Genomic DNA, 57,130 nt, shown 5'->3' with positions numbered 1-57,130 from the left:
AACGGGCAATCGCCCGAATGACTTTCGCCGGCGACCGGCAAATCGTCGAGATCGCCGACCGCGACCTACCCCACAAGACCGGCCACCGCAGCATCACCCAGTTCATGACCCACCGCCTACGCATGGCCGACCCCATGCGCCGCACCAAACAACGCCACGCGACCGCCACCCACCTCAGCCCGACCGGTGAACCACTCGAACCCGAACGCCCTGCTCTGGCAGAGGCATTGGCCGACGGCAAGGTCAGCACCTCCCACGTCCGGGCAGTACTCGATGTACTCGACCAGATCCCGCACGCCACCGACCACGACGTCAAAGTCGCCGCCGAACGACAGATGGCCGAGATCGCCGTTGACCACACCCCCGCCGACATCACCGCCCTCGGCTCGCGGCTACTGGCCCACCTCGACCCCGACGGCACACTCACCGACGACACCGACCGCAAACGTCGCCGGAATCTGTACGTGAACCGGCAACGCGCCGACGGCACCGCCAAACTCACCGCCACCCTCACCCCTGAACTCCTTGCCCGGGTCACCATGCTGCTCGCCGTCTGGGCGAAACCCGGCATGAACAACCCCGACGACCCCGACTCCCCGCGGGGGTCGATCGAGGACGCCGACCCCGACGCCGTTGCCGCTGCTGCCGAACGTGATGACCGCACCCCGGCCCAGCTCAACCACGACGCCTTCAACGCCCTCCTGAAAGCGGTGTTGGAGGACGGCATGCTCGGCAAAAGCCACCGCGGGTTGCCGATGCAGATGATCTTCAAAGCCGACCTCAACGATCTACTCCGCGAAGCCGGGTTCGCCACCACCGCCACCGGCACCCTCATCCCGATCGACGATGTCATCCGCATGGCCGCCGACGCCCAACCCTGGCTGGCCGTGTTCAAAGACGCCACCGCCGTCCCGCTCTACTTCGGCCGCGGCAAACGCCTCGCCACCCGCGAACAACGCCTCGTCTCCTTCGCCCGACCCGACGGCGAAAACTGCTCCACACCCGACTGCGACCAATCCGCCGCACACGTGGAAATGCATCACGCCCAACTCGATTGGGGACTCGGCGGACTCACCGACATCACCGACCTCACCCCCGCCTGCCCGAAACACAACCGAATGGTCGGCGACCAACCCGGCCAATACACCACCCGCATGGTCCGCGAAGGACCCGACGAAGGCCGCTGCGCCTGGCGACTCAACACCCAACCCGGCGCCCCACCCAACCCCGAACGCATCAACCGGCGACCCGACATACCCCGCCGATTCGCCGAACACCTACAACACGTGCGCACCGAAATCCACGGACCTGACAAGGCGTCCGGCGATACCCCACGCCTCCACCTGCGTGAAGTCATCGACCTCCGTCACGCCACACCCGTCGAACTCGTAGTCGCCTCAGCACTTCTCAACCACGCGTACGGGCACTCAGGATAGGAGCACTCCTCACAGCTCAGGGAGCGGGGACCGGAACCGGCGGAGCCTCCACTGGCGGCACGCCTTCAGCCGGTGCACCCTCGACAGGCGGTGGCGGCGGGTAGACCAGGTCGTTGACGCGGTAGACGACGGCCTCGCCCTGGCGGAACACCTCTGTCAGTCCAGGAGCGCCGTTCTCGCGCAGCTCCAGGAACGGGTCGCCCTGGTGGCCGTTCGCCGGATCGGGTCGGCCGCGCTGGAACTCCCAGTAACTCGTCGGGGAGTCGATCACATAGTGCACGTTCATGTCCCGGACGATCTGGTCGATCGCGGGGTCGGCGCCGATCTTCGCGACACCCCAGAAAAGGTCGCGTTGCCGCTCGGAGAACTCGTTGGCCCGATAGAACGGGAACATCGGGGTGACGCCGGTGACCGGGTACAGCCAGCCGGTGCCCTGGTCGAGGTTGTTGAGGACGAGCACGTCTCGGGCGTCGGGCTGCGAGGCGAGCCACGCGTAGGCGGCGAGGTCGTCGGGGCCGACGTACTTGCCGCCGCGTTCCTTCGAGGCGATCTGCGCATTCGGCGGGTAGCGGACCACCGCGGCACCGGCGATCAATGCGAGTAGCACCACGTATGTCGACGCGACCAGCCAACCCGCGCGAGCGTTGCCCTTGACGGACGTCTCGTCGGATTGCCCGAATCGCCGTCCGATGACGCCGATGAGCGCGATCACCGCGACGCCGATCGCGACACCCGCGGCCGCGGCCGAGAAGATGGCGACGACGAAGGTGAGGCGGTGCGGCGAGTTGTAGAAGTAGCCGCCGATGGCGCCGAGCGGGTACGACAGCAGACCGAGCGAGACCACCGAGTTGGTCGTCACGAGCGCGAAGACCAGCCAGACGGCGAGTCCCGCCCAGCATCGCAGCCAGGCCAGCACCCCGAGGCCGAGGACGGTCACGATGATCAGCGGCCAGATCGGGAAGTGGTTGAGCTCCAGCGGGATCGTGCCGTTGAACGCGCCCTGCGCCAGGCCGCGCAGCACTCCGATCCCTTCTTCCCGGAAGTCGAAGAACGGGAGTTCGTTGGTGTCGGCGACGCGGATCGTGCCGATCACCACGGGGGAGATCAAGATCATCGTGAGGACGGCGGTGACAGCCAGGGTCGCGAGATCTGCCAAACGACTCGTCGCCGGACGCCACAGACCCTCACACAGCCACCACAGGCCGACGATGACGCCGACGAGAATCAGACCGGACGGATGCGTTGCGGTCACGCCGGCCACGGCCAGGGCCGCAGGTGCCACTCGCGACCGGTCTCGGACGACGCTCAGAACCAGGACCGCTGCTACCGGAGCCAGACTCACGCCGACGGCATTGGGCACCGAGGTCAGCTGCACCTCGACGTACGGCAGCGACGGGAACAGCGCGGCGACGGCGGCGGCCGTGCCGGCGATCAACGCAGAGTTGTCGACGCCGTAGCGGTGCCGGGCGAACCAGTAGGCCAACGACGCCACACCCAGCGGGACCGTGACGGCCAGCACCGCAGGCGAATACGTGTTGTACAGCTCGACCGGGTTCGCGCCGGTCAGCGGGAACAGCAAGGCACCCAGCGCATGCCACGTGTTCGGGTAGTAGTTGAACCCCTGGGTGTCGTAGTTCATCAGCTCGCCCATGCGCATGGCCGAACCGATCCCGGTCTCGTCGATCCATCGCAGAGAACTGGCGTGCCACAACGAGTCCCACACCTGCGAGATGTTGTTCAGTCCCGCGAAGGCGGTCTTGGCCACCGGTCGGATGCAGGTGATCGCGATGATGAGTCCACCGAGCCCGAGGCCTGCAGCCGCACGCAGGATCGCGGTGCGGCCGACGCGAGGTTCGCCGGTGTCAGTGGGTACCGGCGCGAGACGACGTCCGATCCCCGTGCCGAGCAGCCGTGAGTACAGCCAGGCGCCGGCAAGGGCCAGGACCAAGCCGACAAGCGCCGAGACCGCGTTCCATTCGAAGCCGACCGCCGAGTACAGGACGGTGAGGATGGAGACCAGGGCGAACGTGATGGCCGGTCCGGCCGCGAACGCCACCGGCCAGGGCAGGTTCATCCGCCGACCCACGAAGGCGCCCGGCAGGATCAGCACCAGCGCGGACACGATCACGACCCACGCAGCCAGCACCATCACCCCGCGCCTTTCCACACTCGCTTGTCACACCCACGGTGAGACCCGGTTTCCACTCCCTTCCGGGCCCCGACCAAACACTCAGCAGGGTACCCGGCGTCGTCTCAGTGCGACTGTCCGGTGACGACGCTCTCGTCGCGCATCGGCCGCTCGCCGGACACCGGCCGGACTTCCGGGCGATGCCTGGTGTGCCCCGACGCGGCGACGGCGAGGCAGGCCAGCGCCGCGACCGCACCGAACGTGAACATCTCGGTGTAGGTGATCGACGTCCACTTCTCGGTGATCCATGCCAGGAGCGCCGGGACGGCGAAGCCCAGGTAGGTCACGCTGTAGAAGACGGCGGTCAGGCCGGCGAGGTCGTCGGGCCCGGCGATGCGCTGCACCTCCAGGAGCCCGGCGATCAGCGCCATGCCGTAGCCGCAACCCAGCAGGGTCGCGGCGATCAGGGACAGCCAGACCGTCAGCACGTGTGCCGCCAGTGCGGCGACGAGCATGCCCGCAACGAGGGTCGTGAGGGCGACAACCACGCCACGCGAGCTCCCCGGAACGTCGATGCGTCGACCCACCGATTGAATGCCGAACCCGGCGCCGAGTCCCAGGACACAGCACAGGGCGGCAAAGGCGATCGGCGCTCCGGAAGTCCGTGCCGACATCAACGCCGGGATGATCGCGTACGCCGACGCCGCGGCGCCGAAGACCCAGGGCGCGACCGGCAGGACGACGAACATGAACCGTCGATGACCGGCGGCCGGGATGCGCAGGTCGTCGATCAGACGGCCCGGCGTCGAACTGCGGAATCGCGTCTCCGGCACGACCGTCAGGAGGGCTCCCGCGCAGACCGCGATCGCGATGTTCACCAGATACGGCAGCACATGCGGCCAGGGGCCCCACTGGGCGAGCACACCGGCGACGCCTGCGCCGACACCGAAGCCGGCAGTGAGGCTCATCGCCGCGCGCCCGGCGCCGACTCCGGCCCGTGCACCGTCGCGGTCGGACAGCTCCTTGATCCAGCTTCCGCCGACCGCCATCGACAGACCGAGTGCGATGCCGCTGCAGATGCGTCCCACGGTCAGCAGGGCCGCCGACTGAGACCCTGCGGCCAACAACACCGAGCCCAGCGCCGCGAACACCGGTGCCGGCAGCATGAGCGGCCGCCGACCGAACCGGTCCGACAGCGGCCCGCCGATCAGGAGGGCGGGCACGATGCCGAGCACGTAGGCGAACAGCAGGGCGTCGACGACGACCGGCGACAGGTCGGTGATCTGCCGGTACATGACCAGCAGCGGGGTGAACTCGTTGCCGCCCCACGCGGCCGCGAAGACGGCCAGCGAGACGGCGGGCCATCCGAAGCGGTTGCGGTTGTCGGTCATGCGGGTTCCCCCGGGAGGTCGTGAACACCGGCGAGGTGCCCCGCCAGGAGGTGGTCGAAACGGTCGGCGTCGGCGGCTTCGATGGCGCCGAGGAGATCGAGGTGATCGGCGAGGATGCGCGCCGCAACCCCGGCGTCACGATGCACCGAGGCGATCGTCATGCGTCGATGCCGCTCGCCCAGCGTCGTGTAGAAGTCGGCGAGGAGCGGATTGTCGCCGGCTGCGGCGATGAGCTGGTGGAACGCGGCGTCGAGCCGGGAGAACTCGGCGACGTCGGTCGCGTCGGCGCGTCGATGGGCGGCGAGGTTGTCGCGGAGTCGCTCGGCCAGCTCGGCGACGGCGGCGGGCCGGGACGTGACCGACCGGACGGCGTGTCCCTCGAGGAGGCGGCGCGCGTCGACGACGTCACGCTTCTCGCGGTCGCCGATCGGCACCACGAGCGCTCCCCGCTTCGGGTAGAGCCGCATCCACCCTTCGGTCTCGAGACGCAGAAAAGCCTCCCGCACGGGAGTGCGGCTCACCGAGCACTTCGAGGCGATCTCGCCCTCGCTGATCAGCTCACCGCCGGCGATCTCGTTTGTGAGAATTCGCTCTTTGACCTCGGCATATACCCGCTCAGCAGCGGATTCAGCAGAGGTATGCAACATAGACACAAGTTGTACCTTACCAATAGGCGATGAGGCTGCGACCTGGGCCGACCCGCCTTCCATGACGATCCCAAGCAGTGAGACACTTAATGTGGCCGTAACGAGCGTCACCTCGCTCGCGGGCCCTGATCGCGTCCGCTGAGCCATCCGCTCTCGCGTCGATGCGGATCTCTACAGCTCGCGGGCAGCGTGGCCGGCGAGACGATGCAACCCGCGTTTCGCGGCATTCAGGAGGACCCGACCGTGACAAGCACGGAGGACACACGTATGGGCGATACCCCGATCACCGAACCGACCATTGCCGATCTGCCGATCACCGACGACGAGATCTTCTTGGCGCATGCCGGCGGCAAGCTGTCCGTCGAACTTCGCGCGCCCATCGACACCCAGCGCGACCTGTCGATCGCCTACACCCCGGGCGTCGCCCAGGTGTCACGCGCGATCGACACCGACGCCACCCTGGTGAACAAGTACACCTGGACCGACCGTCTGGTGGCCGTGGTGAGCGACGGATCGGCTGTGCTCGGCCTCGGTGACATCGGCCCGCGTGCGTCGCTGCCGGTCATGGAGGGCAAGTCCGCACTGTTCCGCAGCTTCGCCGGACTCAACTCGATCCCGATCGTTCTCGACACCAAGGATCCCGACGAGATCGTCGAGACCCTGATCCGTCTGCGTCCGAGCTTCGGCGCGGTCAACCTCGAGGACATCTCGGCACCGCGATGCTTCGAGATCGAGCGCCGCGTCATCGAGGCGCTCGACTGCCCGGTCATGCACGACGACCAGCACGGCACCGCCATCGTGGTCCTCGCCGCCCTGAAGGGCGCCGTGACCCACCTCGGCCGGGACATCACCACCCTGCGGGTCGTCATCTCCGGTGCCGGCGCCGCGGGTGTCGCCTGCGCCAACATCCTGCTCGCGGTCGGCATCACCGACGTCATCGTGCTCGACTCGAAGGGCATCGTCTCCGCCGGCCGCGACGGCCTGAACGAGTCGAAGGCCGAGCTCGCGAGCCGCACCAACCCGCGCGGCCTGACCGGCGGAGCGGTGGAGGCCCTCGACGGCGCCGACGTCTTCATCGGCGTATCGGCCGGCCTGATCCCCGAGGAGATCATCGCGTCGATGAGCGACGACTCGATCGTGTTCGCGCTGTCGAACCCCGATCCGGAGATCCACCCCGAGGCCGCCGCCAAGTACGCGGCCGTCGTCGCGACCGGTCGCAGCGACTTCCCGAATCAGATCAACAACGTGCTCGCCTTCCCGGGCGTGTTCAAGGGCGCACTCGACGCGGGTGCACGCCGGATCAGCGAGGGCATGAAGATCGCTGCAGCAGAGGCGATCTTCTCGGTGGCCGCCGACGACCTGCGGGCCGATCGCATCGTGCCCAGCCCGCTCGACGACCGGGTCGCACCGGCCGTTGCGGCGGCGGTCGCCAAGGCGGCGCAGGACGAGGGCCTCTGCTCGTAAAATTTTGTGTCACAAGCCGGTTCGATCATCTCGATCGAACCGGCTTGTTTCTTTTTCCGCAGGTGTTTCAGTCCCGTTCCTGCCAGGTGCACAAGCAGATCTCGTTGCCCTCGGGGTCGGCGAGAATCCACCACGCCGGTGCGAACTCGTCCGAGAGCAGTTGCCCACCGGCGGTGATCGCCGCTTGCAGTCGTTCGTGCACCTCGTCGTGCGGTAGGCAAAGGTCGAAGTGAATCCGGTTACGTTGCGGGCGAGCTTCATCCATCTGCTGGAACCACACCGACGGCAGCCGCCCGGTCGGGTCGGCGAGTTCGGCGAGTTCCCTGTCATTCCCGTCGGAGTAACCCAGGACTGCCTGCCAGAACGGACGGATCGCACCGATGTCCAGGGCGTCGATCGCGAGTTCGATCGCCGTCACCGGGCCCACGAGTTTCTCGAGCGCCATCTCGGCGGCGATCCCGGTGATCCGGTTGGCCAGCGCCACATCGGCTTCGGTCAGCTGATGCGCGCTGTGTGTCGTGAGAGCGAGATGCACTGACCCGTAACGCAGGTCGATGTCGGGATGATGGTTGGCTTCCTCTGCCGCGTCGACGATCCTGGTCACGAACTCGAGACCCCGCACCATCGAACCGGTGCGGTAGCCGGCCACGAGTTTGTCGGCGACGACGCGCCACGGGTCGGCGACGACCTCGGTGGCCTGCTTGGCGTTGAGCGGTGTGCGCGTGGACCCGGTCATACTGCCCCATGCTGCACCTTCGAGAACTGTTTCGAAAGGGCCCGGTTTCCCAGAGTGCGGCCTGGGTGCCGTTTTCCGGCACTCAGGCCGCACTCTGGAATCGCTGTCAGTGCCGGTTCGACGTAGCTGCCGCGAGTTTCGCGATGGACTCGACCGTTGCAGGCAGGAACCCGCGTCGAGCGCCCTGGTCGAGTGAGGTCCCGGCGCCGAGGACCGGATCGTAATCGAGGCCGATCACCGGGCCGACCGCCCCGGACACCACACCGACGAGCATGTCCGCGAGGCCCGTCTGCTGCTGTACCGGCAGCTGGGAGTCGATCACCACGACGGTGTTCTCGAGTACGCCGGCGCGGTCCCACTCCGTGAAGATCACGCGTGCCCGGTTGAGCAGGTCGGGGCGTGGGCTGATCACGAGGACGGGCGTGAGGTTCGGGACGTCGTCCTCGGCGAGTTCGGGCAGCAGCGTCAGCGGATGCGCCCCGGCGTCGATCACCGGCACTGCTCCCTGCCGCCACACCTCGACGACGGCGTCGGTGACGGCCGCCTCGTCGGGCGGCAGCCACAGGCCCGTGCCCGACGCGGTGCGCAGCAACTCTTCGTTGCCGGTCCCGCGGAGGCGGAGTTCGATGTCGCAGTCGTTGCCGGAGGCATCGACCCACCACGAGAGCAGGCCGAGACCCGACGCGGCGCGATGTTCGGCGAGAAGGGCCGACACGACAGACGTGCCGACCCCGCCGGCAGTTCCACAAACGACGACGGCCCGCTCATCCCAGATCTGCGGGTCGCCGTCGCGAGGTGTTGGAGCAGTCATCGGTCCTTATGGAACCAGAAGGTAGGCGCCGTACCCAATCGACTGAGGCGCGCCCGCCGGGCCATTCGGCGCGCGTCCACGAACAGTGAACGGCACCACGGGAAGAAGTCAGGGAACCAGCATGTAGATCGTCGCCCCATAACCGGCGGGCACCCGAACCTGACTATTAGGCGAGAAACCGCCGAACCCAAGACTGACGGGACCGGATCCCGTGGCAATCTCCCAGACCTTTTTCTCCCCTGGCCTCGGCCCAAACGTTCCGCTTACCCACTTTTCAAGGTTGTACCCGCGCACGCTGGTAAAGAAATTCCCGAAGAGTACCCGACACTTGGGATTTCGTTTCCATCCGGCACCGTCTCCGGTAAAGCCGTGCGATCGCGCCGTCACCCGCACAACTCCACGCTTCTTCGCTGGTGCATCCACCGTCACATTGATCGCACCGCGACACGAGGCATGGTCACCGAACGTTCCGAAGTCGTACCCGGTCGGCGAGACTTGTGGAACCGGTGCGGCCGAGGCCGTCCCAACACCAACCAGACCCATCGCCGCCGCAATAACCCCGGCAAGCGCCACAAGTAACTTCTTCATCGATCTCCCTTCGACTGCCCTTCACGGGCGCGTTGAACGTGTCTTCCTCGCTTGCAATTTCGTTCAGTGCGGACAACACGGTTGCGACCTGGTCGAGTAGCTTTACGCGAAACGGAGCAACTATTACCTGGACAGTTCCCCGGGCCAGAGAACTTCACTCCCCGGAATGGTCTTCTTCAGGTTGTCCGACTGCGCCCTAGTCCAGTCCCGAACGGACTTCTCAGCATGCGGACCGAACACGGCATACGGCGAGCGAGCCTGCTGACCGGACCACTTGTGGACCGAAGACCCGACCTTAACGTCCACATCTCCACGGTTGTTCACGACGTAATCGACTGCCGGAAGACCTGAACGACGAGCGTCCTCCGCCGATAGGTGGAATTCGAACTGGTTCGAGCCGTCGTTCTTCGGCAACGCGTGTCGGGGGCCGTCGTTCTTCCACGGTTCATCCGGATTAGCCCCGGGGTCGCCTGCACCGAGTGAGTACACAAGCAGACCGCCTGCGGTGCCACCAATTGCGAATCCAAGTGCAGCTCCGGCCACGCCAACACCGACGCCTCCGATCGCAGCACCGGCTCCGGCCCCAATCGCCGCGCCCGGACCACCCAAGATGTAGTAGGGAGGCAAGGACCCGACGATCGCACCGGCGACGGCACCGACCCCGGCCCCACCAACAGCACCAACCACCGCCGACGGAATACCCAGCGCAACAGCACCAGCCGTCCCACCGGCCATCACACCGATGATCGTGGCAGCCGCACGACGACTCGCCTCGTCCTCCGGCACACCCACCGAGATCAAACCCTGAGCGATCTTCGCCTCGCCATACGCCGACCACGCATTGATCGAGTTCACATCCCTGTCGGACAGGCCCTTCGGGATGTCGGTGACGAAGTTACCCACACGGATCTTGTCCGGCGGCGGCGCAATCGGACGCACCGGCGGAGCAACCCGCGGCGCAACAGGATTGGTGATCGCCGGCGAATACGGCTGCTGGTAACTCTGCGACAACGACTGGTCATACGACTGATACGGAGCCTCGACCGGCGGACCCGGAATCGAACCCGGACCCGGAACAACAACCGGCTGCACCACCGCATCACCCGGAGCCGGAACACCCGGCGCCACATCCGACGGACTCGTACCACCCTGACCCGGCGCCGAATCCGACGGATCGGTGCCACCCTGCTCCGGAACAGCGAACGCCGCACCCGCACCAGCAGTGATCGACACCGCCACAACAGCAGACGTCACCGACAACAACGGACCACTCGGCGCCCGACGCCTACGATGCCGACCTCGACTCTGGGTCACCGCTGCGCTCCCTCTCCCAGCGAACTTCACTAGTCAACCCGGATTACGGCGCGCCCTACGGAACGAGCACGTAGGCGCCACCGTTGTATCCCTGCCGCACGCGGACGGGACTGTTTACCGAATAGGTCGTCAAACCGATAGACGCGGGACCTGATCCCGTGGCGACTTCCCAAACCTTCTTCGCGCCGCTACGAGGACCGAACGAAGCGGTGACCCACTTCTCCCGACCAAGCCCCGCGGAACCGTTGTAGAGCGTGCTAATTCGCATGCGACAGTTTGGGTTTCGCTTCCACGTTGCCCCATTGCCTGTGAACCCAAGAGAGGTAACGGTCACCCGCACGACACCGCGCTTTTGCGGCGGCGCGTCGACATCGACCCTCAAGACACCATGACAAAAGGAGTGGTCGCCGAACGTCCCGAAGGAAGTCGACGCAGGAAAGTGAGGTATAGGAGAGGCGGACGCCTGCCCCGCCCCGACCAAACTTGCAGTCGCAGCAACTGCAGACGCCGCCGCGGCCACTGCCAATCTTTTCATATCTTCTCTCCGCCTGTCTCTATGCGCTGATTCGTCTCAGGAAGCGTCCGTCAGGCTTCGTGAGGGCCGAACCAATGGCCACCCGAACTACCGTGTGCTTTCCGCCGGCCACAGAACCTCGCTACCCGGAATCGCCTTCTTCACGCTGTCTGATTGCGCCCTGGTCCAGTCTCGAACAGACTTTTCAGCCCCCGGACCTAGAACCGCGTACGGTGCTCGCGCCTCTTCACCTGACCACTTATGGGTTGAAGTCCCGAGCTTGAGATTCACGTTCCCGCGGTGGTTGACCACATAATCGACAGCAGGAAGACCAGAGCGGCGTGCTTCCTCAGGTGAAAGGTGGAACTCGAACTGGCTCGGCCCATCAGCCTCGGGCGCCGCACGCCGAGGCCCGTTCTGTTGCCAGGGTTCATCCGGATCCGCCCCCGGATCACCGGCACCGAGCGAGTACGCGAGGAGACCGCCTGCAGTGCCGCCGAGTGCGAAACCGAGAGCAGCGCCTGCCGCAGCACCGCCAACGCCACCAACTCCCGCGCCGATCAAAGCGCCAACACCAGCCCCGTACGGTGCCTCGACACCGAAAGTAGGGATACCGAGTATGAGTGCCCCTGCGACCGCGCCGACACCTGCACCACCCACGGCTCCGACAACCGCTGCCGGAATACCCAGCGCGACAGCACCAGCCGTGCCACCGGCCATCACACCGATGATCGTGGCAGCAGCACGACGACTCGCCTCGTCCTCCGGCACACCCACCGAGATCAAACCCTGAGCGATCTTCGCCTCGCCATACGCCGACCACGCATTGATCGAGTTCACATCCCTGTCGGACAGGCCCTTCGGGATGTCGGTGACGAAGTTACCCACACGGATCTTGTCCGGCGGCGGCGCAATCGGACGCACCGGCGGAGCAACCCGCGGCGCAACAGGATTGGTGATCGCCGGCGAATACGGCTGCTGGTAACTCTGCGACAACGACTGGTCATACGACTGATACGGAGCCTCGACCGGCGGACCCGGAATCGAACCCGGACCCGGAACAACAACCGGCTGCACCACCGCATCACCCGGAACCGGAGCACCCGGCGCCACATCCGACGGACTCGTACCACCCTGACCCGGCGCCGAATCCGACGGATCGGTGCCACCCTGCTCCGGAACAGCGAACGCCGCACCCGCACCCGCAGTGATCGACACCGCCACAACAGCAGACGTCACCGACAACAACGGACCACTCGGGGTCCGACGCCTACGATGCCGACCTCGGCTCTGGGTCATCTCAGGACTACCTTTCTGCGCCATCTGAATGGCTTTCTGTCTGAACTCATTCGACGGACTTGATGGACTGGATGAAGGTCTGGCCGCCTGTCGTGGACGTGCGGATGACCTGGCGATAGGTGATGGGCGCCGCGTCGGGCTGCAATTCGGTGAGCACCACCGAGTACTCGCCGGGCGCCCGTTCGGTGATCTTCAGACAGTGCCGCGTGCCGATGGGGCGCTGATCGATGTACTGCTGCATCACGTACTCGGAGGCGACTGCACCCGGGGCGGCAACGGCGCGTGCGGCTTTCGCCGAGCGCAGGACGTAGTAGGCGTGGTTGAACGCGCGGATCGCGCCCGGACCGGACTCCTGATCGCCCGTCTCGTCGTCGTTCGACACGGTGGTCCCCGAGCCGATAGGACGCTGCGCGCAGGCCGGGTGACCGACGACGCCCGACGTCGACGGCACCTCAGTCGGTGCCGTGGACGCCGTGGCGTCCGCGGTGACCCCGGGGCGGTCCGAACCGCCACCGGCGAGAGAGATCGAGACAACCACCGTGACCACGATCACAAGGATCGCGGCTGCCGCACCTGCGATTCGCGGTCTCGAACCCAAGAACCGACGCCAGCCGGGAGCCCTGCCGGACATGGTCTTTCGCTTCGCGCGGACCGACTTCTCGGCCTCGGCGAGAAAGGAATCGAGATCGGACGACGGCTTCCCCGGAATCTCGGCAACCGGGGTCTCGAACCTCGGCGCCGAGGGCTCGACGGGCAATGCTGGAGCGTCGAGAACGGCCACTGCGGTGCCGCCGACATCGCCCTGAGCTGCGTCAACGGAACGGAATCGGGCGAGGTGAGCGGCCAGATCGGCCGCCGGCGTGGTACCGGAGGACGGCCACGCGGGCACGTCGGGGAACCACAGGGACTGCGGACGCGGCAGCACCATGAGACCCCCTCCCCCGGCTGGTGATCGTCGTCGTCAGTTGTGCACGCGACGACACGACACCAAAAGGAAGACCCCCCGGGCGCCGGCACTGCCGTCGCTGATCTCGGGTCACCCTACAACAGCTCTCAGCAACATCTCAGACATCCTCCACAGGCATCACCTGCACCGGTTCTGACTGGCTGCGCAGCCGCGGCGCCCTCGCTACCGTCGAAGATGTGCTTCTCACAGCTGCAGTGGCGCGCGGGATCGCCGACGGTTCCGTCGACCTCGCCTTCCGACGTTGGGGACATCCCCGCATCCGACCCGGGTCGAGCTTCATCGCACTGACACACGTCATCGAGGTGACGTCGATGGAGCGCGTCGATCCCGCAAAGATCACCGCGAAACAGGCGCGACGGGCCGGTTACGAGACTGTCGACGACCTGCGGGCGACCCTGTGCGTCAACACCCACAACCCGACCTATCGACTCGGACTCCGATGCATCGGCGAGGACCCGCGCATCGCACTCCGCGCCGATGACGATCTCTCCGACGACGACGTCGCGGACATCCGCTCGCGGCTCGACCGGATGGACACTCGATCCCAGAACGGGCCCTGGACGCATGACATCCTCGCGCTCATCGGCCGGCGGCCCGGCGTCGTGTCCACCGACCTCGCCGCCGAACTCGGCAGGGACCGAGCCGGTTTCAAGAACGACGTCACGAAGCTGAAGAAACTGGGACTGACCGAAAGCCTCGAGGTCGGTTACGCACTCTCACCACGCGGCGTCGAGTTCCTCCGTCGCGACAACACCTAGCCACCGCCGGACATGGCGCGCGCCGGTCGCGAGGTCGTGGCGGTGGGACTGTCGAGTGTCGGATCGTTCACCACGAGCTTCACCCGCGCCTTCGGCAAGACGCCGACCGCGTACCGGGATTCGTTCCCGCCTGCCGCCACGTACGCGCACGTTCCCGCATGCGTGCTCCGCGTCTGTTCACGGCCGGGGCCGGCCAGTCGTGTCGAACGGCCGAAACCGCCGGCCGAAGAGCTCCCGAAGACAGCACCCGGGAAGAAGACCGTCACACCCGTCCGCGCGTAGCTTGATTTCCACCGGAGGGAAACGCAGCCCCGAGGACGTACGGGATCGATGCCGGCTTCCGCGACCCGTCGGGCAACAGCATCCGTCTGACGCAGATGGCGGAAATCCTGGCGTAGGGCGCGAGACCGCCTGTCGCCCTGACGGTCATGGGCGACAATGTCCCCTATGAACCGTCTCCGATCAGGCCTCGCCGCCGCGGCCGCGTTCGCCGCGGCCTGCGTGCTGCTTGCCCCGGGCACCGCGCAGGCCGCGCCCTTCGCCGTCACCACAGATGTGAACAAGGCGATCGCCGAGCACTACCTCAGTCCGGCCACCGAGTCACCCGCCGGCAGCAACCGGTTCGACTGCCGGGATCGGGAAGGACGAGACCCGATCGTTCTGCTGCACGCGACCGCGATGAACCAGAGCGCCAACTGGGCCTACCTCGCTCCGACCCTCGCCAACGCCGGGTACTGCGTCTTCAGCCTCACCTACGGCCAGGCGTCGTGGAGCGGCAACACCGGCGGTCTCGGCAACAAGGAACGGTCTGCGGCGCAGCAGGTCGCGCCGTTCATCGACAAGGTCCTCGCCGCGACCGGCGCCGCCAAGGTCGACCTCATCGGCCATAGCCAAGGCGGAGCGATCGCCCAGCTGGTGACACAGCTTCCCGGCCGCGCCACGCAGGTGGACACCATCATCGCGTTGTCGGCATCGCACCAGGGAACCTCGCGGGTCGGCTCGATCACCGACCGACTCCCGGCCCGGGCTCCCGGCCAGAGCTACTGGGGCCCCCGGCACCCGGCGATCGACTACGTCAACTTCGCGACCCGCTTCGACGAGATCTCCACCCCGTACACGAACACCCTGATGACGCCCGGCCCGAACGTCGTCAACACGCTGATCCAGGACGTGTGCCCGGCGTCGAAGATCGGTCACGTCGGCATGGCCTACTCCCCGACCGTCGCCGCGCTCGTCCGCAACGCCCTCGACCCCGCTCATCGGGTGCCGCTGGTGTGCGGCTCCGACTACCCGCTCTGAGCCCCGAGCGCTCGCCGGAATCGCCAGGTCAGATCAGGTTCGCGAGCCGCAGACAGCGCGCCTGGGCGAAGGTGGCGATTCTGGGCGGGGTCACGTCGAGGCACTCGAATGGAGCCGGTTTTTGTTGCGGGCGATGGACTCGCTAGACTCGTCTGCGCTGCCTCGCGTAGCACGCCGCCCTAGCTCAGTCGGTAGAGCAATTCACTCGTAATGAATAGGTCAGGGGTTCGATTCCCCTGGGCGGCTCCACCAGGATCGTGCGATCTCCGACCCGTACGACGTCCCTCGATCCCCCGGATTCACACCGAGCTTTCATCCGACGGCGAACCGCCTACACCAGCCTCTTAGCGACGCAAAGATAAATGCGTGTCAGGATGTCGGTGTTAATCCATTCGGATGACACATCCCGAGCCCCCCGCTCCTTAGACTCCATCCGACTGTAGGAGGTCAATTGGGGGCACGTCGGGGAGGAAAGCACCGGTCTCAACCGGCGCGAACCGCCACATCTTCTCGTAGACCATCGCGCGCGACAACCACTTCGCTGACGCTCAGCGCGTTGTCTCTCGGCACCGTCGTGCCGATCGCCGTCGCGTCGACGAACGTCACCGCCGTCGTCGAATCCCTCATCGATCGCGAGATCGTGCGGGAGGCCACGCAGCACGACAACACCAGCGACATCTTCACCGACCTGCCCGACAGCACGATCATGGTCGTCACCCCCGGGACCAATGACACCACGCTGATCCCGCGCAACCTTCCGTACGTCGGCCACCGGCAGACCCTGATCGTGAACTACCCCGAGTCCTTCGGACCCGTCATCGCCGGCCGCTCGAACACGCTCGCACCGTTCGCTCCGGGCTACGACGAGTCCAAAGAGCATGCGATGAACCAGAACCTGGCCGTGATGGCCGCGTTCGTCGACATGGGTGAGGACCGCCCGTTCGTCGTCTACACCGGTTTTTCGCAGGGCGCCGACGCGCTCGGCGACGCCGCCGAGGATCCTCGGGCCTACGACAACGACTTCCTCGTTCCGGGCAAGGACATGGTCGTCCTGGTCGCCGACCCGCGGAGCCCATGGGGCATCAAGGCCTGGCTCGACACGATGCCGTGGCTGAAACCGTTCGTGGCGGTCGCCGGGATCGACGCCAACGGCGCCCGCGACCCGGAAGCCACCGGCAAGATCAAGATCGTGTCGGTGATCGTCGTCGGCGACCCGGTCAGCAACTTCCAGTGGGTGGCGTACCGCCCCGTCACGTCGCTCGTCGTCAACGCGGCCGGGTTCCTCACCATCCACTCGGGCAACGGACCGCACACCTACGGCGACGTCGAGCGTCTGGGCGACCCGACCGAATACACCAGCGGCAACACAACATACCTCGTGTACGACGCGGCACATCCCCTGGCACTACTGGCGGCAACCGTCTACGACACACTCGGAATCGCCTACGACAAGGACGATCTCGCCCGCTGGGATGAACTCGCCGAGGCCTACTACCCGACCCAGGCACCCAATCCCGACACCGCGGCGGTGCCGGTCACGGCCGCGGATTCGGTGAAGCAGGACCAGCACGGCGACGGATATACCGTCACCGTGCCGTCCGAGGTGGCGACCGGCGCGGAGAAGCCGGAAGGTCCGCCGGACACCCGGGGAATCGTCCCGGTCGGCGCCGTACCGCCTGTTGTAGACGAGACTCCCACGGATGATCGTGCGTCCGTTGATGATCGCGACGAGCGCGAGTCTGGTACCGAAACTCCCGGCGATCGACCCGACGACTCGGACAAGCCAGATTCCCAGGAATCGGATTCGGATGCGGGTCCGGACTCCGGCGACGGCGGAGCTGGCGATTCCAACTCGTCGACCGGTGGTGACGACTCACCGAGCAGCAGTTCCAGCAACGATCGGGAAAAGTCCGACTCCGCCGAAACAAGTTCGGCCGGTGGGGATTCGGCGGACCACGAGGCCGCCTGATCCCCCACCGACCGTGGGACTAGCTGGAGCCGAACAGATTTCCCAGGCTTCCGTTGCCCGAGTCGCCGCCGCCGTTGTCACCACCGCCGTTATCGCCACCGCCGTTGTCACCGCCGCCGTTGTCGCCACCGCCGTTGTCACCACCGCCGTTGTCACCACCGCCGTTGTCACCACCGCCGTTGTCGGCCGGCTTGCCGGTGCCGGTGACCTTGTACACCTGCGCGAGGCCGTTGATCGTCAGGCCGGTGATCGGATCAGGCGTCGTGCATTCCTGGTAGATCGCGTACGACGTGTCGGACCGGTTCGAGACCCAGGTGCCGGTCGCCGACGAGTCCTTGGCGACGGACTGGCCGGACCACACGATCCTCAGCGCCCCGGCGGCCGCGTCGGCCCGGGCATTGTCGAGCACCGTGGACTCGATACCTGAGGCGATGATCGCGTTGACGGCGGCGACGCGCAGACCGAGCTGAGTCTCCTTGCTCGCGTCGTGGATGGACAGCCAGCAGGTGGCCGTCTTCGACGTCTCATTGCCCACGTTCACTGTCAGCGTGCCGTTGGTGAGCGACTGGGTGTGCGGGTACGACGACGGCAACAGCAGTGCCGCCGACGCCTCTCCGCTTCCGGTGAATGCCACCGCGGCGCCGGCCGCCATTCCGATTCCCGTCAGTGCCAAGCGTGAAAACCGCATCTGATCCCTTTCCTACGCATGATTCATTGCCCCACAACATGTGTCGTCGGGTGAGCCCGACGAATCGACGACGTCGGGGAACTGTTTGTTCTGGTTCAAGCGGGCACGACGATGTGCCCAGAGCCGCAACATGACCGGCGCGCGAGTCACCACGCCGAATCGACGGTGAGCCGACGAGCCCCGCCCGCCTCCCCAACGACCGCTGAACTATCCGAGCAGACCGCCGAACAGGCCGCCGAGGCTGCCATTGCCCGCGTCCGGCGAGTCAGGGGACTTGCCGGTTCCGGTCACCTTGTAGACCTGCGCGAGGCCGCTGAACGTCAGACCCAAAAGCGAATCGGAAGAGCAATCCTGATAGATCACGTAGGACGTGTCGGCACGCCCGGATTTCCACGTGGCCGTGGCCGAACCGTTCGACGAGATCGACTTCTTGGTCCACACCACCTTCAGCGCGTCGGCCTCGACTTCCTGGCGCGCCGCGGCGAGAAGCGTATCGCTGACCCCGCCGGCGAGGTGGGTGTTCACCTTGGCGACTGCCAGGTTGACCTGCGTCTCCTTGCTCGCCTCGTGGACGGACAAATTGCACTTCACCGACGACGACGTGTTGTTGTTCACCTTCACCGTCAGCGTTCCATCACTGAGCGACTGGGTGTGGGTGAACGAGGCCGGAATCAACAGCAGCGCGGACGCGCCTCCCGATCCGGAGAATGTCATCGCGGCTGCCGCTGCCAGCCCGAATCCCGCCGTCGCCACCTTGGTGAATCGCATTGTGCACCTTTCCCAGCCCGAGATCCGCTGTGTTCCAATGCCCCCCCGAAGCACTTCACAACGAATTGATTACGCCGGGACATTAGCAGACCAAATCGAAGATTCGGAACGATTCTGTTTCCCCAGGTCAAGATGATGGCTCAATTTTGTTCTCGCGAGATTTATTGCGAATAATGTCTCACGAATTGGTTCAGATGACCCACTAACAATGCGGTTGGTGACATTCCTTCAATCGAACGAACAATTCAGCCGAGAGCCTGGTCGATCAGGGTTTCCGCAGCACTCCGCGCGTCACCGGCCGCCTGCGCAGTGCCGGCGATCGCCGCCGTCGTCTGGGCCCCCTCCGCCAGGATCGCCAGCTGAGCAGCCAGCTGCGACGGCCCGCCGAGCTCCTCGACCAGGCCGGCCACGTAGTCCTGGAATGCGCACTTCTGCTTGCGCACCGCCTCGACCACCGACGGCAACTCCCCGCCCAGCTCCCCATAGGCATTGATGAACGCGCACCCCCGGAACTCGTCGGTACCGAACCATTCGAGCAGGAAGTCGAAGATGGCCAGCAGCTTCTCCCGCGGCGTCGACAAACCTTCCGTGCGGGCGGCGACACCCGCATTCCATTGCCGGGTTCGATCGTCGAGGACCGCGAGGATCAGGGCCTCCTTGGAGGGGAACAGCGAGTAGATCTTCTTGAGCGAGACACCTGCGGCGTCACGGACCTTGTCCATCCCGACCGCATGCACCCCATAGGCGTTGAACAGTTCATCCGCGGCCCGAATGACCCGCTCTCGCGGGTCGACCGCGGTGTTCTCCGAAGCTGCCACGACGCACCATCCTCACCCGATTTCCTGGTTACCCCTTGCGTGGGGAACGATCGTTCTCTAGTGTAGCAACCAGCTCAGAGAACCTCCGTTCTCCGCAGCTCCGATCAGACCCCCTCGGGTCGCTGCAGAAGAGAGAAGTGATTGCCATGGGTTACATCAACGTCGGCACCGAGAACACCACCGACATAGAGCTGTACTACGAGGATCACGGGACCGGTCAGCCGGTCGTGCTGATCCACGGCTACCCGCTCGACGGCGCCAGCTGGGAGTTGCAGGCTCGCGAGCTGCTCGACGCCGGCCACCGGGTCATCACCTACGACCGTCGAGGTTTCGGCAAGTCGAGCAAGGTCGGCACCGGCTACCACTACGACACCCTCGCCGCGGACCTGAACACCGTGCTCGAGACCCTCGACCTGCGCGACGTGATCCTCGTCGGATTCTCGATGGGCACCGGCGAACTCGCACGCTACGCCGGAAAGTACGGGACCGAGCGGATCGCCAAGTTCGCATTCCTCGCAGCGCTCGAGCCGTTCCTGGTGAAGACCGACGACAACCCCGACGGCGTCGACGCCGCGGTCTTCGACGGCATCGCACAGGCCGCCAAGGAAAACCGGTACGCCTGGTTCACCCAGTTCTACAAGGACTTCTACAACCTCGACGACACCCTCGGGACGCGCATCACCCAGGAGGTCGTCGACGCCAACTGGATCACCGCTGTCGGCAGCGCACCGGTCGCGGCCTACGCCGTCGTCCCGACATGGATCGAGGACTTCCGCTCCGACGTTGCCGCAGTTCGTGATTCGGGGAAGCCGACGCTGATCCTGCACGGCACCGCCGACAACATCCTGCCGATCGACGCCACCGGCCGCCGCTTCCACGAGGCCGTTCCGGAGGCCGAGTACGTCGAGATCGAGGACGCTCCTCACGGCCTCCTGTGGACGCATGCCGCCGAGGTCAACGAAGCGCTGCTGCGGTTCGTGAGGAAATGAGCGCAACGCCCGACGGCCGTCGGGCGGGACCACCCGCCCGACGGCCGCTGCGTCGTGTCTGCCGCGTCGTCTCTACTTGGTCGTCTCGTCCCCTGATTCGACGGACGCAGGTTCGACGGACGCCGACTCGTCGGACGACTCGTCGGTGTCATCCGCGAGCGGGTCGTACCCGGGGACTCCTTCGAGGACGGTCAGTTCCTGGTCGATGGCAGCCGAGACGGCCCTGGCCTCTTCCTTGATCTTGCGGATGAAGTCCGACATCGCCTGCTCCCTTGCTCATCGGCTGCACGGCCATCGACCGTGCACCAATGATAGGGCGGGTCACTTCTTCAGGTCGGGGTTCTCCTCGTAGACCTCCTTGACGAGCGACATGTCGAAGATCTGCTCGGCCTTGATGGCGAAGCCGCCCTTGCCCAGGGCTTCGATGTTCTGCGCGATCAGTTCGTCGGTCATCGTGAGCAGGCCATTGGCCTTGGTGTCCGCGGAGACGACGAGGGTGTTCTGGGCAATGGCCTCCTTGGTCTGTTCGGCTTCGTCCAGACCGAGGTCCTTGCCGTACTTGGTGACCGCGAGCCGCGCCGACCCCGCCGGGTCGGCGACCGCGTCGTACCAACCCTTGATGTCCGCCTTGAGGAACGCCTTCACCTTGTCGCGCTCGTTGTCGATGGTGTCCTGCCGGACGACCAGGGTCTCGGCGACGAGCGGCAGGTTGAAGTCGGCGAACAGGAAGTTGGCATTCGGGAAGCCGCTTTCCTCCAAGGTGATCGGCTCGTTCGTCACATAGCTGACCCAGCCGTCGACCTCACCGTTCTTCAGCGGCGTCGGGTCGTACTGGACAGTGATCTTCTGGATGTCGGCCTCGGTCATGTTGTTGGCGGTGAGCAGCGCCTGGAAGACGTTCTCGTTGGTCGCCTGGACGCCGATCTTGCGGCCTTTCATGTCCTCGGGACCGAGGATGGGCTTGTCGGCCGACGACACGATGCAGAACGGGTTGCGCTGGAACGTCGCGGCGACGGTCATCAGCTTTGCGCCCTGCAGGATCACCGGCGCGGTCAGCTGCGGCGAGGACATTCCGATCCACACCTTGTTCGACGTCAGACCGTTCTCGACGCCCGTACCCGCACCACCGCCGGTGATCAGCTCGGGCGTGCCGAGACCTTCCTCCTCGAAGTAGCCGTTCTCGATGGCGAAGTACTCACCCGCGAACTCGATGTTCTTCTGCCACGACAGCTGCACCTTCGGGTTGGTCGAGCTCGTGCCCCCGCTCGCGGTACCGCCGGAACTGCACGCCGACAACGCGCCGGTCAGACCGAGGGCACCGGCGGCTGCGCCGCCCATCATCGAATAGCGGAGAAACGACCGACGGTCGAAGGAGTTGGCCATGTGAGAATTACCTTTCGCCAGAAGCAGATGCGGTCGAGCGTGCGCCCGACCTCAGTTGTGCTGCATTCCCATCTGTGACAGGACGACAGTCTCGATGACACCCACCACGGCGTAGATGACGATCGAAGCCACGGTGATGACGAGGACCGAGGCCCACAGCTCGTCGTAGGCCGCCGCGGGCAGGGCCCGCTGGAGTGACGCACCGAGGCCTTTGTTGGTCCCCAACCACTCGGCGACGGTTGCGCCGATGAGCGCGCCCGGCACCGAAACCTTGGCCGCGCCGAACAGCGACGGCACCGCCGACGGAATCGCAGAGCGGCGCAATGCCGTCCAGCGCCCGCCGCCGTACACACTGATCACATCGGTGATCTGACGCGGCGCATTCGACAGCCCGGTCATGATCATCACGAGCGCGGGGAAGAACACGACGATCCCGCCCATCACCGCGACCACCGCGACTCCCCGACCGACGATGACGGTGATCAGCGGTGTCATCGCGACCAGCGGCACCGACCGGAGGAGCATCGCGATCGGCATGAACGTCTGTGCCGCGGAACGGGACACGACAAAGATCGCCGCCGTGGCGATCGCCGCGAGCATACCGGCGACGAACCCGATTGCCGCGTCCTGCAGGGTGATCCAGAGGTTGCCGAAGATCTCGGCGCGGGCCGCCGGCGCGTCGGCGTCGACGAACAGGTAATCGAACACGTCGACAGGCGTGCGCCCGATGATCGGCCCGATGTCGGGGAAGGCCAGGAGGAACAACCACCAGATCACCAGGATCAGCGCGAACGACAGCAGCAGGGATCCGAGGAAACGTCCTGCCGCCCACAGACCACCGGTTCCGAAGCCCCCCGCCCTGAGAGTTCTCACCTCAGTGCTCATCGTCCCGCCGCCGTTCCGTTCGACCAGGCCGTCGCATACTTGGCGATCACCGCGACCACGGCGTAGCCGAGGCCGGCAATCGCCCCGCTGATCAGGGCGATGGCCCACACCTGCGGGATGTCGCCGCTCTGCTGGGCGATGATCATCGCCGGTCCGGCACCGGTTTCGGGCATCGCGAGGAACTCGCCGAGCACGGCACCCAGAACTGCGGCCGGAGCGGCGATCTTGATGGCGGCCAGGGTGTTCGGCAGTGCGGCGACGGATCTCACCCGCCACAGTTGCGCGAAGCGGCCGCCGCCGTAGACCTTGATGAGGTCGAGACTTCCCGAGTGCGGTGCGCGCAGACCCGACAACGTCCCGATCATCGTCGTGAAGAACACCGAGATGGCGGCGAGGAAGACGATCATCGTCGTCACCTCGGCGAAGGCCACCTGGATGATCGGCGCGACAGCGATGATCGGCGTGCAGTACGACAGGATCGCGAGCTGGGTGGCCAGTCCTTCCACCGGCGGAAACAGGATCACGGTGACGGCCAGGGCGATCGCAAGCCCGTTGCCCCAGAGGAATCCGCGGAATGCGAGTTCGACTGTCAGCGAGAAGTTGTCGACGTAATAGGTGGACCCGGTCTCGCCGATCTCGGCGAGCACCGACCACGGCGTCGGGATCGTTCCGCCGAACAGGTCCAACGCACCGGCGATCCACCACACCACGATGAGTCCGACGATCCCCCCGAGACCGGCCACCCATCGGACCGATCCGAATCTAGCCACTCACGCCCTCCGAAACAGGTTCGGGCGCTACGACTTCGGCCGGTTGCGCGGTCGCCCGCTTACCGAACAGGAGGCCGGAGAGGTGGTCGTGTATCGCGTGGAACTCGGGCGTGCGCATCATCTCCGGGATGCGGGGCCGCGGCAGATCGACGGGGACCACCTCCGCCACCGTGCCCGGCCGCGGACTCATGACCGCGACCACGTCGGACAAGAAGACCGCCTCGGCGATACCGTGCGTGACCATCAGCGTGGTCGCCGGCTTCTCGGTCCAGATGCGCAGCAGTTCGACGTTGAGCCGCTGCCGGGTCATGTCGTCGAGCGCGCCGAACGGTTCGTCGAGCAGCAGTGCGGTCGGTTTAACCACCAGAGCACGGGCGATCGAAACACGTTGGCGCATACCGCCGGAGAGCATCGCGGGCTTGGACTTCTCGAAGCCCTTGAGCCCGACCAGTTCGATCAGGTCGGCGACGAGGTCGTCGTCGGCCGGCATTCCCCCGACCTGCAGCGGCAGCTTGATGTTGGATTCGACCGAGCGCCACGGCAGCAACGCCGAATCCTGGAAGGCGATGCCCAGCTCATGATTTCGCTGGAGGTCCTGGGGCGATTGCCCGTTCATCAGCGCGGTCCCCGAGGTGGCGTCCTCGAGGCCGGCGAGGATACGCAGCACCGTCGACTTGCCGCAGCCCGACGGGCCGAGCAACGACAGGAAGGAACCCTCCGACGTGCTCAACGAGACGTCGGACAACGCGGTCACCGTCGAACTCCCGCGCAACGAACGAGAGGTGAACGTCTTGGTCAGTCCAGAGATGTTGATCCCCGTACCCAGGGGTCGTGTCATGACCGGAGACGTTAAAGGGCTCTTCCTGATTCAGAGTGCGTCGAGGTGTTGTGCGAGGCCGCCGGAGTGGATGAGTGACCGCAAGATGTAGTGGTTGAGGTTGCGGAAGCCCAACGCGATCCCGCGGAGGTGTTCCAGGCGGCCGTTGATCGCTTCGACGGGTCCGTTGGAGGCGCCGGTGTCGAAGTAGGCCAAGATCTCGGCACGCCGCGCCCATAATGATCGGCCGAGTTGGGCCAACTCTGCCAGCCCGGACGGAACGCCGGTATGAATCCGTTTGAGCAGCTTGTACATCGCGATCTTGCCGTCACGCTTGTTCTCCTGGCCGTAGGCGTTGATCAGCTCTTGGTAGATCGTGTAGGTGACCGAGACGGCCACGTGCTCCTCGTGAGCCTCCAACCCGCTACGTAGCCGGGCCTTCTGCTTGTCTGTCAGCAACGCGATCCGGGTCAGCAGTGGTCGGCGGATACCGTAGAGCGGATCACCCGTGCGGCCGCGGTGCCCACACGTATCGTGTTGCACGCGTTGACGACACACTGTGAGCTTCTCGGCGGCCAGATGGACCACGTGGAACGGGTCCATCACCGCCCGCGCCTTATCCAATGCCTCGGCGGTCGCGGTGCGATACCCGGTGAATCCGTCCATGGTGACCACCCGGATCCGGTCCCGAAAGGAGTCATCGCGGGCATCGAGCCAGTCCTTCAACGCCGCTTTGGACCGGCCGCCCACCATATCCAGCAAGCGCGCCGACCCGGTCCCATCCACAATCGGTGTGAGGTCGACCAGCACGGTCACGAAACTCGAATCACCATTGCCGCGAACATGTTTCCACTTGTGCTCATCAACACCGAGAACCCTGACACCGTCGAGTCGGCCAGGCGCCGAAGCCACCGTACGCGCCGCCTGCAACGCGAGGGCATTCACGGTGTTCCAGCCCAACCCGACCGACGCGGCGACCGCAGAGACGCTCATCTTGTCCAGAATCATCCGCCGAAGAATCCACGCGATCGTGCGGCGCGTCACCGCCGCGCGCGGCGCGACGATCGCCGAGATGTCGGCGCGAAAGATGCCCTGACCACACGCGCCGTTCTCGCAGGCGTAGCGCGGCACCCTCAGATGCAACCGGGTCGGATGGCCCACGATCGGTAGATCTGCCACCTCACGATCGACATGATCACGCAACCGACCCGCCCGCTCGCACCTCGGGCAGCTACTCTTCGGGGCCAAGACCTCGCAGAACAGGTGTGTGCGATCCTCGCCGTCGAGAGCGGCATCGGTGATCGTCACCCCGAGTTCGATCGTGCGGCAAATCGTGTCGGCAATGGCGCTACGCTGCAACGAGGGTCCTGTCGGTGTGAGTGATGAGGTGTAGGGGCTTTCATCTTCACACCACAGGACCCGCCCGCATCCCCGGCTCGCCGCCGCCGAACCCGACCTACATCTTGTGCCCGGTAGAACCCGTTCTACGCACCGTCAATCAGGAAGAGCCCGTTAAAGAGGCCGTGTTGCCGCCCGATTACCGTCGCGTAAGAGTCGCGACGTGCTCAGCCGGCGAACATCTGCGCGTAAGGAGCCGACAGCGCCGGATAGTAGGCATCCCAGTCCACCGCGTCGACGCCGCTGCCGGACTCGGCCGCGACGAGCCGGTCGAGGTAGTACTCCCACCCGGGACCGACGTTCTCGGCCATCTCGGGGCGTGAGAGCCCCTGCGCGAACGTGAGTGTGGTCGTACCGTCGGCCTCGGTGAGATCCAACTCCAGTCGCCACACGTCGTCGGCCCCGCCGTCGGGGTCCGGGCTCTTCGATTCGACGACGAGCCGGTTCGGCGGCTCGCATTCCAGAATGGCCATTCGCTCCGCCTCCGCGTCCTCGCCCTCGGCGGTCATCCGGAAGTCGACGTAACCGTGTGTCGGATCCCCATCCCAGGTCCCCACCCACCGTTCAAGCCGGGTCGGTTCGGTGATGGCTGCCCACACCGCGGCGACCGGCGCGTCGAAGGTGCGCTCGAGGACCACATAGGCAACCCCGTCGCGGATCTCCTGGCGCCCGGTGGCCGTCACTTCGGCTTTCATCCTGTCTCCTTCTGTTCGCCGGTCTGGATGCTCGGGTCGGCGAACTCCCGCACGGTGCGTCGAACCTCGAGGTCGAGGGCGTCGAGATGATGCTCGCCGAACGGCTGCGTTGCTCCCGACGCCAGTCCGTCCAGCCAGTCGCGTACCGGCGCCAGTCCCCCGGACACGAGTTCGTAGTGCCGTTCACGGCCATGGTCGACGGCCGCGACGACGCCGGCCTCGCCGAGGACCCGGAGGTGGCGCGAGATCGCCGGGCGGCTGATCGGATGTTCGGCCGCGAGATCGACGACGCGTGCGGGACGCTGCGCGAGACGTTCGACGAGCGCCCGACGAGTCGGGTCGGCGATCGCCTCGAATGCATCCACCCACTACTGGTAACACATCAGTTACCAATAGTGGGTGCTTTGCGAGACTGGGGAGGCCCCGCGATTGCTAGGCGTCGACCCTGCGCTTGAGCGCCAACCCGATCCGCGCGACCATGTCGTCGACCGCGAACTTGGGTTTGACGTTCATGTCCAGCGCCTCGCGGCAGTCGAGGACGGCCTCGACGCACGACAGCAGTTGCTCGGGGCGGGCGTAGCCGGCCAGGGGTATCGAGATGTCGTCGGACTTGTCGGGATGCATCGCGGTCACCTCGGCCCCGACCCCGACGACGAGCGCGTCGCGGAAGAGTGCGGCGAGGTCGACGAGGGCGCGGTCGAGGACATCGCGTCCGACGCGCGTGGCGCGCGACTTCTGACGCTTCTCGAGCTCCTTCAGCGCGCCCGCACTCCCGCGGGGCATCCGGGCGGTGCCCTTGCCGGTGCCGCCCGCACCGAGCGCGGTCCTCATCTCCTCGGTCTCGGCTTCGTCGAGTTCGGCACTGATCGCCTTGGCCGCGGCCTCCGCCGACCGCACCAGCTCCTCGGCCGCGGCGTACGCCGTCGAATCCCGGGAAGCGGCCCGAGCCAGCGAGAGCGCCTTCTCGCGCTGGGAACGGGCGTCGGGGTCGGTGGCGAGGCGGCGGGCGCGGCCGATGTGGCCGCCGCACACCGACGCCGCCCAGCGTGCCTGCTCGGGGTCGAGGCCGTCGCGTTCGATCAGGACGCGTTCGATGGCCGCGGGTGTCGGCGACACCAGCGCGACGTGCCGGCATCGCGATCGGAGGGTCACCGAGATGTCCTCCGGGTCCACCGACGGCGCGCACAGCAGGAACACGGTGCGGGGTGGCGGCTCCTCCACGACCTTCAGCAGCGCGTTCGCGGCCTGTTCGGTGAGGCGGTCGGCGTCCTCGACGATGACGATCTGCCAGCGGCCGGTTCCGGGGCGTCGGGCGGCGGCCTGCACGATGTCGCGCATCGCACCGACCGCCAGACTCAGACCCTCGGGCACGACGTGCCGGACGTCGGCGTGGGTTTTGGCCATCACCGTCACACAGGCACGGCACTCGCCGCACCCGACGTTCGCCGACTCGGGCGACTGACACTGCAGGGCGGCGGCGAAACACGTCGCGGCCACCGAGCGACCGCTTCCGGGCGGCCCGGTGAAGAGCCAGGAATGCGTCATCGATGCGCGTGACCACCCCGCGTCGACGCCCGGGATCTCGTCGTCGGGCACGAACAGGCCTTCGCTGCTGCCGGCGTCGAGCTGCTGCGCGAGGACCCGCGCAGCACGCGCGGCGGCACGCAGATCGTCCGCGATCGCCTCTTGGCCGGTCAGCCGATCAAAGACATTGGTCACAACGACACCCTAAACCGCAGTTCGGACACGCCAACGGGGCGGAACCGTGTTTAACGATTGCAAGCAGACAGCTACCGTAGTCTCCGTGGTTGAACAGCGGTCGCGATGGTCCAAGGTCCTGCACCTTGGCCGATGGCTGATTCATACGCCGTGGCCGATCCTCGCGCTCGACATGCTCCGCGCGAACCTCGTCGGCGCGCTGTTCACCTTCGCCTTCCTCCGCTTCGGGATGCCGCTCCAGGACTCGATCAGCCTCGACGAGATCACCGCCCTGAACCAGGCGATCTTCGCGGGCTACCTGTTGATCGCGATGGTCATCGGCGGCTACGCCAGCATCCAGCTGTCGCTACCCGTCCTCGTGTGGCATCGCCGACGCACCCGGCTCGACAACGAGGCCGCCCGACGCCGCGCCCTCGCCCTGCCGACGCTGCTGACCGTCGTCAACGCCGCACTGTGGGTGGTGGGCGGTACCCTCTTCACCCTCGTCAACCTGACCGTGTCATCCAAGAACGCCTTCATCGTCGCCATCGCGAGCGCCATCGGTGCGATGGTCACCTGCGCGCTGAGCTACATGCAGGCCGAGAAGGTCATGCGGCCGATCACCGTCGCCGCGATGGCCAACAACCCCAACCACGCGATCGCCCCCAGCGTCACCACCCGCATCACCGCGTTCTGGGTGATCAGCGTCGTCGCACCGATGGTCGTGATCATCGGTCTCATCGTGCTGCACCGGCTGGGCATCTTCGAAGGCGACTCGACCGGGCTGGAACGTCCGATCCTGTGGATGGCGGTGTCGGCTCTCGCGTTCAGCGTCATCGCGATCGTCCGTGTGGTGGCCGCGATCAACGACCCGATCAAACAGCTGCGTCGCGCCCAGTCGAAGGTCAGTGACGGCGACCTCAACGTCGCGGTGAAGATCTACGACGGCAGCGACCTCGGCCTGCTTCAGGCCGGCTTCAACGACATGGTCGCCGACCTGCGCGAACGACAGGAACTACGCAACCTGTTCGGCCGCTACGTCGGCGAGGACGTCGCCCGACGCGCCATCGAGACCGGCACCGAGCTGGGCGGCGAGGAACGCTACGTCGGTGTGCTCTTCGTCGACATCGTCGGTTCGACGCGCCTGGCCGTGAACCGCCCGCCGCGCGAGATCGTCGAGCTGCTCAACGAGTTCTTCCGGGTGGTCGTGGCCGTCGTCGGACGCCACGGCGGCTTCGTCAACAAGTTCCAGGGTGATGCGGCGCTCGCGATCTTCGGCGCCCCCCTCGACCTCGACGACTTCGCCGGCCGCGCGCTGGCCTCCGCGCGTGAGCTACGGGCCGAGCTGTACCAGACCCTCGGTGACACCGACATCGGCATCGGTGTCTCCGCCGGCAAGGCGATCGCCGGGCACATCGGCGCCGAGCAGCGCCTCGAGTACACCGTCATCGGCGACCCGGTGAACGAGGCCGCGCGCCTCACCGAACTCGCGAAGGACGAGCCCACCCGCGTGCTCGGTTCGGCCCGTGCCGTGTTCCTGGCCTCGCACGAAGAGGCCGAGCACTGGGAGATCGGTGAAGGCGTCGAACTCCGCGGCCGCGGGATCGAGACCCTCCTCGCCCGCCCGCACATGGAGCCCTACCGCAGGGACTGAGCGGCCCCCGAGGTCGACTCACCAGGGCCCTTCAAGACTCGTCGCTCGCGCTCCTCGCACCTCAAGCAGCGGCTGGGGCCCGCTAATCCTCCGACGACTCCGTCGTCTTCTTCGCGGCCGTCTTCTTGGCCGCGGTCTTTTTGGCGGTCGTCTTCTTGGCGGCAGCCTTCTTCGCGGTCTTCTTGGCGGCCGTCTTCTTCGCAGCCTTCTTTGCCGGGGCCTTCTTGGCGGCCTTCTTCGCCGCCTTCTTGGCCGGGCCGCGAGCGCGACGATCGGCGAGGAGTTCCATCGCGCGCTCCGGCGTGATCGAGTCGACCTCGTCGCCCTTGCGCAGGCTCGCGTTGGTTTCGCCGTCGGTCACGTACGGACCGAAGCGGCCATCCTTGATGACCATCGGCTTGCCGCTGACCTCGTCGTCCTTGCCCAGTTCACGCAGCGGCGGCGCAGCCGCCTGCCGTCCACGACGCTTGGGCTCGGAGTAGATCTTCAGGGCCTCGTCGAGGGTGATCTCGAAGAGCTGTTCCTCACTGCCGAGGGACCGCGAATCCGAGCCCTTCTTCAGGTAAGGACCGTAGCGCCCGTTCTGCGCGGTGATCTCGTCGCCGGACTCCGGGTCGACGCCGACGACGCGCGGCAGCGACAGCAGCTTCAGAGCCTCGTCGAGGGTGACCGTCGAGATGTCCATCGACTTGAACAGCGAACCGGTGCGCGGCTTGGGACCGGCCTTCTTCGCCGCCTTCTTGGCGACCTTCTTCGCCGCCGGCTTGGTCTTGGTGGTGGTGCCGCCGCCCGGGGAATCGAGCGGGACCACATCGGCGTCGCCGGCGTCGCTGCCGCCGGTGCCGGGAGATCCGCCGTCGCGCGGCGTCGGACCCGCGGGGATGGTGATCGGGGCTTCGCCGTCGTCGTCATCGTCGTCGGCGGGCAGGATCTCGGTCACGTACGGACCGAAACGCCCTTCCTTGGCGACGATCTCGTGGCCGGTCAGCGGGTCGACGCCCAGCGAGCGACCCTCCTGCGGCGTCGAGAACAGCTTCTCCGCGATCTCCAGCGTCAGCTCGTCCGGCGTGATGTCGGCGGGCAGGTTGGCGCGCTGCAGATCGGGTTCGGCATCGGCGTCGGTCTTCTTGTTCGCGTTGAGGTCACGCTCGAGGTACGGACCGAAGCGGCCGACGCGCACATAGATCGGCCGGCCCTCTTCGTCGTCGAACAAGCGGATCGAGTTGACCTGGCGGGCGTCGATCTCCTCGAGGTTGACGCCGACGAGCTTCTTGAGTCCGCCGTACTGGGCGATCGCCGAGTGCGCCGAGCGTGCCTCGGCGTCGCCGGACCGCTCGTCGCCGAAGTAGAACTCCGACAGCCACTTCGTCCGGTTCTCGTTGCCGGTGGCGATCTGGTCGAGATCGTCTTCCAGGGTCGCGGTGAAGTCGTAGTCGACGAGACTCTCGAAGTACGCCTCGAGAAGTCCCACCACCGCGAAGGCGATCCACGACGGGACGAGGGCGTTGCCCTTCTTCACGACGTAACCGCGATCCTGGATGGTGCCGATGATCGAGGCGTAGGTCGACGGACGGCCGATGCCCAGCTCTTCGAGCACCTTGACCAGCGACGCCTCGGTGAAGCGGGCCGGCGGGTTGGTCGAGTGACCGTCGGCGGTGAGCTCGGTCGCGGTGAGCGACTGCCCCTCGGTCAGCTGCGGCAGGCGGTTCTCGGCGTCGTCGGCCTGGCCACCGGTCTGCTCGTCGACGGTTTCCACGTAGGCCGACAGGAAGCCGGGGAACGTGATGGTGCGGCCCGACGAGGCGAACGTCGCGCGCTCCCCGGACGACGCGGTGCCCGCGATCCGCAGGCTCAGCGTGGTGCCCTTGGCGTCGGCCATCTGCGAGGCGACGGTGCGCTGCCAGATGAGCTCGTACAGGCGGAACTCGTCGGCCTCGAGCTGGCCGGCGACCTGGCCGGGAGTCCGGAACGTCTCGCCCGCGGGACGGATCGCCTCGTGGGCCTCCTGGGCGTTCTTGACCTTGCGGGTGTACTGACGCGGCGTCGGGTGGACGAAGTTGTCGCCGTACAGCTCGCGTGCCTGGGCGCGGGCGGCGTTGATCGCCGACTCGCTCAGGCTCGTCGAGTCGGTACGCATGTAGGTGATGAAGCCGTTCTCATACAGCCGCTGCGCGATGCGCATGGTGCGGTCGGAGGTGAAGCGCAGCTTACGACCGGCCTCCTGCTGCAGCGTCGACGTCATGAACGGCGCATACGGGCGACGGGTGTAGGGCTTCTCCTCGACCGACGTCACCGTCATGGCGGCGCCGCGAAGGCCTGCAGCCAGGCTCTCGGCACGGTCGGCGTTGAGCACGACGACCCCGTCGGGCTTCTTCAGTTCACCGGTCGCCTCGAAGTCGCGACCGGTGGCGACACGGGCGTCGTCGACGTTGACCAGGCGGGCCTTGAACGTCGAGGGGCTGGCCTCGGCGCCGGCGTCCATGGTCGCGGCGATGTCCCAGTACTCGGCGGACACGAACGCCATGCGCTCACGTTCACGCTCGACGATGATGCGCGTCGCGACGGACTGCACGCGGCCCGCCGACAGCTTCGGCATGACCTTCTTCCACAGCACCGGAGACACCTCGTAGCCGTAGAGGCGGTCGAGGATGCGTCGGGTCTCCTGGGCATCGACCAGGTCGATGTCGAGATCACGCGGGTTCTCGGCGGCCGCGCGGATCGCGGGTTCGGTGATCTCGTGGAACACCATCCGCTTGACCGGGATCTTCGGTTTGAGCGTCTCGAGGAGATGCCAGGCGATGGCCTCCCCCTCGCGGTCACCGTCCGTGGCGAGGTAGAGCTCGTCGACGTCCTTCATCAGCGACTTCAGCTCACTGACGGTGGTCTTCTTGTCCGGCGAGACGACGTAGAGCGGCTCGAAGTTGTCGTCGACGTTCACCCCGAGGCGCGCCCAGGGCTGGCCCTTGTACTTGGCGGGGACGTCGGCGGCGCCGCGCGGCAGGTCGCGAATGTGGCCGCGGGACGACTCCACCACGTAGTTGGAGCCGAGGTAACCGGCGATCTTGCGCGCCTTTGTAGGGGACTCGACGATCACGAGTCGTCGGATTCCCCCACTAGAGCGGGATGCGGTGCTGGTCTCGGCCACCGGGGCGTCCTTCGGTTGACTGGGTGGAGAACCACCTGCATGTCTGAACAGGTGTGTTCGATGGGTTTGTACCTTATGTATAGCGCCGTTTGCACATCCGAATTCCTTGTGACGCTGTCAGATGTGACCCATACCGCGCTTTCGGTCAGCGTTTTCCCAGGTCAGAACGATCTAGAAGAGATCGCTAATGTATGTCCGCAGGTGGCCAATCCGGCACCGCCGCTGCATTCGGCGGCGGACCCACGTATTCGTGCAGACGAACGAGACGACGGTGGCCGGCGATGCGAAGTGCAGGTGAATGACCCCGCGTGCCGACCAGGGTGGGCGCGATCCCGACCCTCATCAGTGCGGTGGCGAGTGCCGCGTGGGTGTCGGGGGCGTGCGGGTCGAGACCGAGTTGGTAGCGGCCTTCGTCGGAGTGGCCGGAGGCGATCACCCAGAGCCGCAGCGCACGGTATGACGGAATCCAGCCGGTGGGCATCGCCTTGACCGCGCCTGCCGACCATGCCAGGTGAAGCGCGTCGAGTTCATGACACGCCGCGGTGCGGGCCAACGGGGTGCCCTCATCGGAGGTGGTGACCTCGGCGTCGAGACCGGAGGCCCGCATCTCCTCGACGATCTGCTCCGCGCGCCAGCGATCGCGGACGACGATCGAGACCCGCGTACCGGAGTCCGAACGGACGGCCTGACCGTGCGCCGCGAGCAGGCCCGCGAGATCGGAGTACGCGGGCTCCTCTGTCTCCGCGGAGAAGAACGACAACTGGCCCACAAGCCGAGATTAGGTGGTCCGGGTCCCCGAAACCGGTCTTTCCCGCGGCGGTTCGCGCCGCCGCTTCAGCGGCCCCCGGAAAACAAACCGCTCCCGTCTCGACTGAACGAGACGGGAGCGGTTGTCGGCAAGCTGCGTATGCAGTTGCGCAGGTGGTCTCAGACGGCGCGAACGCCGGTGGCCTGCGGGCCCTTGGTGCCCTGGCCGACCTCGAACTCCACCCGCTGGTTCTCCTCGAGGGTGCGGAAACCGGCTCCCTGGATTTCGGAGTAGTGGACGAACACGTCGTCGGAGCCCTCGTCAGGCGCGATGAAGCCGAAGCCCTTTTCCGCGTTGAACCACTTCACAGTTCCCTGTGCCATGTCTTGCAATCCTTTACATATCAACTGTCGCGACACGATGGGTCATCGCGTCGTGGCCGGTTGACCGCCATACCTCAAAGAGCCCCGCGAAGATCTGCTTCGATCCGCCAAACTAACCTCAGTACCACGGCTGCAACACGCTTGTCGCCCGCCTCGACGGGTTGCGAAAGCTGCGGCCGCACCCAGTCAATCATGTCCGGCCCACTTGCGATAGTCACATCAACCAAGATGAGCAAAAACCTCGCCAAACTTCAGCAGCACGACATCCATCGGTAACATCCCGACCTTCCCAGACCTCCCGCGCCGACACCACTTTGAAGAGTTTCCACCATAAAATGCAGTACTCCACATTCGGGACAGATCTCCTCGCAAGGTCCCTCGCAGGCACCGACCCCGACGAGTCCCCACTCACGCACCTGTCGGTAATCCCGTCGCGCCCTGCATCTTTCGCCGAGTGGCCGGAATGGGTGCCCACAGCACTCCTCGACGCGTACGCGGACAACGGAATAGAACGCGTCTGGACACACCAGGCCCGGGCCGCCGACGAAGCATTCCGCGGTAATCATGTCGCCATCTGCACGGGAACCGCATCGGGTAAATCACTGTCTTACCAGATGCCAATTCTTTCGACTCTGTTGAATGAAAAGAATTCGACAGCGTTATATCTCGCGCCGACGAAAGCGTTGGGCGCGGACCAGATCCGGGCGGTCTCCTCGATCATCGCCGGGCGGCCGGAGTTCGGGCACCTGCAGCCCTGCGCCTACGACGGCGACACCGACCCCGAGATCCGGCAGTGGGCGCGCGTGCACTCACGGTGGATATTCACCAACCCCGACATGCTGCACATCGGCATCCTCTCGCATCACGCCCGGTGGCGTCAGTTCTTCCGGCATCTTCGCTTCATCGTCGTCGACGAATGCCACCACTACCGTGGCGTCTTCGGCTCCCACACCGCACTCGTCATGCGCAGGCTCCTCCGGATCGCCCGTGCGGCCGGCGCGAATCCGACGGTGATCGGTGCCAGCGCGACGGTCGCGCAACCCGCGGAGGCATTGGGCCGCTTGATCGGTGAGCCCGCGGTCGCGGTGACCGAGGACAGCTCGCCGCGCGGTGAGCGCACCGTCGCATTGTGGGAGCCGGACTTCCTGCCGGCGGTGACCGGGGAGAACGGCGCGCCGGTCCGACGCTCCGCCGGCGCCGAATCTGCACGGTTACTCGCGGATTTCGTGGTCGAGGGTGCGCGGACACTGTGTTTCGCGCGCAGTCGGCGGGGCGTCGAACTGACGGCACTGTCGGCGCGGAACCTGTTGTCGCAGAGTGCGCCCGAACTCGAGTCGAGGATCGGGGCCTACCGTGCGGGCTATCTCGCCGATGACCGGCGCAAGCTCGAGAAGGCGATCTCCGACGGCGAGCTGCTCGGTGTCGCGACCACCAACGCACTCGAATTGGGCGTCGACATCAGCGGATTGGACGCTGTCATCGTCAGCGGCTACCCCGGGACGGTCGCGTCGTTCTGGCAGCAGGCGGGTCGGGCCGGACGCCAACGGGAGTCCGGGGACTCGCTGGTGGTCCTGGTCGCCCGCGACGACCCACTCGACACATTCCTGGTGCACCATCCCGACTCGCTCCTCGGCAAGCCGGTCGAGGCCACCGTCACCGACCCGGCCAACCCGTACATCCTCGGGCCGCATCTGTTGTGCGCCGCCGCAGAGAAGCCGCTCTCGGACACCGAGATAGACGCCTGGGATGCGCGGCCGGTGGCCGAGGACCTGGCCACGGAAGGCCTGCTGCGCAGACGGAAGTCGGGTTGGTACGTCGCCGCCGGCGTCGAACCGCACGCCGAGATCGACATCCGGGGCGGGATCGGCGGGCAGGTGTTGATCGTCGACACCACGACCTCGCAGGTCCTGGGCACCGTCGACACCGGGCGCGCGATGTCGACGGTGCACCCCGGCGCGGTGCACATCCACCAGGGCGAGACGTACCTCGTCGATGAACTAGACCTCGACGACGGCCTGGCGCTCGCACATCCCGAGGACCCCGACTGGACCACGTCGGCACGCGAGACCACCGACATCTCGATCACCTCCGTCATCGAGAGCCGTGAGTTCGGTCCGCTGACCGTGGCCTTCGTCGAGGTCGACGTGACGCATCAGGTAGTCGGTTACCTGCGGACACTGCGGACCGGTGAGGTGCTCGACGCCGTCGAACTCGACATGCCCGAGCAGACCCTGCATACCCGGGCGGTCATGTACACGCTCACACCGGAGGTGCTGGCCGAGGCCGGAATCGACGACACGAGGCTGCCCGGTTCCCTGCACGCGGCCGAGCATGCGGCGATCGGACTCCTCCCCCTCGTCGCGACGTGCGACCGATGGGACATCGGCGGCGTCTCCACCGACCTCCATCCCGACACCGGATTGCCGACCGTTTTCGTCTACGACGGGTACATGGGCGGGGCGGGTTTCGCCGAGCGCGGGCACTCTGCCTTCCTCACCTGGATCAACGCCACCCGGGACGCCGTCGCGAGCTGCGGATGCGAGAGCGGCTGCCCGTCGTGTGTGCAGAGCCCCAAGTGTGGCAACGGCAATGATCCGTTGGACAAAGATGGCGCAGTGACCGTCCTCGAACTGTTGTCTCGGCAATACTTGGCTCATGCATGACGAGGCATCCGATCGGGGGATCGGAACGAAGCGGCTGGTGTCCCGGCCCTCGCGCGCCTTCTTCCTGCTTGCCCGGCCCACCCAGGACACCGACAACCTGCCGGCCTCCATCGGCGAACGCGACGTGTTCTTCTCCGAGGAGGCGGCACTCGATGCCCTCGACCTGCACTACGGGTGGTGCGCGGCCCGGTCGGGCGGCTTCACCCCGGTGGTGACCACCGCCCAGTGGTACCTGCAAGCCGCGATGATCGGCCCGAGGATCACGCCGTCGCTCGGCGAGGTGTACCTGGCGTCGTCCGACGCGCAGTCCGGCGAAACCTGGGCTGCTGCAGGCGGGTTCCTGACCGAGGGCGAACTGATCCACTGGTCGTCGTTCGTGCGGGCGGTTCGACCGTGGATCCCGCTGAACACCGGGACCGAAGCCTTCGAACTCGCCTACCGCGGCGACACGGACGTTCACTTTCACCAATTGTGGTTCGCCCCTATGCAATCGGTACGGGTGTATCCGAAACGGATCGTCGTCGACGAGGACAGTCGCGGGTAGCTCGACACCGCTACTCGACCGGACCGGCCCGCGCGGACGCCGTGGCCGCCCGGACGCCGAAGGTGCCCAGGTCGACCGGGACCCGCACCGACACGAGCACGTCCTCACCGTCCGTTCGGCACGCGACCACCTCGACCGAAGGCCGTTGTGCCGTCGCCACTGCACGCGCAGCGGTGCAGGGTTCGGACTCCCCCGCCACGTGATCTGCGGCTGCGGCCAGCGCGGACAGGTCAGCTGCCGACTGAGCGCGGTGACGGGCGAGCACGGCCGCGCCGACGTAGATGACCATGACGAGAACTGCCGCGAGAGCGGCGATCGCGAACGCACCCAGCACCGTCGCATTGCCATGGTCATCTGCGACGAGACCGCGGACGGCCCTCACGGTTCGACGCCGGGCGCGAAGACCACCTGATCCTCGCCTCGCGGTTCCTTGGCGGCCACGGCCTGTGCCGACATCGTGAGGCCCGGCAACAACGCCACCGAGGTGCGCACCTGCGCGACGACACGTTTCCCCTGGACCGACACCAACACCACGGCCCGATCCCCCGCCATCCGCTTCGCGACCTCGCGCGCCGAATCGTCACCCGCTGCCGTCAGCCGTGCCGCCTCCCGCGCAGCGTCGGTACAACGGATCTGGGCCGTCACGCCACCGATCGCTCCGACGGCGAGCAGCACCGCGACCACGATCGCAGCGACCGCGTATGCCGCCTCGACCGTCACCATCCCCGCCTCATCCCGACCGATCTCCGCAATCCGAATCCTCAGCGCACGCAAGCACATCAGCCCACCGAGGTGTTGAGAGCCTTCCCGATGATGCCGGTCAGCGCACTCACGATGTTGTCCCCGGTGATCACCGTGTAGAGGATCGCCCCGAACGCCGCGGCCGCAATTGTGCCGATCGCGTATTCCGCCGTGGACATGCCGTCCTCGTCGGTGATCAGCCGCGTGGCGTGCGCACCTGCACGATCGATGAGACGAGAAAGGTTGTGGGTCATGGGTTCTCCTGTCGGGACGAGCGACCTTCGAGTTCTGCACTACTTGGACGCATCAAAGCCCCGCTGGGATCCATCGAGTTTTCGACTCCGCACCCCTCGAGGGGTGGGTTTGCGAGCGGACACCTCAGGCGGACGACCAGACGCCGAGCTCGTTACCGCTCGGGTCGGTGAAGTGAAACCGTCGGCCGCCCGGAAAGTCGTAGGGACCGTCGACGATCTGACCTCCCGCCGCACGCACCTTCTCGACCGTTGCGTCGAGGTCATCGGAGTACAGCAGGACCAGCGGGCCTCCCCGGGTGGGCGCCGAGTCGCCGAGCGCGAGGCCGCCCGCCTCCGGCGACCCTGCCCCTCCCGGCCCGACGATTCCCGAGTAACCGGGTCCGTAGTCGTTGAACTCCCAGCCGAACGCGCCCGAATAGAAGGTCCGCGCCGCAGCCATGTCCGTGACGGTGAGCTCGACGTAGTCGATCGCATGGTGTCGGTGTCCGGTCTCAGCCATGTCTCCAGTGTGCTCGTGGGCACCGACAGTTCGTGAGCACTTCCGCGCTCGCAGTCAAAACGCGCCGAGCACCGTCGACGCCAGACCGACCACTACCGGGACGATCCCGAGACAGATGAACGCAGGCAGGAAGCACAGCCCGAGCGGACCACTGATCGCCACTCCGGCGCGCTCGGCCGCGGCCAGCGCATCGTCATGAGCGCGGCGTCGAACATCGTCCGCCAGTTCCGCGAGTCCGCCCGCCAGTGACGAACCGGCTCGGGCCGAGCGTCTGGCCAGCGCCGCGAGGGCTTCGAGATGGTCGTCGGCCGACCTCTTCGCCTCCGATGAATCCTCGAGCAGCGCCGCCCATGCGGTGTCCGGGTCGGCACCGAGTTGCAGCAGGTCAGCGACACGCGCGAGCGGCCGGGCGAGCGACGGCGGGGCACGGCCGGCAACGACCGCCGCGGCGACACCCACCGGCAACCCGGCCCGGAGGCACACGGCGAACAGATCGAAGGCGGATGCCACGGCGAACGGATCCTCCCGCGGTGGACCCGCACCCAGCCATCTCGGCGAGCGGTCGGGGCCCGGCGGAGGGTCGACGACCCGGTACAGCCGCCAGCGCGGCGCGGGCCAGACCAGCAACCCCGCGGCCAAGGACGCCATCGCGATCGCCACCCCGGTCAACGGGCCAGCACTTTCCCGGTGATGCGTTCCGACCACGCGACTCCGGCGGCGGCCAAGACGGTTCCGACCATCAGCAGGACGCCGCCGAGACCACCGCCGAGGAGTACCTGGATCGGCCCGGCGCCGGTCGCCTGGCCCAGTGCAATACCGAGCAGGGGCAGACCGGCCAGCACCATCGCCGTCGCACGCGGCCCCGACAGGCCGGCACGTGTGCGGTCGGCGAATCCGCGGCGCGACCGCAGATCGGACCGCAACGCCGCCAGCGTGTCCACCATCGGCAGGCCGTACTGTTCGGCGGTCTGCCAGGCCACTCCGATCCGATGCCACGACGCCGCCCCCGACGCGTCCTCCGAACCCGGTGTCGGCTCCGGATCTGCGATCGCCGACCCACCGAGCGACGCTCGCGACGCCATCGCCTCGAGCCCATCGGCGATCTCCGAACAGCCACGACCACCGTCGGCCGTGCGCCGCCGGAGCTCGGCGACCGCAACCTCGCAGGCGTGCACCGGGGGCGCGCCGACCGAAAGTTCCGAGATCATCAGGGACAGCGCCAGCAGCAGGTCGTCCAACCGACGATCGAACCTCTTCTCCGCCTGTCGACGTCGTCGAATCCACATCACGAGCGCCACGACGATGCCCGCCGCAACCGCGGCCGAGAGCCCACCGAGCACCAAGGCCGCCACCGGTGCACCCGCGGCGAGAAACGCCATCCGATTCGACGATCGGGTGACGCGCGGCCTCCCCACGACGATCTGCAGGCGCTGCCAGGCCCGCGGCGGCGACCACAACAGGACACCGAACCCGAGGGCCACCAGGACCGGGGCCACCAGGACCGGGGCCATCGGCGGAATCCCGGACATCATGCCGACAGCCGGCGCGGACCAGCGGAGGTCCCGGGGTCGTCAGCGGACCGACCGCCGGGCGGTCGATGTCTGGCGAGCATCGTGTCGAAGAACGGTCGATGGTCGGTGAAACCACTGTCTCGCAACCAGATCGGCACGATGTCGACTCGCCCGTCAGGAGCACGCCGTACGACGCCGATCTCGACGAGCCCACGTGAACCGTCCGCTCGGCGCGCGACACCGAGCACCATCTGCAGGGCCGCGCCCAACTGGCTGTGCAACGCATCGCGACCCATCCCGCCCAGCGCGGCAAGGGCTTCCATCCGCGCCGGCACCTCGGAGGTCGAGTTGGCGTGCACGGTCCCGGCGCTGCCGTCGTGTCCGGTGTTGAGTGCGGTGAGCAGGTCGATCACCTCGGCGCCTCGCACCTCCCCGACGACGATCCGGTCGGGCCGCATGCGCAGCGCCTGCCGCACCAGCGCACGCACCGGAACCTCGCCCACGCCTTCGACATTCGCCGCGCGTGCCACGAGTCGAACCACTTGGGGATGGCGGGGCGCGAGCTCGAGGGCGTCCTCGACACACACGAGCCGCTCACGAGTGTTCATCTCGCCGATCAGCGCGTTCAGCAGCGTCGTTTTTCCGGAGCCCGTGCCGCCGATGACCAGGAAGGAGAAGCGGTGTCGGAGGATGTCACCGATGATCCCGACCACCTCTGCCGGGATGGCGCCGCCGGCGATCAGACTCGGCAGGTCCTTCGACGCTGCACGCAGCACCCGCAACGATATACAGGTGCCGTCGGCGGCGAGCGGCGGAATGATCGCGTGTAGTCGCACCGTGTATCCGCGCCGGCCGACGTCGGACAGCTGGCCGTCGACCCACGGTTGCGCGTCGTCGAGGCGACGTCCGGCGCTCAGCGCGAGACGTCCCGCCAGGCGCCGGACCGATGCCTCGTCGGGAAAGCGGATCGTCGCCGGCTCGAGTCCGCGTCCGCGGTCCACCCATACGTCGTCGGGACCGGCTACGAGGATGTCGGCGATGTCTGGTTCGGCGAGCAGTGCCTCCAGCTTTCCGGCGCCGGTGAGCTCCGTTTGAAGGAAACGGAGTGCCGCGAGGAGGTCGGTGTCGCCCAGGACACCGCCGGCCTCGGCACGGATCGCCTCGGCGATCACCGCCGGGCTCGGTTCCGCGGCATCTGAGGCCAGCCGAGACCGGACGCGTTCGAGCAGCTCGTCGTCAGTTCGATCGACTGTCACGCCGCTCTCCCCTGTCCTGCCACCCTCGAGTGGACGGCTTGGGCCGCACGTCCGAGCGGACTGCGGGGTCGGACGCGGAGCGGTCCACCCTCCAGCCGGACCGGAAGACGCGGGTCAGGCCGATACGCGGCGATCAAGGGGACCCCGATCGCGTCGGCGACCTGCGCGGGCCGCAGACCACCCGGTGACGGACCCCGGACCACGAGTTCGACGGAGACCTCGTCACCGATGAGCCGGCCGACCACCCGACGTGCCGCGGCGCAGCCACCGACCGACGGGGCGGAGACCAGCACGACGAGATCCGCCGAAGCGATCGCTGTACGGACGACCGGGGTGTCGGCGCGCGGAAGGTCGACCACCACAAGATCTCCGTGGGCCTGACCTGCGTCGATGACCGCGGCCACCGCGTCAGAGCCCGGCGCCCGCGTGGGGAGACGTTCCGAGGTCAACACCGCGAGACCACTCCCGGCACGTGGCAGGGCGTGGTGCAACGCCGTGCCACCGACGACGCCTCCGTCCAGCGACAGGTCCTGCCAGCGCAAGCCCGGGCGCTGCTCGATCCCGAGCAGCAGGTCGGCACCGGGCGCGACGTCGTCGAGATCGAGGAGCAGGGTGGACGATCCGTTCCCGACGCTGGTGAGAGCCACCGCCGCGGCCAGCGTCGATGCGCCGGCTCCACCATGTGCGCCGATCACCGCGAGGACACCCGCGGGCCGGCGGCGAGGTACGCGGACGTCGGTCAACGATCTGACCAGGCGATTCTCGTCAGACGGCAGCGCGGCCGCGTCGGTGGCCCCGAGGTCCATCGCCATCCGCCAGGTGTCGGCTCGCGGTTCCTCCGCACTGACGAGGATCAGACCGTCGCGACGCGGTGGATGTATCAGAGTGAGGACGGCGATCGCCGCCGGATCGGCCACCACGGCGCGGCTGGTGAGCCATTCACGGCGACAGTCGTCGGGCCGGGCGGCGACGGTGCGATATCCGGCGGCCGCCGCGCAGCGCGCGACGTCGTCATACAGATCCGGGTCGACGAGAACGAGCAGATCATCGGGCATGGCGTCGATGATGAGGCGGAGAAGGTCCCTCAGGAGCCCGCTCGCGGCCTCTGTGGACATCGTCGGCGGGCTGTGGAAAGAATCCACAGGACAATGGCCGAGCAGACTACAACTGGCAGTGAACGAATGTCCGCAAAGGCGGAGGCTGCCCCTAGATAGAAGACAACCCCGGCCAGGGGGGAGGAGGCCGGGGTTGTCGCGTTTCAGCCCCGGGGGGTCGGGCTGAAAGGCGCCGGTATCAGAACCGGGTACCGACGACTATACACACGGCTTCTAATTCTTTGCAAGTACAACAATCGTTCTTCGCAAATGTCCGTTCTGATCCTCGGGAGACCGACGAGGCTTATACACAGCGCTCCAGCTAACACATTTTCTCAAGGAAACTTGCAGTTGGTGAATCTCGGACATCCGGGCCGTCCGCCGGGGTTGCGGACGACCCCGAAGGTCGGATCGTCATGACGAACCCGGAACCCATCGGGACCCCGAGACCCGCGTCGCGACACGCCGGCCACCGCACGCCGCGCGCCGGACAGCACCGTCTCGGATCGCGAATACCCTGCCCCGCAGTACTTCCCGTCGATTCCGGGAAGTCGTTCAACATTTGGACACCGATCACTTGATGTGACCGCGATCACGGTGTACAACAGTGGTACGGAAGTTCGGAGGGCCAAGCCCGATCCGGAAGAGAAGGACCGAGTCCCCGCTCCGAGCACTTCCCAGCACGGGCGGCAAGCACCCACGCGGAGCACGCCGCATAAAGGCAAAAGCGTTGTGCGCCTGCGAAATCGCGGCAGGAGAAACGACCGCCACATTAGTTGCGCCACTGCCTTCCCCCCGCCGGCGAGGAGCCCGGGGAGAATGGCCTTGAAGATGGCCGCACGTGGACGGTACGGGCGACCTGACCCGTGTTCAATCGCCGAGGCGGTGACCACAACCCACCAAGCACGCTTGGTAACTTGAGTCCGTGCTACGCGGGCGGCAACCTCGTCGGTAACGACAGGGAGGCCGCCCGCAGTGTTGTCCGGGGTCGGTTCGAACTACCCCGCCCGCGCCGCATCGGCAATCGACTTCGCCTCCGCCGCACCGGCTTCGAGCGCCTCGCAACAGAACACGAGCCAGTCCCGCAACCCGTCCGGACCACCCGAGGCGAAGGCCGCCGCCAGCGACCGATACTCACCCGCGCGCTTGAACCAGGTGACCTCCGGGACCCCCAGACAATGCGGGTCGAGTCCCGTCGCGGCGCCCACGAGCCTGGACACGGCACGCGCGACCACTCCGTTCGCAGTCGGGAAGGGCTGGAGCCCGAGAAGCTCGCCGTGCACCACCGCGGCGAGCACCGGCGCCGGCACCGAAGTGGCACCGGTTATCAACTGCCCCAACAGATCGAGACGATTCGCCACATCCGTCTCGGGTCGCGGGCGGCCCAGCTCGTCGGGATTCGCGACGAGGTCGGCGGCGGCGAGCGTGTGCAAACGAGCGAGTGCCTGAGCAGGGGCGCGTCGGATCACGCCGGTGAGGGTCTCGAGCGATTCACCGTCGAGGGCCTGCGACACGCGCATCGCCCCCGCGAGAATCGGATCGTCGAAGTCCCCGTCGCGGCGTAGTTCCACGCTTCCGCCGTCGATCGCAGCCGACGACCGGCCCGCCCGCCACGACGCCTCGGTGGCCGTTTTGTCCCATCCGCGCAGGTTGGCGGGGTGCCGATGCACCGCGGACAGCGCGTCACGCGCTCGATCGGCAGCGTCGGCCACGCCGGGGAGGTCCAGCAGAGGAGCCAAAGGATCGTTGGTCACGCCCTGACGATAGTTGCGCGAACTCGTCGCGTGCTCCCCCGACCCCGGTCGGACCATACCCACGGCGCCTCGCTCCAACCCGGACATCGATGTAGTCCAACCGGTCGATGATCGAAAGGCCTCACGAACGAACCATGACGACACTTATTGTTAGTGATGGTTTCGAATATTCGCCCTCCGCCCATTCTTGCGGGCGCCTGAACAAGGCCGCGGTCATGCGTGAACAATGGGTGACGACCGCTCGTCGCGAAAGAGCCACCGCTCGTCGCGAATCGACCACGCTCATCGGAGCACCGGTACCCCGTTGCAACGTGGCGTGACTACGCTCACACCAGCGATCCGTCATCCCGTCGTGTCACCTTTACTCTGGGTTGATCCGCCGTCGAGAAGCGAAAGGCTCATTTCACTGATGTCCTCCACCACCGTCCAGGCGTTCCCGCCATCCGAAGAGTTCGCCGCGCAGGCCAACGCCAACGCCGAGATCTACGACCGTGCAGACGCGGACCGACTCGAGTTCTGGGCGGAGCAGGCGCGTCGACTCGATTGGGCCACCGACTTCACCGACACCCTCGACTGGTCGAACGCACCGTTCGCGAAGTGGTTCGTCGGAGGCAAGCTCAACGTCTCCGTGAACTGCGTGGACCGGCACGTCGCCGCGGGCAAGGGCGATCGCGTCGCCATCCACTGGGTCGGCGAACCCGGCGACACCCGCGACCTCACCTACAGCCAGCTGCTCACCGAGGTCAGCAAGGCGGCCAACTACTTCACCTCCATCGGCCTGCAGGCCGGCGACCGCGTCGCCATCTACATGCCGATGGTCCCCGAGGCCCTGATCTCGATGCTCGCCTGCGCGCGCCTCGGCCTCACCCACTCCGTCGTGTTCGCGGGCTTCTCCTCGGGCGCCCTGCGCTCCCGCGTCGACGATGCCGAGGCCAAGCTCGTCATCACCACCGACGGTCAGTACCGACGCGGCGAGCCCGCCCCCCTCAAGACCAACGTCGACGAGGCGCTGGGCACCGGCGACGACGCCGCGAAGTCGGTCGAGAAGGTCCTCGTGGTGCGTCGCACCAATCACGACCCCGACCTGAACTGGGTCGAGGGACGCGACGTCTGGTGGGAGGACACCGTCGACCAGCAGTCCGACGTCCACGAACCGGAGGCCTTCGACTCCGAGCACCCGCTGTTCCTGCTCTACACCTCCGGCACCACCGGCAAGCCCAAGGGCATCGTCCACTCTTCGGGCGGTTACCTGACCCAGGTCAGCTACACCTTCCACTACGTCTTCGACCACAAGGAAGGCCGCGACGTCTTCTGGTGTGGCGCCGACATCGGCTGGGTGACCGGCCACTCGTACCTCGTCTACGGGCCGCTCTCCAACGGCGCCACCGAGGTGGTCTACGAGGGCACCCCGAACTCCCCCAACGAGCATCGCCACTTCGAGATCATCGAGAAGTACGGCGTCACGATCTACTACATCGCCCCGACGCTGATCCGCACGTTCATGAAGTGGGGCCAGCAGATCCCCGAGGCCCACGACCTGTCGTCGGTCCGCCTGCTCGGCAGCGTCGGCGAGCCGATCAACCCCGAGGCGTGGAGGTGGTTCCGCGAGGTCATCGGCGGTGGCAAGGCACCGATCGTCGACACCTGGTGGCAGACCGAGACCGGCGCGATCATGATCTCGCCGCTTCCCGGCGTGACCGCGACCAAGCCCGGCTCGGCGATGAAGCCGCTGCCCGGCATCAGCGCGAACATCGTCGACGACCAGGGCAACCCCGTCGGCGCCGGCGAGCAGGGTTATCTCGTCCTCGATCAGCCGTGGCCGGCGATGCTGCGCGGGATCTGGGGCGATGAGGAGCGCTTCCGCGACACCTATTGGTCGCGTTTCGCCGAGCAGGGCTGGTACTTCGCCGGTGACGGCGCCCGCTACGACGAGGACCACGCCCTCTGGGTCCTCGGCCGCGTCGACGACGTGATGAACGTGTCCGGCCACCGCATCTCCACCGCCGAGGTCGAGTCGGCCCTCGTCGGGCACTCCGGTGTGGCCGAGGCCGCGGTCATCGGCGCCGCCGACGAGACCACCGGCCAGGGCATCGTCGCCTTCGTCATCCTCCGCGAGGGCGTCGAGAACACCGGCGACGAGCTGATCGCCGAGCTCCGCATGCAGGTGTCGGTGGAGATCTCCCCGATCGCCAAGCCGCGCGAGATCAACGTCGTGCCGGAGCTGCCCAAGACGCGTTCGGGCAAGATCATGCGCCGCCTGCTCAAGGATGTGGCCGAGGGTCGCGAGCTCGGCGACACCTCGACGCTCGTCGATCCGTCGGTGTTCGAGGCGATCCGCTCGAAGAAGTCCTGACGCTCGCGAGCCCGCTCCTCAGGGAGCAGGAACGACTGCGTCGATGCGCCGCCGGTGACAAGTTCACCGGCGGCGCATCGGGCTCTCGGCGGACTTTCACCGGCATCTCGCCGGGTGGGCCGCCACCTCGTGAGCCCACACATGGCAACATATGGCCATCAGCCGAACAACGGAGGATTCTGTGAGCCCCAACGAGCACGGCCTGCCCGAAGCGGGCCGGGACTCCGTCCCGTCGATCCCACTCTCGGACGCGAACGCCGGTCCCAACGGCGAGCCGAGCATCGGGAGCCTGGTCAAGGACGCCACCGCGAGCGTCTCGACCCTGTTCCGGTCCGAGGTCGCCCTCGCCAAGGCCGAGCTCGTCGGTGAGGCCAAGAAGGCCGGCGCGGGTACGGGTCTGCTGATCGTCGCCGGCGTGATGGCGCTGTACTCCAGCTTCTTCTTCTTTTTCTTCCTGGCCGAACTGCTCGACGAGTTCGTGTGGCGCTGGCTGGCGTTCCTGATCGTCTTCCTGATCCTCGTCGTGGTCACCTGCATCGCGGCGTTCGTCGGCTACATCTTCTTCAAGAAAGTCCGTGGACCGAAGAAGACGATGGAATCGGTCAACGAGTTGTCGACGGTGCTGCCCCACCGCGGCCCCGGCCATCCGCAGGCCCCGGCGCACCCGAGGATCCCTCCCGCCCGCGAGGGGTGAGTCTTGAGCGAGGCACCTGACCCGTCGAGCGTTCGTCTTCCCGGCGACTGGGAGCACCTCGACGTCCGCGCCAACGGTGTCCGGTTCCACGCGGTCGAACCGGCGGGGGTTCCCGCCGGCGACCGACCGCTCGTACTGCTGCTCCACGGCTTCGGCGAGTTCTGGTGGAGCTGGAGACACCAGCTGACCGCGCTCACCGAGGCCGGTTTCCGGGCCGTCGCGGTCGACCTCCGCGGTTACGGCGACACCGACAAACCGCCTCGCGGCTACGACGGCTGGACCCTGGCCGGTGACACCAACGGTCTCGTCCGCGCCCTCGGGCACACCAGCGCCACACTCATCGGCCACTCCGACGGCGGACTGGTCTGCTGGGCGACCGCCACCCTGCATCCCCGCGTCGTCGACCGGATCGTCGTGGTCGCGTCGCCTCACCCGCGGGCACTGCGTCGACGCGCGCTGCGTGACCGGGCTCAGCGGGAACAGTTCCTGAACCTCTTCCTGCGCAACCAGATCCCGCGCGTCGGCGAACGACAGGTCACCCGGGACGACGCGGCGTTCATCGCAGACTATTTCGCGCAGCGTTCGTCGTCGTCCTGGCGCTCCGGACCCGACTACGCGCAGACCGTCGAACTGAACCGGTCGGCGATGCTGATCCCCTACGTCGCGCACTGCAGTCTGGAGTACCGACGCTGGGCGTTCCGCTCCCAGTTCCGGCCCGACGGACTGCGTTTCATGGAGCTCATGGACCAGCGGCTACACCTGCCGGTCCTCGCCCTGCGCGGCCGCGACGACCCGTACATCCTCAGCGACGCCATCGCCGACGGCCGTCGGTGGGCGGCGCACCAGACCTACCGGCAGATCGAGGGCAGCGGGCACTTCGTGCACCAGGAGCAGCCCGCGGCGGTGACCGAGGCGATCCTCGAGTTCCTCCGGACCGAACCGGAGGCGACCAACGACGTGGCCACCGAGAAGGCGCGGCGGATCAGGCCAGCACGCACCTCTTGGTACTCACCCGCTCGCTTCGTCGCTCGGATTCGTCGAAGTCGGCGCGCACCTGACGGGCGGTGAGCACGAAGCCGGTCTCGTCGGCCACGTTCTCCGCCGCACCGAACACGACGCCGAGCACCTCGCCGTCCGAGTTGAGCAGCGGTCCACCGGAATTGCCCTGCCGGATCGATCCGCGCACGGCATAGACCTCACGCGTGACCTGACCGGACCGGTAGATGTCGTCGCCGGTGTGGTTGAACGTCGACCGGACACGTAGCGGGCTGACGTAGAACGGCCCGGCCTCGGGGAAGCCGAGCGCGATGGCGTCGTCGCCGGTCGACGCCGGCCGCGAGGCGAATCTCAGTGCGGGCGCGCGGAGGCCGGGGACGTCGAGGACGGCGATGTCGGTGTCGCTGTCGAAGAGGACGACCTTCGCGGGGAGCCGTGCCCCGGTGGAGGTCTCGACCTCGAGGCGTTCGGTGCCGGCCACCACGTGGGCGTTGGTCATCACGCGCTCGGGCGAGACGACGAAGCCGCTGCCCTCGAGGGCCTGGCGGCAGCTGGGCGCGACACCCTCGATCTTGACGACGCTCGGACGCGCCTGGCGGACCACGGGCAGGTCGGCCAGCGCCGGGTCGGGCGGGTCGACATTGGTCGACGGCGTGCTCACGAACGGGAACTTGGGAAGCCCGGAACTGTCGAGGAGCGCCTTGAAATCGCCGGGCAGATCGTTGACCCACTGCGGCGACAGCACCTCGACGCCGGTCAGGACCTTGGAGTCGCGTACCGCCCCGGCGATGGCCGGGTCGGCGGAACCGCGCAACGGGATCGCCAGCAGTCCCGCGGCCAGGAGCACGGCCACGACCTGCAGGATCGAGCCGACGCCACTGTCGATGGCCCGCAGTCCCGGCGACCGGATGCCGCCTCGCGCGGCCCGGCCCAACACCATGCCGGCCACCTCACCGATGACCACCAGCACGACGAGCACGGCAATCCCGACGAGCACCCGGACCTGCAGGTCGTCGAAACGCTCGATCAGATGCGGCGCAAGGAGCAGTCCCGCGACCGCCCCGAGCGCGACGCCGATGAACGCGAGCGCCGAGGCGACCGCACCGGACCGGTAGCCGCTGATCGCGGCGAGGAGCGCGATGCCGATGACGATGACGTCGACCCACGCGGACCCGGTCATCAGTTCGCACCGGGTCCGGCGTGGGCGTCGGGGTCGGTGGTCCCACGCGGATGGACCGCGCTGAAACCCGACTCCTGACGGTTGCCCGCACGTTCGATCATCTCGTCGAGCGGTCGGACATCGTTCTTGTCCCAGGGGCGGTCCCAGCCGGATGCATCGCTGATGGCCGCGATGAGTCCGCCGGTGAAGCCCCAGACCAGCAGACCGTCGACGAAGAAGGCCGGACCCTGATAGAGGCGGCCGCCCATCACCGAACGACGCACCTGGAAGCGGTTCTCGGGAGCGAGGAGCTCACGCAGGTTGATGCGGTCGACGCGGGCGGTCTCACCCGGATCGACGACCCTGACCTCGCTCGGCTCGCGCCAGTAGCCGATCACCGGCACGACGTCGAAGCCCGACGGCGGAACCGGGAAGGTCGGCAGGTTTGCCACGATGTGCACACCCGACGCGTCGAGACCGGTCTCCTCACGCGCCTCGCGCAGTGCGGTGCCTACCGGGAAGTCGTCGCCCGGATCAGCAGCACCTCCGGGGAAGGCGACCTGTCCGCTGTGCTGACGCAGGGTCGACGCACGTTCGGTCAGGAGCACCTCGGCGTCGGCGGGAACGCCGCCGGGATGATCGTCGGCGGCCTCCCAGGAACCGGAGAACAGAACCAGGACCGCGGCTGCGCGGCGGTCGCGCCGGAACATCTGGGCCCAACGGGTCCGGTCCCCGCCCCGATTGTTGACGCTCTCGGAGACAGCGCCGACGTCGCCGGTCATCGCATGCATCCACGGCGGGATCTCGTCGGGATGCACGAGCGGGCCGACGTGCGAGTCGTTGCTCATACGGTCACGCCCAGGTACTCCTCGACCGCGTCGGCGATCTCCTGCGGGCTGTCGAACACTCCGGGGTACACCTTGGCGATCGTGCCGTCGGGACGCAGGAAGACGGTCGACGGGAAGACCCGTGGCGCGGTGATGGCGGCGGCCACCCGGCCGTCGGGATCGAGCACGGACGGCAAGCGAACTCCGATCTCGGTGAGCAGTGTCAGCGGGAAGAACGGGTTGGTCCCGCCTTCCTTGGCATGGAGTGCCAGCACCGTGACGCGGTCGCCGGCACGAGCGGCGAACTCCTCGAAGTACGGCAACTCTGTCTTGCAGGGGCCGCACCATTGCGCCCAGACATTGACGACGAGGGGCTTTCCCGCGGTGGCAGCGCCGAGGTCGTACGGCGCGCCGGTCCCCAGACACGGTTCGACGATGCCGGCCAGCACCGAGTCCGGGTTCTCCGGCAGGCCCGTGACCGGGCAGTCGGCGAGCTCTGCGTCGGCCCGTGCCTGCGCCACGCGGGCCTCGTCGACCGGCGCGTCGAAGGGGCGTGGCCCGCTGACCGACGGCGGCGACCCGGTGGTCGGCGAAGGGGCGTCGCCGCGGGGCCAGATCGCGACGATGAGCGCGATCATCACGATGACGAAGACGAGGGTCCAGCGCGCAGCGGCCGGGAAGCGAGAGGTCGGCGGCGCGGGGGGTTCGGGGGAATCGGCGGGTTGCGGGGTCGCCGGTTCGGTGGCGTTGTCGTTCACGGGGCGGCGAGTCCCGCCAGTCGGAGCAGGTGCTCGGTCTCGGGGCCCTTGACCAGTGCGGCCGCCTCGGCCTTGTCCATCGGACCCGTGCCCACCGACGGGCAGTCCTTGGCGAGGATGCAGACCCCACACGCAGGCTTGCGGGCATGGCACACACGCCGACCGTGGAAGATCACGCGGTGGGACAGGTCGGTCCACTCCTTGCGTTCGATCAGTTCACCGACGGCGTGCTCGACCTTCACCGGGTCTTCTTCCTCGGTCCACTGCCAGCGTCGGACCAGGCGACCGAAGTGCGTGTCGACGGTGATCCCCGGGACCCCGAACGCGTTTCCGAGAACGACATTGGCCGTCTTGCGGCCGAACCCGGGCAGTGACACCAGGTCCTTCAACTTGTTCGGGACCTCACCGTCGTACCGCTCGACGAGGGCCTGGCCGAGTCCGATGATCGAGTTCGCCTTGTTCCGGTAGAAGCCGGTCGAGCGGATCATCTCCTCGAGTTCGGTGCGGTCGGCCTCGGCGTAGTCGCGGGCGGTGCGGTACTTCGCGAACAGCGCCGGGGTGGTCTGGTTGACCCGCACGTCGGTGCACTGAGCCGACAGGATGGTGGCGACCGACAGCTCGAGCGGGTTGGTGAAGTCGAGTTCGCAGTACACGTGCGGGAACGCGACCTTGAGGGTGCGGTTCATCCGGCGCGCGCGTCGGACCAGCCCGAGGTGGGTCTCCTGCTTGCGGGCCGGGGCCTGACCCACGGACGCAGCCTTACGTGCGCTCACGTGATTCAGGTTAGCGATGTCCTGCACGAACTCCGCTCACCACGGCCGTCGGTGGCCGCCCCGACCCGCACGCCCGAGCCCATCACCGCAGGTCAAGGGCGTTGCTCCGGTTCCGGTGTGAGCTACCCGGCTCAATCGGGCGAAATGAGGGACGCAACCTACGGTCAGGTAACAAGTCAGTGACGTCGCCTTGTCCGATGAGGATTCTGCGGGGTCGATTGTGTTTACTTGTCCCCATGCATGGTCTCGCAGCACTGCTGTTCCCGGCTGTACTCATGCTCTTCGCCATGGGCATGGACAAGTTGCAGGCCCGGGTCGACCGCGTGTCCGTCTCGAACGACGAGGTCGACGAATTCATCGACCGCACGGGGTCCCAGAACGCCGGCAAGCCGCCGCACGGTTCCGCGCCCGCCGAACTGCACGAGTTGCGGTTCCATCGCTTCGACCACGATCCGGCATCCGCCGAGCACGCCGCCTCGCCGCAGCGGGCCAGCTGATCCGCGAGCAGCAAGCGCACACCGTTCCCGACGCCTCTTTCTCGGTGTCGACAGCCCATCGGCGGCCGATGATCGTCGAATCGCCGCATCTAGTCCGTCAGACACACCCGTAATGCGCCGTCAGTGACCCATTCAACACCTATGCTGGTTCGCGGGGTAGCGTATCCAAGGGCGCGATCTCACACGTGGCTGTAGCAAAGATTTCGAGAAAGGTTCCCTAGGTGGAAGAAGTACTGGCGCGGGCAGGCATATTTCAAGGTGTCGAGCCTTCTGCCGTCGCGGCGCTGACCAAGCAGCTTCAGCCCGTTGACTTCCCTCGTGGACACGTCATCTTCCATGAAGGCGAGCCCGGTGACCGGCTCTACATCATCATGTCCGGCAAGGTGAAGGTCGGCCGTCGCTCCCCGGACGGTCGCGAGAACCTGCTGACGATCATGGGACCGTCGGACATGTTCGGCGAGCTCTCCATCTTCGACCCGGGCCCCCGTACCTCGTCGGCGACGACGGTGACCGAGGTCCGCGCGGTGTCGATGGACCGTGACGCCCTGCGCGCGTGGATCAAGGACCGTCCCGAGATCGCGGAGCAGTTGCTCCGCGTGCTCGCGCGTCGTCTGCGCCGCACCAACAACAACCTCGCCGACCTGATCTTCACCGACGTGCCCGGTCGCGTCGCGAAGCAGCTCCTGCAGCTCGCGCAGCGTTTCGGCACCCAGGAGGGCGGCGCCCTGCGCGTCACCCACGACCTGACCCAGGAAGAGATCGCCCAGCTGGTCGGCGCCTCGCGCGAGACCGTGAACAAGGCACTCGCCGACTTCGCCCAGCGCGGCTGGCTGCGCCTCGAGGGCAAGAGCGTCCTGATCGCCGACTCCGAGCGTCTGGCGCGCCGCGCACGCTGACCCTTCGTGACACTCGCTTCGCTCGTTCCTCAGGGAGCTAGTACGACGAGAGCCGCTCGTTCCTCAGGGACGAGCGGCTCTCGCACTTCTCGACCCATACTCGCCTACTGAGGTGCGAGCGGAGCGAGCCTAGATAGGGTCAGGCGTGCCGCAGATACTCCAGCTGCGCCTTCACCGACATCCGCGCGGCCGGCCAGAGCTTCTTGTCGACGTCGGAGTAGACCCGGCGCACCACCTTCATCGGCTTCGCCTCGTGGGGAGACACGCCCATGTCGTCGAGGGCGGCCACGATCTGGTCGATCCGCTCCTCGCGGTGGGCCTTGTAGAACCGGGCGACCGGCACGAGATCGGGATGATCGGGGCCGTGTGCGGGAAGCAGTGCCGCACCGTCACCTTCGACGATCAGCCGGTTGAGGGAGTTCAGGTAGTCGCGCAGCCCACCGTCGCTGGGGTCCAGTACGGTCGTGCCACTTCCCAGGATGGTGTCTCCGGTCAGCACCGCGCGCTGGTCGTCGTGCTCGACGAGGAAGCTCACCGAGTCGCCGGTGTGTCCGGGTGTGTGCAGCACGGTGATCCGCAGCCCCGCGATCTCGATGACCTCGCGGTCGCGTAGGGGTTCGGCGTTCCGGCAGAACTTGTCGAGACGCGCACGCACGGGCGCACCGGTGCGCTGGTGGAGACGCTTGACCCCACCGGTGTGGTCGAAATGCCGGTGGGTGATGAGGGTCAGTGCGACCCCGGGCAGTTCGGCGAGGCGTCGTGCGTGGTGCTTGTATTTCGGCGGGCCGGGGTCGACGACGACGCACTCGTCACTGCCCGGCGCCCGCAACACGTAGGTGTTGGTGCCGTCGAGTTCCATCATCCCCGAGTTGTCGCACAACAGAACCGAGGCGAAGGGCGTGACCTCCCGCAGCACCCCGTAGGCGGGGTGTGGGGGAACGGCATCGTCGGAGTCGCTCATGACTCCGAGCCTATCCATTGCCGGCGACCCGGGACACACTGCTCCGCGCATCCGACCACGGTGAGTCGATCCGCGGTCAGCTCTTACTGCGCCCCATGCCCTCGAAGACGTTCCACGACCGGTTGTCGTTCCGGACGTGCAGGTACCACGCGTAGTTCGCGGTCGTCGCGTACAGCGCACCGACACCACACGCGATGGCCAGGTCGAAGCTGCTCGGGACATTCAGGGTCAACAGCACGAAGTTGAACACGAGCGTCAGTGCGAACAGCATCAGACCCTTGCGCCACATACCCTTCACGGCGAAGTAGATCGGTCCGAAGAAGAACGCCAGTGGATTGAACGCGAGCCGCGCGCGCTGCCCGAATGACAGCCGCTTCATCGCCTCTCGGGCGGGCGGGTCGGCGGGCGGTCCGTAGGCGTCGTAGAAGGCGAACCGGCTGTGCCAGCTCGGCGGTACGGCCTGATCACGGATGGGCTGTTCGGAGAAGGTCATCTTTTCCTGTTCCTCGACCCCCGACGACCGGGGTACCTTTCACGGACTACTCATCGGCCGCCTCGTTCACGCCCTCGGCACTGCCGTCGCTCGAACTCTAGGCCATCGCCGCCTGTCGTCGCCCGCGCGCACCGTCGACGACGACGTATACCGCGGTGACGACAGCGATCGTCCCGGCACCGAGGACGAGAGTCGCGTAGCCGAAAGCTCCCACCACGACCCCGGCGAGCGCGCCCGCCCCGGCACCCGCGAGACTCATCGACGTGTCCGAGACCCCCTGTGCAGCAGCGCGTCTCGTCACGTCGACGGCATCGGTCAGCAGCGTCGACGCGGCAACCGTGGACGCCGACCATCCGATGCCCAGCACGACCAGCGCGGCGACCAGGCCGGCTTGCGAGTCGACGAAGACGAACCCGAGGACACAACTGACCACGAGCACCGCCTGGCCACCGAGTATCACCGGCACGCGTCCCGCACGGTCGGCGAGGACGCCCATGACCGGCGAGAGCGCGTACATCCCGGCGATGTGAGCGCTGATCGACAACCCCACGAGAGTCACCGACGCGCCACCGTGGTGCGTGTGGACGGGCGTCAGAGCCATCACCCCGACCATCAGCGCGTGTGCCGAGACCACCGCCGCCAACGCAGCTCGGGCGGAGGGGGATTGCACGATCGCCGAGAACCCATCCGCCAGAGACGGTCTCGACGTCGACTTCGGAGTCCCACGATTGGCCTCGATCAGCGGGTCGGGCCGCAGCCCGACGAGGAGTACTGCTGCGGCACACAAGCATCCGACGGCACCCAGCAGGAACGGACCTGCCATGTCGGCCATCCCGACCCATCCCGCGACCGTCGCCCCCAGCGGCACCAACGCGGGGCCGACGACGGCGCCGACCATCGTCATCCACACCACCAGCGACAGGTCTCGTCCGCGGGTCTCCGGTGCGGCCAGATCCGTTGCCGCGAAACGCGCCTGGAGGCTGACCGCGGTGCCCGAACCAAGTGCGATCATTCCGGCGAGCATCAGCAGGAACCGGCCCTGATCCACGCCGAAGGCCACGATCAGGGCACCCGTGGCGGCCACGAGCAGACCGGTGGTGAGCGCAGGTCGCCGCCCCCGCGCCGATGCCAGCGCGGCGAGCGGCAGACCGGCCGCCGCGGCACCGAGAGTCAGCACCGTGGCCGGCAATCCGGCCAGCGACTCGGTCCCGGACAGTTCCTCACCGAGGATCGCGCCGAGTGCCAGTGCCCCGCCCATGGACACGCCACCCAGGACCTGGACCAGGCACAGCAGGACGACGGTACGCCGCTGGATCGCGGCGTGCATCGGTTCGGCGACGGATTCACTCGGGGCGTTCACCCCCACAGCATCGACGTTCCGGCGCGACACCGCCACGTCATCTCAACCCGTGCGCCGCATGCGCAACGCGTTCAGGGTCCCGAGTGCACCCGCGGCCAGCGGGATCACCAGTGCCACCTGCAACGCCACCGGACGGACGTCGGTGTTGATCCGGATGATCTCGGCGCGGACTTCCGGTGGTTGTCCGGCGAGCAGCTCTGACAGTCGGGAGTTGCTCATGACCTGCGCGTCGTCGTCGAGCACCTGCGCGACACGTTGCTGCTCAGCAGGTTCCAGAACGGTGCTCGATTCCGACTCGGCGGTGAACCCGAACGCGAGAGACGCCAGCAGGACCGCACCCGCACAGGCCAGGCCGAAGGAGAGTCCGAACGAGCCGGCGGCGGAGTTCGTCCCGGCCGCCTCGCTCACCCGTTCTTCGCTCATCGGCCCCAGCGTGTAGTCGTTGAGTTGGGAGACGAGCAGTCCCAGCCCGGATCCGGCCACCAGGAGCGGGATGATCAGTCCCCAACCGAATTCGGCGCGGGGCACGATCGGGATCAGCACGGCGATACCCGCGGTGAGAAGCGCGAAGCCGAGGAGGACGATGGTCGACGCGGGCCGCTCGCCCGCCTTCCGGCCGGCGAGCAGCGCCACCGCGAACATGCTGAGCGACAAGGGCGCCAATGACAGGCCGGCCTGCATCGCGTCGTATTCGAGGACCATCTGCAGATAGATCGGCAGCGCGATCATGATGCCGCCCAGGGCGATCTGCTGGAGCAGTTGTTGACTCACCCCGATCCGGAACGGCTTGGAGCGGAACAGTTCCGGGTCGAGCAGGGTGGGCCGACCGGCTCGCCGCCGCCGGATCAGCCACCAGGTCAGACCCGCGAGCGCGGCGGCCCCGACCA

The 57,130-nt window shown here is 67.1% G+C and carries 55 protein-coding genes, 1 tRNA gene and 2 pseudogenes (2 of these 58 running past the window's edge); 17 read left to right on the top strand and 41 right to left on the bottom strand.

The window, feature by feature from the left end:
* Positions 1-1,436: the 3' portion of a DUF222 domain-containing protein gene (locus tag PWF70_RS02600; RefSeq protein WP_286352824.1), read on the top strand. It extends 154 nt beyond the left edge of the window; 1,436 of the gene's 1,590 nt are visible here — the last part of the coding sequence; the start codon falls outside the window, past its left edge; the stop codon is at positions 1,434-1,436.
* Positions 1,437-1,452: 16 nt separating this feature from the next.
* Here the strand turns inward: PWF70_RS02600 and PWF70_RS02595 are convergent, their stop codons facing one another.
* The 3 genes from PWF70_RS02595 to PWF70_RS02585 all read right to left on the bottom strand — a co-directional run bounded on the left by PWF70_RS02595 (position 1,453) and on the right by PWF70_RS02585 (position 5,602).
* On the bottom strand, positions 1,453-3,585 hold the full coding sequence (locus PWF70_RS02595) for a DUF6541 family protein (RefSeq protein ID WP_035755281.1): 2,133 nt from the start codon (positions 3,583-3,585) through the stop codon (positions 1,453-1,455).
* A gap of 104 nt (positions 3,586-3,689) precedes the next feature.
* Positions 3,690-4,955: an MFS transporter gene (locus tag PWF70_RS02590; protein ID WP_035755283.1), complete on the bottom strand. Its 1,266-nt coding sequence runs from the start codon at positions 4,953-4,955 to the stop codon at positions 3,690-3,692.
* Entirely contained in the window at positions 4,952-5,602 is a 651-nt protein-coding gene (locus tag PWF70_RS02585) for a GntR family transcriptional regulator (protein WP_035755285.1), read from the bottom strand. The genes PWF70_RS02590 and PWF70_RS02585 overlap by 4 nt, the downstream gene beginning before the upstream one ends.
* Positions 5,603-5,869: 267 nt before the next feature.
* Between PWF70_RS02585 and PWF70_RS02580 the strand changes: the two genes are divergently transcribed.
* A complete protein-coding gene (locus PWF70_RS02580) occupies positions 5,870-7,066 on the top strand; it encodes an NAD(P)-dependent malic enzyme (protein WP_006356930.1) in 1,197 nt (398 codons plus the stop codon).
* Positions 7,067-7,133: 67 nt separating this feature from the next.
* On the opposite strand, the gene PWF70_RS02575 is transcribed toward PWF70_RS02580, so the two are convergent.
* The 6 genes from PWF70_RS02575 to PWF70_RS02545 form a co-directional block, all read right to left on the bottom strand.
* A complete protein-coding gene (locus PWF70_RS02575) occupies positions 7,134-7,802 on the bottom strand; it encodes a 4a-hydroxytetrahydrobiopterin dehydratase (RefSeq protein ID WP_035755287.1) in 669 nt (222 codons plus the stop codon).
* A 106-nt stretch (positions 7,803-7,908) separates the two neighbouring features.
* Positions 7,909-8,613: a hypothetical protein gene (locus PWF70_RS02570; protein WP_035755290.1), complete on the bottom strand. Its 705-nt coding sequence runs from the start codon at positions 8,611-8,613 to the stop codon at positions 7,909-7,911.
* A gap of 108 nt (positions 8,614-8,721) precedes the next feature.
* Positions 8,722-9,201 (bottom strand): enoyl-CoA hydratase, encoded by a 480-nt coding sequence (locus PWF70_RS02565; RefSeq protein ID WP_081724865.1) that lies wholly within the window; start codon positions 9,199-9,201, stop codon positions 8,722-8,724.
* 123 nt (positions 9,202-9,324) lie between these two features.
* On the bottom strand, positions 9,325-10,455 hold the full coding sequence (locus tag PWF70_RS02560) for a hypothetical protein (RefSeq protein WP_286352823.1): 1,131 nt from the start codon (positions 10,453-10,455) through the stop codon (positions 9,325-9,327).
* Between the two features lie 682 nt (positions 10,456-11,137).
* Positions 11,138-12,253, bottom strand: coding sequence for a hypothetical protein (locus tag PWF70_RS02550; RefSeq protein ID WP_155225678.1), 1,116 nt, complete (start codon positions 12,251-12,253; stop codon positions 11,138-11,140).
* A 121-nt stretch (positions 12,254-12,374) separates the two neighbouring features.
* Positions 12,375-13,256 carry a DUF8176 domain-containing protein gene (locus PWF70_RS02545; RefSeq protein ID WP_035754760.1) on the bottom strand — a complete coding sequence of 294 codons (882 nt, stop codon included), beginning with the start codon at positions 13,254-13,256 and terminating at the stop codon, positions 12,375-12,377.
* Between the two features lie 215 nt (positions 13,257-13,471).
* Between PWF70_RS02545 and PWF70_RS02540 the strand changes: the two genes are divergently transcribed.
* The 6 genes and pseudogenes from PWF70_RS02540 (at position 13,472) to PWF70_RS02515 (ending at position 17,321) form a co-directional block, all read left to right on the top strand.
* Positions 13,472-14,053 carry an ASCH domain-containing protein gene (locus tag PWF70_RS02540; protein WP_035754758.1) on the top strand — a complete coding sequence of 194 codons (582 nt, stop codon included), beginning with the start codon at positions 13,472-13,474 and terminating at the stop codon, positions 14,051-14,053.
* 36 nt (positions 14,054-14,089) lie between these two features.
* Positions 14,090-14,335: pseudogene (locus PWF70_RS02535) on the top strand (AraC family transcriptional regulator); the annotation flags it as partial.
* Between the two features lie 32 nt (positions 14,336-14,367).
* Positions 14,368-14,451: pseudogene (locus PWF70_RS02530) on the top strand (VOC family protein); the annotation flags it as partial.
* Between the two features lie 49 nt (positions 14,452-14,500).
* Positions 14,501-15,352, top strand: a complete 852-nt coding sequence (locus tag PWF70_RS02525) for an esterase/lipase family protein (RefSeq protein ID WP_075863599.1) — start codon at positions 14,501-14,503, stop codon at positions 15,350-15,352.
* Between the two features lie 173 nt (positions 15,353-15,525).
* A tRNA-Thr gene (locus PWF70_RS02520) sits at positions 15,526-15,601 on the top strand.
* A 307-nt stretch (positions 15,602-15,908) separates the two neighbouring features.
* A complete protein-coding gene (locus PWF70_RS02515) occupies positions 15,909-17,321 on the top strand; it encodes a hypothetical protein (RefSeq protein WP_035754756.1) in 1,413 nt (470 codons plus the stop codon).
* Positions 17,322-17,340: 19 nt separating this feature from the next.
* Here PWF70_RS02515 and PWF70_RS02510 read toward each other — a convergent pair whose 3' ends face one another.
* The 3 genes from PWF70_RS02510 to PWF70_RS02500 all read right to left on the bottom strand — a co-directional run bounded on the left by PWF70_RS02510 (position 17,341) and on the right by PWF70_RS02500 (position 19,595).
* A complete protein-coding gene (locus tag PWF70_RS02510; RefSeq protein ID WP_035754754.1) occupies positions 17,341-18,009 on the bottom strand; it encodes a hypothetical protein in 669 nt (222 codons plus the stop codon).
* 207 nt (positions 18,010-18,216) lie between these two features.
* A complete protein-coding gene (locus PWF70_RS02505; RefSeq protein WP_035754752.1) occupies positions 18,217-18,777 on the bottom strand; it encodes a hypothetical protein in 561 nt (186 codons plus the stop codon).
* A gap of 245 nt (positions 18,778-19,022) precedes the next feature.
* Positions 19,023-19,595, bottom strand: coding sequence for a TetR/AcrR family transcriptional regulator (locus tag PWF70_RS02500; protein ID WP_035754750.1), 573 nt, complete (start codon positions 19,593-19,595; stop codon positions 19,023-19,025).
* A gap of 146 nt (positions 19,596-19,741) precedes the next feature.
* Here PWF70_RS02500 and PWF70_RS02495 point away from each other — a divergent pair, with 146 nt between their 5' ends.
* Positions 19,742-20,584: an alpha/beta fold hydrolase gene (locus PWF70_RS02495; protein ID WP_035754784.1), complete on the top strand. Its 843-nt coding sequence runs from the start codon at positions 19,742-19,744 to the stop codon at positions 20,582-20,584.
* 72 nt (positions 20,585-20,656) lie between these two features.
* Here PWF70_RS02495 and PWF70_RS02490 read toward each other — a convergent pair whose 3' ends face one another.
* From PWF70_RS02490 to PWF70_RS02450, 9 genes are all read right to left on the bottom strand, one after another.
* Complete coding sequence (locus PWF70_RS02490) at positions 20,657-20,845, bottom strand: hypothetical protein (protein WP_006359057.1); 189 nt, start codon at positions 20,843-20,845, stop codon at positions 20,657-20,659.
* A gap of 60 nt (positions 20,846-20,905) precedes the next feature.
* On the bottom strand, positions 20,906-21,967 hold the full coding sequence (locus tag PWF70_RS02485) for an ABC transporter substrate-binding protein (RefSeq protein WP_006359056.1): 1,062 nt from the start codon (positions 21,965-21,967) through the stop codon (positions 20,906-20,908).
* Positions 21,968-22,018: 51 nt separating this feature from the next.
* On the bottom strand, positions 22,019-22,852 hold the full coding sequence (locus tag PWF70_RS02480) for an ABC transporter permease (protein WP_006359055.1): 834 nt from the start codon (positions 22,850-22,852) through the stop codon (positions 22,019-22,021).
* Positions 22,849-23,622: an ABC transporter permease gene (locus PWF70_RS02475; RefSeq protein ID WP_035754748.1), complete on the bottom strand. Its 774-nt coding sequence runs from the start codon at positions 23,620-23,622 to the stop codon at positions 22,849-22,851. Before PWF70_RS02475 ends, PWF70_RS02480 begins: the two co-directional genes overlap by 4 nt.
* Positions 23,615-24,460, bottom strand: a complete 846-nt coding sequence (locus PWF70_RS02470; protein WP_155224966.1) for an ABC transporter ATP-binding protein — start codon at positions 24,458-24,460, stop codon at positions 23,615-23,617. The genes PWF70_RS02475 and PWF70_RS02470 overlap by 8 nt, the downstream gene beginning before the upstream one ends.
* A gap of 30 nt (positions 24,461-24,490) precedes the next feature.
* Entirely contained in the window at positions 24,491-25,798 is a 1,308-nt protein-coding gene (locus PWF70_RS02465) for an ISL3 family transposase (protein WP_155225270.1), read from the bottom strand.
* Positions 25,799-26,004: 206 nt separating this feature from the next.
* A complete protein-coding gene (locus PWF70_RS02460) occupies positions 26,005-26,532 on the bottom strand; it encodes an SRPBCC family protein (RefSeq protein WP_127961829.1) in 528 nt (175 codons plus the stop codon).
* A complete protein-coding gene (locus PWF70_RS02455; RefSeq protein ID WP_155224965.1) occupies positions 26,529-26,897 on the bottom strand; it encodes an ArsR/SmtB family transcription factor in 369 nt (122 codons plus the stop codon). The genes PWF70_RS02460 and PWF70_RS02455 overlap by 4 nt, the downstream gene beginning before the upstream one ends.
* A gap of 67 nt (positions 26,898-26,964) precedes the next feature.
* Complete coding sequence (locus PWF70_RS02450) at positions 26,965-28,251, bottom strand: DNA polymerase III subunit delta' (RefSeq protein WP_075863593.1); 1,287 nt, start codon at positions 28,249-28,251, stop codon at positions 26,965-26,967.
* Positions 28,252-28,423: 172 nt separating this feature from the next.
* Here PWF70_RS02450 and PWF70_RS02445 point away from each other — a divergent pair, with 172 nt between their 5' ends.
* The gene (locus PWF70_RS02445) at positions 28,424-29,884 is read left to right on the top strand and encodes an adenylate/guanylate cyclase domain-containing protein (protein ID WP_075863648.1); all 1,461 of its coding nucleotides are present in this window, start codon (positions 28,424-28,426) and stop codon (positions 29,882-29,884) included.
* Between the two features lie 82 nt (positions 29,885-29,966).
* On the opposite strand, the gene topA is transcribed toward PWF70_RS02445, so the two are convergent.
* The 3 genes from topA to PWF70_RS02430 form a co-directional block, all read right to left on the bottom strand.
* Positions 29,967-33,029, bottom strand: coding sequence for a type I DNA topoisomerase (topA, locus tag PWF70_RS02440; protein WP_006359050.1), 3,063 nt, complete (start codon positions 33,027-33,029; stop codon positions 29,967-29,969).
* Between the two features lie 184 nt (positions 33,030-33,213).
* Positions 33,214-33,798 carry a hypothetical protein gene (locus PWF70_RS02435; RefSeq protein ID WP_006359049.1) on the bottom strand — a complete coding sequence of 195 codons (585 nt, stop codon included), beginning with the start codon at positions 33,796-33,798 and terminating at the stop codon, positions 33,214-33,216.
* Between the two features lie 158 nt (positions 33,799-33,956).
* Positions 33,957-34,160 (bottom strand): cold-shock protein, encoded by a 204-nt coding sequence (locus tag PWF70_RS02430; protein ID WP_006359048.1) that lies wholly within the window; start codon positions 34,158-34,160, stop codon positions 33,957-33,959.
* 335 nt (positions 34,161-34,495) lie between these two features.
* On the opposite strand from PWF70_RS02430, the gene PWF70_RS02425 reads away from it, so the two are divergent.
* Both PWF70_RS02425 and PWF70_RS02420 read left to right on the top strand, forming a co-directional pair.
* Entirely contained in the window at positions 34,496-36,823 is a 2,328-nt protein-coding gene (locus PWF70_RS02425) for a DEAD/DEAH box helicase (protein ID WP_035754739.1), read from the top strand.
* A complete protein-coding gene (locus PWF70_RS02420; protein ID WP_006359046.1) occupies positions 36,816-37,367 on the top strand; it encodes a hypothetical protein in 552 nt (183 codons plus the stop codon). The genes PWF70_RS02425 and PWF70_RS02420 overlap by 8 nt, the downstream gene beginning before the upstream one ends.
* A gap of 10 nt (positions 37,368-37,377) precedes the next feature.
* On the opposite strand, the gene PWF70_RS02415 is transcribed toward PWF70_RS02420, so the two are convergent.
* The 9 genes from PWF70_RS02415 to PWF70_RS02375 form a co-directional block, all read right to left on the bottom strand.
* Entirely contained in the window at positions 37,378-37,749 is a 372-nt protein-coding gene (locus tag PWF70_RS02415; RefSeq protein WP_035754737.1) for an Rv3654c family TadE-like protein, read from the bottom strand.
* Entirely contained in the window at positions 37,746-38,147 is a 402-nt protein-coding gene (locus PWF70_RS02410) for a TadE family type IV pilus minor pilin (protein WP_006359043.1), read from the bottom strand. Before PWF70_RS02410 ends, PWF70_RS02415 begins: the two co-directional genes overlap by 4 nt.
* Entirely contained in the window at positions 38,147-38,362 is a 216-nt protein-coding gene (locus tag PWF70_RS02405) for a DUF4244 domain-containing protein (RefSeq protein ID WP_006359042.1), read from the bottom strand. The genes PWF70_RS02410 and PWF70_RS02405 overlap by 1 nt, the downstream gene beginning before the upstream one ends.
* A 124-nt stretch (positions 38,363-38,486) precedes the next feature.
* Positions 38,487-38,861: a VOC family protein gene (locus PWF70_RS02400; RefSeq protein ID WP_035754735.1), complete on the bottom strand. Its 375-nt coding sequence runs from the start codon at positions 38,859-38,861 to the stop codon at positions 38,487-38,489.
* A 54-nt stretch (positions 38,862-38,915) separates the two neighbouring features.
* Positions 38,916-39,530: a type II secretion system F family protein gene (locus PWF70_RS02395; protein ID WP_006359040.1), complete on the bottom strand. Its 615-nt coding sequence runs from the start codon at positions 39,528-39,530 to the stop codon at positions 38,916-38,918.
* Positions 39,527-40,393: a type II secretion system F family protein gene (locus tag PWF70_RS02390; protein WP_035754733.1), complete on the bottom strand. Its 867-nt coding sequence runs from the start codon at positions 40,391-40,393 to the stop codon at positions 39,527-39,529. Before PWF70_RS02390 ends, PWF70_RS02395 begins: the two co-directional genes overlap by 4 nt.
* Positions 40,390-41,628: a TadA family conjugal transfer-associated ATPase gene (locus tag PWF70_RS02385; protein WP_006359038.1), complete on the bottom strand. Its 1,239-nt coding sequence runs from the start codon at positions 41,626-41,628 to the stop codon at positions 40,390-40,392. The genes PWF70_RS02390 and PWF70_RS02385 overlap by 4 nt, the downstream gene beginning before the upstream one ends.
* Positions 41,625-42,683 carry a septum site-determining protein Ssd gene (gene ssd / locus PWF70_RS02380; protein WP_035754779.1) on the bottom strand — a complete coding sequence of 353 codons (1,059 nt, stop codon included), beginning with the start codon at positions 42,681-42,683 and terminating at the stop codon, positions 41,625-41,627. The genes PWF70_RS02385 and ssd overlap by 4 nt, the downstream gene beginning before the upstream one ends.
* A gap of 1,037 nt (positions 42,684-43,720) precedes the next feature.
* The gene (locus PWF70_RS02375; RefSeq protein ID WP_035754777.1) at positions 43,721-44,476 is read right to left on the bottom strand and encodes a Fic family protein; all 756 of its coding nucleotides are present in this window, start codon (positions 44,474-44,476) and stop codon (positions 43,721-43,723) included.
* A gap of 409 nt (positions 44,477-44,885) precedes the next feature.
* Between PWF70_RS02375 and acs the strand changes: the two genes are divergently transcribed.
* The 3 genes from acs to PWF70_RS02360 all read left to right on the top strand — a co-directional run bounded on the left by acs (position 44,886) and on the right by PWF70_RS02360 (position 48,591).
* Positions 44,886-46,829: an acetate--CoA ligase gene (acs, locus tag PWF70_RS02370; protein WP_035754730.1), complete on the top strand. Its 1,944-nt coding sequence runs from the start codon at positions 44,886-44,888 to the stop codon at positions 46,827-46,829.
* 181 nt (positions 46,830-47,010) lie between these two features.
* The gene (locus PWF70_RS02365; RefSeq protein WP_006359034.1) at positions 47,011-47,523 is read left to right on the top strand and encodes a phage holin family protein; all 513 of its coding nucleotides are present in this window, start codon (positions 47,011-47,013) and stop codon (positions 47,521-47,523) included.
* Between the two features lie 3 nt (positions 47,524-47,526).
* Positions 47,527-48,591, top strand: a complete 1,065-nt coding sequence (locus tag PWF70_RS02360) for an alpha/beta fold hydrolase (protein ID WP_006359033.1) — start codon at positions 47,527-47,529, stop codon at positions 48,589-48,591.
* Here the strand turns inward: PWF70_RS02360 and PWF70_RS02355 are convergent.
* Genes PWF70_RS02355 through nth form a run of 4 tightly spaced genes read right to left on the bottom strand, consistent with a single transcriptional unit; the run spans position 48,506 to position 52,063 of the window.
* Complete coding sequence (locus PWF70_RS02355; protein ID WP_035754728.1) at positions 48,506-49,699, bottom strand: MarP family serine protease; 1,194 nt, start codon at positions 49,697-49,699, stop codon at positions 48,506-48,508. The two genes, PWF70_RS02360 and PWF70_RS02355, sit on opposite strands and share 86 nt — an antisense overlap.
* Positions 49,699-50,526 (bottom strand): NUDIX hydrolase, encoded by an 828-nt coding sequence (locus PWF70_RS02350; RefSeq protein ID WP_035754726.1) that lies wholly within the window; start codon positions 50,524-50,526, stop codon positions 49,699-49,701. Before PWF70_RS02350 ends, PWF70_RS02355 begins: the two co-directional genes overlap by 1 nt.
* Positions 50,523-51,263 (bottom strand): TlpA family protein disulfide reductase, encoded by a 741-nt coding sequence (locus PWF70_RS02345; RefSeq protein WP_006359030.1) that lies wholly within the window; start codon positions 51,261-51,263, stop codon positions 50,523-50,525. The genes PWF70_RS02350 and PWF70_RS02345 overlap by 4 nt, the downstream gene beginning before the upstream one ends.
* Entirely contained in the window at positions 51,260-52,063 is an 804-nt protein-coding gene (nth, locus tag PWF70_RS02340; RefSeq protein ID WP_006359029.1) for an endonuclease III, read from the bottom strand. Before nth ends, PWF70_RS02345 begins: the two co-directional genes overlap by 4 nt.
* 209 nt (positions 52,064-52,272) lie before the next feature.
* Between nth and PWF70_RS02335 the strand changes: the two genes are divergently transcribed.
* Positions 52,273-52,533: a hypothetical protein gene (locus PWF70_RS02335; RefSeq protein WP_006359028.1), complete on the top strand. Its 261-nt coding sequence runs from the start codon at positions 52,273-52,275 to the stop codon at positions 52,531-52,533.
* Positions 52,534-52,754: 221 nt separating this feature from the next.
* The gene (locus PWF70_RS02330; protein ID WP_005194565.1) at positions 52,755-53,429 is read left to right on the top strand and encodes a Crp/Fnr family transcriptional regulator; all 675 of its coding nucleotides are present in this window, start codon (positions 52,755-52,757) and stop codon (positions 53,427-53,429) included.
* A gap of 139 nt (positions 53,430-53,568) precedes the next feature.
* On the opposite strand, the gene PWF70_RS02325 is transcribed toward PWF70_RS02330, so the two are convergent.
* The 4 genes from PWF70_RS02325 to PWF70_RS02310 form a co-directional block, all read right to left on the bottom strand.
* A complete protein-coding gene (locus PWF70_RS02325) occupies positions 53,569-54,390 on the bottom strand; it encodes an MBL fold metallo-hydrolase (protein ID WP_035754723.1) in 822 nt (273 codons plus the stop codon).
* Positions 54,391-54,466: 76 nt separating this feature from the next.
* Positions 54,467-54,883: a DUF2628 domain-containing protein gene (locus PWF70_RS02320; protein WP_006359026.1), complete on the bottom strand. Its 417-nt coding sequence runs from the start codon at positions 54,881-54,883 to the stop codon at positions 54,467-54,469.
* A gap of 97 nt (positions 54,884-54,980) precedes the next feature.
* Positions 54,981-56,210 (bottom strand): MFS transporter, encoded by a 1,230-nt coding sequence (locus PWF70_RS02315; RefSeq protein WP_230461942.1) that lies wholly within the window; start codon positions 56,208-56,210, stop codon positions 54,981-54,983.
* Between the two features lie 75 nt (positions 56,211-56,285).
* Positions 56,286-57,130: the 3' portion of an MFS transporter gene (locus tag PWF70_RS02310; RefSeq protein WP_006359024.1), read on the bottom strand. 715 nt of this gene lie beyond the right edge of the window; only the last 845 of its 1,560 coding nucleotides appear in the window; its start codon lies beyond the right edge, outside the window; its stop codon occupies positions 56,286-56,288.

The sequence above is a fragment of the Gordonia sp. Swx-4 genome, assembly GCF_030316175.1.
In the GTDB taxonomy this organism is placed as follows: domain Bacteria; phylum Actinomycetota; class Actinomycetes; order Mycobacteriales; family Mycobacteriaceae; genus Gordonia; species Gordonia alkanivorans.
The sequence above is the reverse complement of the archived record's forward strand: the minus strand, read 5'-3'. Positions and strand labels throughout refer to the sequence as shown.

Excerpts from the sequence above, each read along its gene's own strand:
- PWF70_RS02595 (WP_035755281.1), bottom strand. The coding sequence starts at position 3,585 with ATGGTGCTGGCTGCGTGGGTCGTGATCGTGTCCGCGCTGGTGCTGATC.
- PWF70_RS02590 (WP_035755283.1), bottom strand. The coding sequence starts at position 4,955 with ATGACCGACAACCGCAACCGCTTCGGATGGCCCGCCGTCTCGCTGGCC.
- PWF70_RS02585 (WP_035755285.1), bottom strand. The coding sequence starts at position 5,602 with ATGTTGCATACCTCTGCTGAATCCGCTGCTGAGCGGGTATATGCCGAG.
- PWF70_RS02580 (WP_006356930.1), top strand. The coding sequence starts at position 5,870 with ATGGGCGATACCCCGATCACCGAACCGACCATTGCCGATCTGCCGATC.
- PWF70_RS02575 (WP_035755287.1), bottom strand. The coding sequence starts at position 7,802 with ATGACCGGGTCCACGCGCACACCGCTCAACGCCAAGCAGGCCACCGAG.
- PWF70_RS02570 (WP_035755290.1), bottom strand. The coding sequence starts at position 8,613 with ATGACTGCTCCAACACCTCGCGACGGCGACCCGCAGATCTGGGATGAG.
- PWF70_RS02565 (WP_081724865.1), bottom strand. The coding sequence starts at position 9,201 with ATGAAGAAGTTACTTGTGGCGCTTGCCGGGGTTATTGCGGCGGCGATG.
- PWF70_RS02545 (WP_035754760.1), bottom strand. The coding sequence starts at position 13,256 with ATGGTGCTGCCGCGTCCGCAGTCCCTGTGGTTCCCCGACGTGCCCGCG.
- PWF70_RS02525 (WP_075863599.1), top strand. The coding sequence starts at position 14,501 with ATGAACCGTCTCCGATCAGGCCTCGCCGCCGCGGCCGCGTTCGCCGCG.
- PWF70_RS02510 (WP_035754754.1), bottom strand. The coding sequence starts at position 18,009 with ATGCGGTTTTCACGCTTGGCACTGACGGGAATCGGAATGGCGGCCGGC.
- PWF70_RS02505 (WP_035754752.1), bottom strand. The coding sequence starts at position 18,777 with ATGCGATTCACCAAGGTGGCGACGGCGGGATTCGGGCTGGCAGCGGCA.
- PWF70_RS02495 (WP_035754784.1), top strand. The coding sequence starts at position 19,742 with ATGGGTTACATCAACGTCGGCACCGAGAACACCACCGACATAGAGCTG.
- PWF70_RS02490 (WP_006359057.1), bottom strand. The coding sequence starts at position 20,845 with ATGTCGGACTTCATCCGCAAGATCAAGGAAGAGGCCAGGGCCGTCTCG.
- PWF70_RS02485 (WP_006359056.1), bottom strand. The coding sequence starts at position 21,967 with ATGGCCAACTCCTTCGACCGTCGGTCGTTTCTCCGCTATTCGATGATG.
- PWF70_RS02480 (WP_006359055.1), bottom strand. The coding sequence starts at position 22,852 with ATGAGCACTGAGGTGAGAACTCTCAGGGCGGGGGGCTTCGGAACCGGT.
- PWF70_RS02470 (WP_155224966.1), bottom strand. The coding sequence starts at position 24,460 with ATGACACGACCCCTGGGTACGGGGATCAACATCTCTGGACTGACCAAG.
- PWF70_RS02460 (WP_127961829.1), bottom strand. The coding sequence starts at position 26,532 with ATGAAAGCCGAAGTGACGGCCACCGGGCGCCAGGAGATCCGCGACGGG.
- PWF70_RS02445 (WP_075863648.1), top strand. The coding sequence starts at position 28,424 with ATGCTCCGCGCGAACCTCGTCGGCGCGCTGTTCACCTTCGCCTTCCTC.
- PWF70_RS02430 (WP_006359048.1), bottom strand. The coding sequence starts at position 34,160 with ATGGCACAGGGAACTGTGAAGTGGTTCAACGCGGAAAAGGGCTTCGGC.
- PWF70_RS02425 (WP_035754739.1), top strand. The coding sequence starts at position 34,496 with ATGCAGTACTCCACATTCGGGACAGATCTCCTCGCAAGGTCCCTCGCA.
- PWF70_RS02420 (WP_006359046.1), top strand. The coding sequence starts at position 36,816 with ATGCATGACGAGGCATCCGATCGGGGGATCGGAACGAAGCGGCTGGTG.
- PWF70_RS02410 (WP_006359043.1), bottom strand. The coding sequence starts at position 38,147 with ATGTGCTTGCGTGCGCTGAGGATTCGGATTGCGGAGATCGGTCGGGAT.
- PWF70_RS02405 (WP_006359042.1), bottom strand. The coding sequence starts at position 38,362 with ATGACCCACAACCTTTCTCGTCTCATCGATCGTGCAGGTGCGCACGCC.
- PWF70_RS02400 (WP_035754735.1), bottom strand. The coding sequence starts at position 38,861 with ATGGCTGAGACCGGACACCGACACCATGCGATCGACTACGTCGAGCTC.
- PWF70_RS02390 (WP_035754733.1), bottom strand. The coding sequence starts at position 40,393 with ATGATGTCCGGGATTCCGCCGATGGCCCCGGTCCTGGTGGCCCCGGTC.
- ssd (WP_035754779.1), bottom strand. The coding sequence starts at position 42,683 with ATGCCCGATGATCTGCTCGTTCTCGTCGACCCGGATCTGTATGACGAC.
- acs (WP_035754730.1), top strand. The coding sequence starts at position 44,886 with ATGTCCTCCACCACCGTCCAGGCGTTCCCGCCATCCGAAGAGTTCGCC.
- PWF70_RS02355 (WP_035754728.1), bottom strand. The coding sequence starts at position 49,699 with ATGACCGGGTCCGCGTGGGTCGACGTCATCGTCATCGGCATCGCGCTC.
- PWF70_RS02350 (WP_035754726.1), bottom strand. The coding sequence starts at position 50,526 with ATGAGCAACGACTCGCACGTCGGCCCGCTCGTGCATCCCGACGAGATC.
- PWF70_RS02335 (WP_006359028.1), top strand. The coding sequence starts at position 52,273 with ATGCATGGTCTCGCAGCACTGCTGTTCCCGGCTGTACTCATGCTCTTC.
- PWF70_RS02325 (WP_035754723.1), bottom strand. The coding sequence starts at position 54,390 with ATGAGCGACTCCGACGATGCCGTTCCCCCACACCCCGCCTACGGGGTG.
- PWF70_RS02320 (WP_006359026.1), bottom strand. The coding sequence starts at position 54,883 with ATGACCTTCTCCGAACAGCCCATCCGTGATCAGGCCGTACCGCCGAGC.
- PWF70_RS02315 (WP_230461942.1), bottom strand. The coding sequence starts at position 56,210 with ATGCACGCCGCGATCCAGCGGCGTACCGTCGTCCTGCTGTGCCTGGTC.